The 47,555-nt window shown below is 70.0% G+C and carries 37 protein-coding genes and 2 riboswitches; of the genes, 24 read left to right on the top strand and 13 right to left on the bottom strand.

Annotated elements, in window-relative coordinates; translation table 11 throughout:
* The 4 genes from ACTHL4_RS08855 to ACTHL4_RS08840 all read left to right on the top strand — a co-directional run.
* Positions 1 to 1,111, top strand: a 1,111-nt coding sequence (locus ACTHL4_RS08855; protein ID WP_440282388.1) for an McrC family protein, incomplete at its 5' end; no start/stop codon positions are given.
* 16 nt (positions 1,112 to 1,127) lie between these two features.
* Entirely contained in the window at positions 1,128 to 1,664 is a 537-nt protein-coding gene (locus tag ACTHL4_RS08850) for a hypothetical protein (protein WP_440282387.1), read from the top strand.
* A 74-nt stretch (positions 1,665 to 1,738) separates the two neighbouring features.
* Positions 1,739 to 2,470, top strand: coding sequence for a DUF4352 domain-containing protein (locus ACTHL4_RS08845; RefSeq protein ID WP_440282386.1), 732 nt, complete (start codon positions 1,739 to 1,741; stop codon positions 2,468 to 2,470).
* A complete protein-coding gene (locus ACTHL4_RS08840) occupies positions 2,458 to 3,714 on the top strand; it encodes a DUF445 domain-containing protein (protein WP_440282385.1) in 1,257 nt (418 codons plus the stop codon). The genes ACTHL4_RS08845 and ACTHL4_RS08840 overlap by 13 nt, the downstream gene beginning before the upstream one ends.
* 21 nt (positions 3,715 to 3,735) lie before the next feature.
* On the opposite strand, the gene ACTHL4_RS08835 is transcribed toward ACTHL4_RS08840, so the two are convergent.
* The 5 genes from ACTHL4_RS08835 to ACTHL4_RS08815 form a co-directional block, all read right to left on the bottom strand.
* Positions 3,736 to 4,488, bottom strand: coding sequence for a hypothetical protein (locus ACTHL4_RS08835; RefSeq protein ID WP_440282384.1), 753 nt, complete (start codon positions 4,486 to 4,488; stop codon positions 3,736 to 3,738).
* A gap of 125 nt (positions 4,489 to 4,613) precedes the next feature.
* The gene (locus ACTHL4_RS08830) at positions 4,614 to 6,365 is read right to left on the bottom strand and encodes an HNH endonuclease signature motif containing protein (RefSeq protein WP_440282383.1); all 1,752 of its coding nucleotides are present in this window, start codon (positions 6,363 to 6,365) and stop codon (positions 4,614 to 4,616) included.
* 72 nt (positions 6,366 to 6,437) lie between these two features.
* Positions 6,438 to 7,202 (bottom strand): hypothetical protein, encoded by a 765-nt coding sequence (locus ACTHL4_RS08825; protein ID WP_440282382.1) that lies wholly within the window; start codon positions 7,200 to 7,202, stop codon positions 6,438 to 6,440.
* Entirely contained in the window at positions 7,199 to 7,360 is a 162-nt protein-coding gene (locus ACTHL4_RS08820; protein ID WP_440282381.1) for a CopG family transcriptional regulator, read from the bottom strand. The genes ACTHL4_RS08825 and ACTHL4_RS08820 overlap by 4 nt, the downstream gene beginning before the upstream one ends.
* A gap of 50 nt (positions 7,361 to 7,410) precedes the next feature.
* Positions 7,411 to 7,980 carry an N-acetyltransferase family protein gene (locus ACTHL4_RS08815; RefSeq protein WP_440282380.1) on the bottom strand — a complete coding sequence of 190 codons (570 nt, stop codon included), beginning with the start codon at positions 7,978 to 7,980 and terminating at the stop codon, positions 7,411 to 7,413.
* Positions 7,981 to 8,151: 171 nt separating this feature from the next.
* Positions 8,152 to 8,269, top strand: a riboswitch (SAM riboswitch).
* A gap of 76 nt (positions 8,270 to 8,345) precedes the next feature.
* Here ACTHL4_RS08815 and ACTHL4_RS08810 point away from each other — a divergent pair.
* The 4 genes from ACTHL4_RS08810 (at position 8,346) to ACTHL4_RS08795 (ending at position 15,780) form a co-directional block, all read left to right on the top strand.
* Positions 8,346 to 9,671 carry a bifunctional o-acetylhomoserine/o-acetylserine sulfhydrylase gene (locus ACTHL4_RS08810; protein ID WP_440282379.1) on the top strand — a complete coding sequence of 442 codons (1,326 nt, stop codon included), beginning with the start codon at positions 8,346 to 8,348 and terminating at the stop codon, positions 9,669 to 9,671.
* 289 nt (positions 9,672 to 9,960) lie between these two features.
* Positions 9,961 to 10,833, top strand: coding sequence for a serine protein kinase RIO (locus tag ACTHL4_RS08805; RefSeq protein ID WP_440282378.1), 873 nt, complete (start codon positions 9,961 to 9,963; stop codon positions 10,831 to 10,833).
* A gap of 32 nt (positions 10,834 to 10,865) precedes the next feature.
* Positions 10,866 to 14,759, top strand: coding sequence for an ATP-dependent RNA helicase HrpA (hrpA, locus tag ACTHL4_RS08800; RefSeq protein WP_440282377.1), 3,894 nt, complete (start codon positions 10,866 to 10,868; stop codon positions 14,757 to 14,759).
* A 64-nt stretch (positions 14,760 to 14,823) separates the two neighbouring features.
* Positions 14,824 to 15,780 carry a PAC2 family protein gene (locus ACTHL4_RS08795; protein ID WP_440282376.1) on the top strand — a complete coding sequence of 319 codons (957 nt, stop codon included), beginning with the start codon at positions 14,824 to 14,826 and terminating at the stop codon, positions 15,778 to 15,780.
* 26 nt (positions 15,781 to 15,806) lie between these two features.
* Here ACTHL4_RS08795 and ACTHL4_RS08790 read toward each other — a convergent pair whose 3' ends face one another.
* The 5 genes from ACTHL4_RS08790 to ACTHL4_RS08770 all read right to left on the bottom strand — a co-directional run bounded on the left by ACTHL4_RS08790 (position 15,807) and on the right by ACTHL4_RS08770 (position 23,828).
* Positions 15,807 to 17,459, bottom strand: a complete 1,653-nt coding sequence (locus ACTHL4_RS08790; RefSeq protein ID WP_440282375.1) for a DNA polymerase — start codon at positions 17,457 to 17,459, stop codon at positions 15,807 to 15,809.
* 28 nt (positions 17,460 to 17,487) lie between these two features.
* A complete protein-coding gene (locus tag ACTHL4_RS08785; protein ID WP_440282374.1) occupies positions 17,488 to 20,970 on the bottom strand; it encodes a TIM-barrel domain-containing protein in 3,483 nt (1,160 codons plus the stop codon).
* Between the two features lie 210 nt (positions 20,971 to 21,180).
* The gene (locus ACTHL4_RS08780; RefSeq protein ID WP_440282373.1) at positions 21,181 to 22,446 is read right to left on the bottom strand and encodes a hypothetical protein; all 1,266 of its coding nucleotides are present in this window, start codon (positions 22,444 to 22,446) and stop codon (positions 21,181 to 21,183) included.
* A 57-nt stretch (positions 22,447 to 22,503) separates the two neighbouring features.
* Entirely contained in the window at positions 22,504 to 22,935 is a 432-nt protein-coding gene (locus tag ACTHL4_RS08775; protein ID WP_440282372.1) for a SufE family protein, read from the bottom strand.
* Entirely contained in the window at positions 22,932 to 23,828 is an 897-nt protein-coding gene (locus ACTHL4_RS08770) for a sulfurtransferase (RefSeq protein ID WP_440282371.1), read from the bottom strand. The genes ACTHL4_RS08775 and ACTHL4_RS08770 overlap by 4 nt, the downstream gene beginning before the upstream one ends.
* 56 nt (positions 23,829 to 23,884) lie before the next feature.
* On the opposite strand from ACTHL4_RS08770, the gene ACTHL4_RS08765 reads away from it, so the two are divergent.
* From ACTHL4_RS08765 to ACTHL4_RS08740, 6 genes are all read left to right on the top strand, one after another.
* A complete protein-coding gene (locus ACTHL4_RS08765; RefSeq protein ID WP_440282370.1) occupies positions 23,885 to 24,583 on the top strand; it encodes an EcsC family protein in 699 nt (232 codons plus the stop codon).
* 2 nt (positions 24,584 to 24,585) lie between these two features.
* Complete coding sequence (locus tag ACTHL4_RS08760) at positions 24,586 to 24,972, top strand: YkvA family protein (protein WP_440282369.1); 387 nt, start codon at positions 24,586 to 24,588, stop codon at positions 24,970 to 24,972.
* A gap of 95 nt (positions 24,973 to 25,067) precedes the next feature.
* Positions 25,068 to 26,093, top strand: a complete 1,026-nt coding sequence (locus tag ACTHL4_RS08755) for a DUF4192 domain-containing protein (protein ID WP_440282368.1) — start codon at positions 25,068 to 25,070, stop codon at positions 26,091 to 26,093.
* 192 nt (positions 26,094 to 26,285) lie between these two features.
* A riboswitch (SAM riboswitch) is annotated at positions 26,286 to 26,423 on the top strand.
* A gap of 36 nt (positions 26,424 to 26,459) precedes the next feature.
* Positions 26,460 to 27,659: a homoserine O-acetyltransferase MetX gene (gene metX / locus ACTHL4_RS08750; protein WP_440282367.1), complete on the top strand. Its 1,200-nt coding sequence runs from the start codon at positions 26,460 to 26,462 to the stop codon at positions 27,657 to 27,659.
* Positions 27,660 to 27,776: 117 nt separating this feature from the next.
* Entirely contained in the window at positions 27,777 to 28,157 is a 381-nt protein-coding gene (locus tag ACTHL4_RS08745) for a universal stress protein (protein ID WP_440282366.1), read from the top strand.
* A gap of 238 nt (positions 28,158 to 28,395) precedes the next feature.
* On the top strand, positions 28,396 to 29,934 hold the full coding sequence (locus ACTHL4_RS08740) for an RNA polymerase sigma factor (RefSeq protein WP_440282365.1): 1,539 nt from the start codon (positions 28,396 to 28,398) through the stop codon (positions 29,932 to 29,934).
* A gap of 323 nt (positions 29,935 to 30,257) precedes the next feature.
* Here the strand turns inward: ACTHL4_RS08740 and ACTHL4_RS08735 are convergent, their stop codons facing one another.
* From ACTHL4_RS08735 to ACTHL4_RS08725, 3 genes are read right to left on the bottom strand one after another with little or no spacing between them, the layout of a single operon-like run.
* Positions 30,258 to 32,561, bottom strand: a complete 2,304-nt coding sequence (locus ACTHL4_RS08735) for a transglutaminase family protein (RefSeq protein ID WP_440282364.1) — start codon at positions 32,559 to 32,561, stop codon at positions 30,258 to 30,260.
* Positions 32,558 to 33,838, bottom strand: a complete 1,281-nt coding sequence (locus ACTHL4_RS08730) for a DUF58 domain-containing protein (protein WP_440282363.1) — start codon at positions 33,836 to 33,838, stop codon at positions 32,558 to 32,560. The genes ACTHL4_RS08735 and ACTHL4_RS08730 overlap by 4 nt, the downstream gene beginning before the upstream one ends.
* Positions 33,838 to 34,851, bottom strand: a complete 1,014-nt coding sequence (locus ACTHL4_RS08725; protein WP_440282362.1) for an AAA family ATPase — start codon at positions 34,849 to 34,851, stop codon at positions 33,838 to 33,840. The genes ACTHL4_RS08730 and ACTHL4_RS08725 overlap by 1 nt, the downstream gene beginning before the upstream one ends.
* 460 nt (positions 34,852 to 35,311) lie before the next feature.
* On the opposite strand from ACTHL4_RS08725, the gene mraZ reads away from it, so the two are divergent.
* From mraZ to murC, 10 genes are all read left to right on the top strand, one after another.
* Positions 35,312 to 35,746 (top strand): division/cell wall cluster transcriptional repressor MraZ, encoded by a 435-nt coding sequence (gene mraZ / locus ACTHL4_RS08720; RefSeq protein ID WP_440282361.1) that lies wholly within the window; start codon positions 35,312 to 35,314, stop codon positions 35,744 to 35,746.
* A gap of 125 nt (positions 35,747 to 35,871) precedes the next feature.
* Entirely contained in the window at positions 35,872 to 36,921 is a 1,050-nt protein-coding gene (rsmH, locus tag ACTHL4_RS08715; RefSeq protein ID WP_440282360.1) for a 16S rRNA (cytosine(1402)-N(4))-methyltransferase RsmH, read from the top strand.
* Positions 36,918 to 37,658 (top strand): hypothetical protein, encoded by a 741-nt coding sequence (locus tag ACTHL4_RS08710; protein ID WP_440282359.1) that lies wholly within the window; start codon positions 36,918 to 36,920, stop codon positions 37,656 to 37,658. The genes rsmH and ACTHL4_RS08710 overlap by 4 nt, the downstream gene beginning before the upstream one ends.
* 78 nt (positions 37,659 to 37,736) lie before the next feature.
* Positions 37,737 to 39,707: a peptidoglycan D,D-transpeptidase FtsI family protein gene (locus ACTHL4_RS08705; RefSeq protein WP_440282358.1), complete on the top strand. Its 1,971-nt coding sequence runs from the start codon at positions 37,737 to 37,739 to the stop codon at positions 39,705 to 39,707.
* Between the two features lie 7 nt (positions 39,708 to 39,714).
* Entirely contained in the window at positions 39,715 to 41,124 is a 1,410-nt protein-coding gene (locus tag ACTHL4_RS08700; protein WP_440282357.1) for a UDP-N-acetylmuramoyl-tripeptide--D-alanyl-D-alanine ligase, read from the top strand.
* Positions 41,125 to 41,160: 36 nt separating this feature from the next.
* On the top strand, positions 41,161 to 42,261 hold the full coding sequence (mraY, locus tag ACTHL4_RS08695) for a phospho-N-acetylmuramoyl-pentapeptide-transferase (RefSeq protein ID WP_440282356.1): 1,101 nt from the start codon (positions 41,161 to 41,163) through the stop codon (positions 42,259 to 42,261).
* Complete coding sequence (gene murD / locus ACTHL4_RS08690) at positions 42,254 to 43,732, top strand: UDP-N-acetylmuramoyl-L-alanine--D-glutamate ligase (RefSeq protein ID WP_440282355.1); 1,479 nt, start codon at positions 42,254 to 42,256, stop codon at positions 43,730 to 43,732. The genes mraY and murD overlap by 8 nt, the downstream gene beginning before the upstream one ends.
* Complete coding sequence (ftsW, locus tag ACTHL4_RS08685; RefSeq protein ID WP_440282354.1) at positions 43,729 to 44,970, top strand: putative lipid II flippase FtsW; 1,242 nt, start codon at positions 43,729 to 43,731, stop codon at positions 44,968 to 44,970. The genes murD and ftsW overlap by 4 nt, the downstream gene beginning before the upstream one ends.
* 175 nt (positions 44,971 to 45,145) lie before the next feature.
* Positions 45,146 to 46,255 (top strand): undecaprenyldiphospho-muramoylpentapeptide beta-N-acetylglucosaminyltransferase, encoded by a 1,110-nt coding sequence (gene murG, locus ACTHL4_RS08680; protein ID WP_440282353.1) that lies wholly within the window; start codon positions 45,146 to 45,148, stop codon positions 46,253 to 46,255.
* The coding region (gene murC / locus ACTHL4_RS08675; protein ID WP_440282352.1) for a UDP-N-acetylmuramate--L-alanine ligase at positions 46,248 to 47,555 on the top strand (1,308 nt) is incomplete at its 3' end. The genes murG and murC, both read left to right, overlap by 8 nt.

Raw genomic sequence — 47,555 nt, 5'->3', positions numbered from 1 at the left:
AAAGATCCCGGTCGTCGCACCCGCCTACCGGGTTGGGGTGTGGGTGCGCACGGGGTCCGGGGTCGGTGGGGTGGGGGTCCCGGGCGTCACGATCCGGGGCCAGCCGCGCGCCCCGATGGAGAACCTCTTCACGATGTTCTCCGCCGGGCTGCCGGCGGACGCCTGGGGGAGTGACGCCGTCGGGTGGGCGGCGGACAGCGAACTCGTCGACGGGGTGGCGGCCTTCCTGCTGCGGGCGATCGACACCGCGACCCGACGCGGGCTGCTGCACGGTTACGTGACCCTCGAGGAGGACACCAGCGTCATCCGGGGCCGGCTGCTGGTCGACCAGCTGGCGACCCGGCCGTGGGCCGCCGCCGCACCGCCCTGCCGGTACGACGAATTCACGCCCGACATACCCGAGAACCGCATGCTGTTGTGTGCCGTCCGGCAGGTGCTGAGCTGGCCGGACCTGCCGCCCCTGGTGCGCCGCGACGGATTGCGGCTGGTGCAACGCTTCGAAGGTGTGGAGGTGACCAGCCCGGACCAGCACCACGACGACCTGCCGATCACCCGGCTGAACGAGCACTACGCCCCGGCCCTGGAGCTGGCCCGCAGGGCATTGGACGGGATCACCATCCGGCACATCGAGGGCGAGCAGACGGCTCACGCGTTCATGATCGACATGGACGACCTCTTCTGTCGCTGGATCACGGTCGAGCTGAGCAACCGGCTGTGGCCGACCCTCAACGTGGAGGAGCGCCCGCAGTACGCACTCGACGTGCAGGACCAGTGGCACTTCACTCCCGACCTGTTGCTGCGGCGCGACCTGCAACCGGTGCTGGTCGGCAACGTCGCCTATCACCTGGCCGCGGACCGGCGCGACGGGTCGGACTTCTACCCGCTGCTGGCGTACGCGTCCGCGCTCGGCCTCGAGGCGGGGCTGCTGATCTACGCCCACGCCGACCAGGCTCCGGCACCCGAGGTCGTGGTCCGCAGCATCGGCACCCGGCTGCTGTGTGTGCCGTTGCGGCTCAACGTGCCGGCGGCCCGGCTGGCGGGTTCGCTGGACACGCTCGCCGAGCTGGTGCGCGTCGTGTCCTACCCGCGCCGGGCGGCATACCCGGGCTGAGCGCCATACTGGGTCGGTGTTCGCCAAACTCGTCCTGGTGCTGTTGATCATCATCGTCGGCTCATTCGTCTGGTATTTCGTCAAGGGAAAGGTCTCCCACGCCCACCAGCAGGTGCGTGATCGGGCGGTCGAGGGCAACTTCGGCCGGGCGATCGCCGCCGGACCGGCGACCAAGCACCTGACGATGATGGGCCGCACGCTGACCCTCGGTGCGGATCCGACGCGTGCCGGCGAACTCATAGCCCACATCGTGTCCTCCGATGACCGGGTCACCGACGTGCGGTCCGAGCAGGGCGCGATCGTGATCCAGATCGATGGCTCCTACCCGCGCGCTCGTGCGCAGCTGATGCCGGACCGCACCGTGATCGGGGTCGAGGCGATGACCTGGGAGATGGGGTTCCCGCAGGGCGCGGCGGTGTGGGACCGCATCGCCACCGCGATCAGCCAGGCGGCCGGGCATCAGGGCATCCCGGTCGGGGAGGGCACCCGCGAGTTCGCCAAGGACGAGCACGGATCCGGCAAGCCGGAGGTCTGGACGGTTCGCGTAGCCTGAGGCAGCGTGCCCGCGCGTGGCCGTGAGCACGATCGTCAGCAGGGTTCGAGGGGACCATGAGCTTCGAGGGGACTATGACCACCACCGCAGTGCGCAGGATCGCCCTGGGTGCGGTGCCGGCCGTCATCGCGGCCGGCGCGCTGGCCGGGTGCAACGATGCGGCCCCGACGGTGCAGCCGCCGCCCGCGACCAGCCAGGGCAGCGATCAACCGGTGCCGACCCAGGGCAGCGTCCCCACTCAGAGCAGTGTGCCGACCGACAGCGAGGTGCCCACGGTCTCCGCCGCGCCGAGCTCGGCCACCGGCGACCCGGCGAAGGTGTGCACCGCCGAGGACGACGGCTTCCTGACCCCCGGCGTCCTCGCGCCGAGCACCCGGAAGGCAGCCTGGGGCAAGCCGCTGGAGTTGAGCCAGAAGTATGGCGGCACGGTGACCATCACCCCTCAGGTGCCCCACGCCAAGAAGCCCGCGGACGGTGACATCTTCGGCCCCCCGGACGGCCAGACCAACCTGCTGGTGAAAGTCACCGTCGCGTACAAGTCCGGCGACGACAGCACCATCGCCGGCATCTACTTCACCCTGCGCGACAGCCAGAAGAACCTGTGCGACTACAGCTCGCTGTCCCAGGCCGTGCCGAAGCAGGACCAGTTCGACGACGCCACGCTGAGCAAGACCAGCAGGACCTATACCGGCACCATCGTCTTCGAGGCGCCGGCGGGCCAGGACTACACGAAATACACCCTGCTCTACCGCCCGAGCACCTTCGACAACAAGAGCTCGGACGCGCCGGTCGCGTGGACCGACTGAGAACGGCCGCGCTGAGCGCCGCCGACCAGGAACGCCGTCGCCGGCTGCGCAAGATGCGGCTGGTGGCGACCTCGCTGCTCGTCGCAGCGGCGGTCGTCTTCGTCCTCACCCACGGCCACCACGGCGTCTGGGGCTACCTCAACGCCGCCGCCGAGGCAGCGATGGTCGGTGCCGTTGCCGACTGGTTCGCGGTCACCGCCCTCTTCCGGCACCCGCTGGGGCTGAAGGTGCCGCACACCGCCATCATCCCCGAGCGCAAGGACAGCATCGGCCACAGTCTCGAGGACTTCGTCACCGACAACTTCCTGACCGCGGAGAACGTCCAGCAGCGACTGGCGACCGCGCAGGTGCCGTTGCGTGTCGGTCGCTGGCTGGCCGACCCCGCGAACGCCACCCGCGTGGTGACCGAGTCGGCGCCGGCCCTGGCCAAGGGCATCGGTTCGATCAGCGATGCCGAGGTCGGTGATTTCCTGGGCCGGGTCCTGTTGCCCCGGCTGGCCCGTGAGCCGGTGTCACCCTTGCTGGGCAGCCTGCTCGAGGGTGTGGTGAAGGACGACTCGCATCGCCAGGTCGTCGATCTGGTGGTGCGTGAGCTGCACGACTGGGTCCGGGACAACGAGCAGACCGTGACCTCGCTGATCGGCAGTCGCGCCCCCTGGTGGTCGCCACGGTGGCTGGACGACACCGTGGCGGCACGATTGCACGTCGAGCTGGTCCGGTGGCTGGCCGACATACGGGACACGCCGGACCACCAGGTGCGGCGCGCGATCGACGACCTGCTCGCCAAGCTGGCCGACAACCTGCAGAACGACCCGGCCACAATGGAACGCACCGAGCAGCTCAAGGTGCGCGTGCTGTCGCACCCGTCGGTGGGCGACTCGCTCGTCGGCATGTGGCAGTCGGTCAAGCGGGTGGTCGTCGAATCGCTGGAGGACCCCGACAGCGACCTGCGCGCGCGGCTGGTGCGGGCACTGACCGACCTCGGTGGCCGGATCGTCTCCGATGACGAGCTCCGCGCGTCGCTGGATCGGCGGCTGGGGGAGATCTCCGGGCACGTGGTCACGACCTACGGCCACGAGATCTCCACGGTCATTTCGCAGACCATCGAGCGCTGGGACGGCGACGAAGCGTCGCAGCGCATCGAGCTGCACGTCGGTCGCGACCTGCAGTTCATCCGGATCAACGGCACGGTCGTCGGCGGTCTCGTCGGTCTGCTGATCTATTCCCTGGCGCAGCTGCTCTGACGCGGCGGCCGGGTCTCGTCCTCAGTGGGCGTGGCGGGCGGTGCGAACGGTGTGCCGCACGTCGCGCCACGCCGACCACCCCGTGCGCAGGCGCCGTGCCCGTGCGGCGGACAGACGTCGTGCGCGTGCCGGCGGCGGGCGTCGTCGTCGTCGCACCGCTGCCCGAACGCCGGCGGAAGCGTGCAGCGCGTCGAGCGCCTGAGGCTTCCCGATGAGTTCGCCGCTGCGCAGCGTATGACGTGCACGGGTCATCGAGATCAGCGCCAGATCTGCGAATGACAGGTCGAGGAACAGCCACGGCCGTTGTGCCGCCCACGACCAGTAGCCGGTCAACTCGGCGCGCGCGGCCGCGCGAATGGTCGCAGCCGGCAACGGCGGGAACACTTGCCTGCGCGGCATACCCGTCAGCCGTATGCCGAACTGCCCCAGCTCGGCCCGTGTTAGCTGCGACAGTTCTCGCTCGACCAGCCGCCCGTGGGTCCACGTCGGGTGTGCGATGTGCAAGCCCGGCAACTCGTCGACAGGCGCGTAGACGCAGCCCAGTTGCGCTCCAGGATGCGCGGCGTCGATGGCAGCGTGCATGCGCGCAAGCTGCTCCAGTTGTGCGTCCAGCAATGGGAATGCGGTGAGCGCGACCAGGTCGATGTCGCTCACCCCTGGGGCATACTCGCCGGAGGCGACCGAGCCGGCGGCGTAGCTGCCCACGATCCAGTCGAGATCACCCAGCTGCCGTCTGAAGTCGTGCACTGCCGGGATGTCCTCGGGCAGGCGCATCCGATCACTATAGGTGCCTGCATGGGGTCGGAGGTCGCGAGTCGTGGGTCGCCGCGGCCGGCTCGCGACCGCGGGCGCGGTGTTGCGCGTGCCGATGGTGTGCCCGCGAGCCTGCGTGCACCGAATCAGTGCGGGCTCAGGCACTGACCGGGTCTTGCCCACCGGTCTCGTCCACGGGGGTCTTGGTCACCCGGGATCTCGTCCACGGGGGTCTTGGTCACCTGGGATCTCGCCCACGGTGGGTCTTGGTCACCCGGGCGTTGCTCACCTGGTGAGGCGCCTGACCGCGGACTCGCTGCCGGCGGTCGCGGATCGAACCTGACCAGAGACAGATGGAGCGTCTCGTTCGTCGGACCGGCGTACGGTGCGAAGTGCGGCGTGGCGTGATTGCCGCGAGGGTCGTGCTGCGACGGGCGGTCCGGGCCACGACGCCGATCGTGGCGCGGCTCCGAACGCAGCCCGCAAAGCGGGTCGTAGAGCTGGTAGAGCGGTCGCAACCGTGTCCCGTCGCGTGCGGTGAAGGTGACGCCGTCCGGCCGGGTCGGGTCTCCAACCATGACGAAGGTGCCGCGATGGTGCTCGTCGTGGTGGAACGGGCAGAGCATGATCAGCCGGTCGGCGTCGGTCAGCCCGCCGTCGATCCAGTGGTCGAGATGGTGGCATTCCAGGTGATGCATCGCGAGGCAACCCGGGAAGCGGCACCCGCGATCGCGGTCCTCCAGCAGGCGACGGGTGCGCGCTGGCACGATGCGCTGAGCCCGACCGACGCTGACCGGAGTGCCTTCGGTCTCCCAGACCGGCTGAATCACGCCGTCGCAGAGGATCCGGGCACGCAACGTCGAGGGCAGTGCGCACTGCTTGTGCAGCCACCCCGCGCCCTGAGTGTCGAGATGCAGGTAGACGCGGTAGCGACTTGCCCGCGAATGGCCGAGCGGTGCGCCGGTGTCCAGGGACCGTTGAGCCAACAGGCTCATCGCCTCTCCGAAGGAGGCGCCGCGATGGGTGCGGGACGCGCTGCCGGGGTTGTCGCCGCATGTGGCCGACGGTCGGGACGTGGCGCTGCCCGCGTCGGCCGTCGTTCCTGTCGCGAGGCGGAACAGCGCGTCCTTCGCCTCCAGCAGCGACTGCTCGACCAAGGCACCGATATCGGCAGGTGCGTCGTACGAGAGGAGAAAACGCCCTGCGGCGTAACGCATCTCGAGGCGAGGAGGTGCGGTGGTGGGATCGTGCCGGCCTGGTGTTCGCGCCTGGGCGGCGTCGGTGGCTGCGTCCACCAAGGCCTCGTCGTCGGCTGCGGCGCCGGCCAACAGCGCGCTGCTGCTGCCGGCGTCTTGGGCGTCGGCCGAGTCGGCCGAGTCGGCCGAGTCGTCGGAGTCGTCGGAGTTCGAGTCGGAGTCGGCTGCGTTGCCGTCGGCGCCGGTCTCGAACTCATAGCGGCACAACGCCCTGCGCAACTGCGTCACGGTCGTGTAGGAGGCGAACTCGGCAACATCCGCGTCATACGCGCTCGGGGTGTGCTTGGCGATCACGGCGGCGAGCCCGAGCGTCAGCCGGCCCGCATCGAGCAACCGCTGCATCGTCGGCAAGTCGGAACACCGCTCGGCGATGCGGACGACGTCGTGGGCCGACGACCAAGTCAGACCCGCGTATGCCGTCAGCCAGTGCTCGGGTGAACGGAAACCCACCCCGCACCACAGCTCGTCGGCCAGCACCCGGCGCATCAACGCGACGAGACGGGTATGCCCGTCGTTGAGCTGGGCGCTGATCATCGCCAGCTCGTCGCGCGCCGCCGAGACAGCTTCGGGGAACGCAGGCGTCGGCGACCCGGCGATGCGAGCCGCATCCGGCGGTGCAGTCGTAGCGCGTTCTTCGATCATGTGTCCAGCGAATCACCGACCACCGACATCGTCGGACGGAACGGCCCTCACCGGTGCACGACGCACAGCAGGTCACGCCCTCGCGTGCACCTGAATCTGCTGGCCGTCCGGGTCGGTGATCGTGACGTGGTCACCGAACTCGGACTCGTGCAGCGCCGTGGTGGCGTCCGCCGCGGCGGCCCGTTGCATGATCTCGGGCAGGGGGGTGGCCGTCTCGAAGCTCAGCTGCACCGCGAACGGCCCTGGTATGACGCGTGACTCGTCTCCGGCAAGGTGCAACCCCACGGATCCGCCCGCTCCGGGGAGGGTGAGCTGGGTGAAGTGCTCGTTCGCCTCGCCGACGAGTGCGAAGCCGAGGGCCTCGAGCAGCCGGCGGTCCGGCGCCTGATCGTCGATGAAGCGGATCGGCGTGACGCGCAGATCGCCGGCGTCGGGACCCGGTGTGACGCCCGTGCTCGTGTATCCGTAGAGATCGTCGGAGGTGCCGTTGATCGTCAGGTCCTCATCACCGAGGGTGACCGTGATGGCCCGGCCGTAGGCCTCGTCGTACACCATCGACCCGGCGGGGTGGCCGTCGTCGCCGAAGCCACCCGCGGTCAGTCGCCGTGCGAGCGCCGGCAGGTCGGACGCTTCGAAACACAGGCTGGTGTGCCCCGGCCGGGCGCCGGTCGCCGCATCCGCCGCACTGTGCAGGGCGACGGTGCCGGCGCGGCCGGCGAGCACGACCCATCCGCCCTTGTCGGCGGTGAGGGCGACGCGCAGCCCGAGGGTGGTCAGCAGACGAGTCATCGCGTCGATGTCGTCGGTGAAGCGGATCGGCTGCACGAAGAGGTTCATCGGGTCGCTCCTGGATCGAGGTAGTCGCGGAGTGCCTGCTCGACGAGGGCCGACAGGCTCAGGCCGTCGTCGATCGCGCGGTGCTTGACCTCGCGGATCAGATCGCCCGGCAGATAGACGTTGAACTGCGCCTTCGCGGGCTTGTCGCTTGCTGGCATGCTAGCAATCTAGACATAGTGGACGTCGCCGTCAAGAGGTGGGACGGCGGCTACCGGCCCCGCGGGTGCTCGCGCAGGTCGAGGACCTGGAATACCTTGTCGAACCGGCGCTCCGCGTCCGGCGCGACGAAATCCGGCAGCCGCCCGTACTCGGTGAAGCCTTCGGACACGTAGAGGTGCTCGGCGCCGGCGTTGTCACCCCGGAAGTCGATCGTGAGCTGCTCGCAGCCGGCGACGCGCGCGGCGTCGATCAGGTGCCGCAGCAGCATCCGGCCGATGCCTCGGCCGCTGAACTCGGCGGCCACGGCCAGGCGTTCCAGGTCGGCGTGCGGCCGTAGGGTGGTGCGAGCGTAGCGGCGCCAATAGCCGAATCCGACGGGATTGCAGTCTGGTTCACCCGCACCGCCGATCGGCGCACGCGCCACGAGCACGCAGGCGTCCGAGGGGCCGGCTGCGACCAGGTCCGTCAGCAGGTCCCGCATCTCCTCCCGGGTCGGCGGATCGGCCCAGCCGATCGCCGCGTCGGCCCGGATGAGCGTGCCGACCAGTGCCGTCAGTGCGTCGACGTCCCGAGTGCCGACCCGGTCCAGTCGCTCGATGGTGACCGCAGAGTTCGTCATGGGCCCATTGTGTCCGGTGCGGGCTCGGGCACCGACCTCTTCCACCGTCGCCGGTGCACGCCGCTCCTGCACAGTCGTTCCTCGGGCGCCTTCGCTCTCATAACGTTGCGAGGCGTCCATAGTAAGAGACGATTATGTATCAGAAGGTGAGCGGCGCTAGCATCTCGGACAGGTCATGAGTGTCAGCGTCAAGCCCCGGCTCGCTGACCGGCAACCCTCCTCTCGCGGTGGGGTGCCCCGGGTGAGGACCGGGCCACCGGTGCAGATCGCCGTGTGGCAAGCGCGGGCATCACGAATGTGGGTCCGCCGCCGAAGGCGGCCGTGCGTCGTCATACGGCGATCGAGCACGGAGGTCAAGAACACAGATGAGCACCGAGGCAACTCCCAACTGGTCCTTCGAGACGCGCCAGATCCACGCCGGCCAGAGCGCCGACCCGGCAACGGGTGCGCTCGCGCTGCCGATCTACCAGACCACGTCCTACCAGTTCAACGACACCGACCACGCCGCAGATCTCTTCGGGCTCAAGGAGTTCGGGAACATCTACACCCGGCTGATGAACCCGACCACGGACGTGGCCGAGAAGCGCATCGCCGACCTCGAAGGCGGTGTCGGTGCGCTGCTGGTCGCCTCCGGCCAGGCGGCCGAGACCCTGACGTTCCTCAACATCGTGCAGGCCGGGGACCACATTGTCGCCAGCCCCAGCCTGTATGGCGGGACGTTCAACCTGCTGAAGCACACGTTGCCCAAGCTCGGCATCGAGACGACCTTCGTGGAGAACCGCACGGATGCGGCGAGCTGGGAGTCCGCGATCCGGCCGAACACCAAGCTGGTGTTCGCCGAGACCGTGTCGAACCCGAAATCCGAGGTCCTCGACATCGAACTCGTCGCCGGCGTGGCGCACGCCCACGGGGTGCCGTTGGTCGTCGACAACACGATCGCCACGCCGTTCCTGCTGCGCCCGATCGAGCACGGCGCCGACATCGTGATCCACTCGGCCACCAAATACCTTGGTGGTCACGGCAATTCGATCGCCGGCGTCATCGTCGACAGCGGCAACTTCGACTTCGCCAAAGACCCGGAGAAGTTCCCCGGCTTCAACACCCCGGACGAGGCGTACCACGGGCTGGTCTATGCACGGGACCTCGGCGTCGGCAGTGCGCTCGGCGCGAACCTGGCGTTCATCCTCAAGGCCCGCGTGCAGTTGCTGCGTGACCTCGGCTCGGCCGTGTCACCGTTCAATGCCTTCCTCATCGAGCAGGGCATCGAGACGCTCAGCCTGCGCGTCGAGCGCCACGTCGCCAACGCCCGCGCGGTCGCCGAGTGGTTGCAGGAGCAGGAGCAGGTCGAGTCGGTGCGCTGGGCGTCCTTGCCAGGCAACGAATACTACGAGCTCGCCCAGAAATACACGCCGCTCGGGGCTGGAGCCGTGCTGGCCTTCGAGATCGCCGGCGGCGTCGAGGCCGGCAAGAAGTTCGTCGAGGCACTGACGCTGCACTCGCACGTCGCGAACATCGGCGATGTCCGTTCGCTGGCGATCCACCCGGCGTCCACCACGCACTCGCAGGGTCCGGACGAGGATCGCCTCGCGGCCGGAGTGACCCCCGGGCTGGTCCGGCTCTCGGTCGGCATCGAGCACGTCGATGACATCATCGCCGACCTGGAGCAGGGATTCCGCGCAGCGAAGGGCTGAGTACCGCCTGAAAGGCCCTGTGCGGCATACGTTCTCGTATGCCGCACAGGGCCTTTTCGACGCCACGCTGGTCTCGATACGGGCTCGTTCCTCGCCCTACTCGACCGGCGTGCTGAAATTCGGTTGACCGCAACGCTGTATGCCGGGAAGCCTGGGCACACACGCACCGGCGGCATAACTGTGCCGCACCGACGGCGGCATACGTCGCTTCGAGGAAAGGAGTCAGCGATGGCAGAAGGACAGGACACGCTGCCCGCTTCCAGGCTCTTCCTCGATCGGAGTTTCCCGTATGTCGCACCACCCGGAGGCCTCCGCCTCCTCCCTTGACGGCACGTCCGTCGATCAACGTTTCGCCTTCGACTACCGGCAGATCGGCGCACTCGCCGTCGACCAGCGCTGGTCGACGTGGGGCAACTGCCAGCCCCTGAGCCGGGGCCCGCAGCCCTGGCCGGACTGGGTCATCACCGACGACGCCGCCGTCGACACCGAGCTCGGTGTGCTCAAGACCGGCAAGGAGGCCGATGTCTTCCTGCTGGAGCGGTCGGCGCCGCTGGACGACCGCAGTGTCGTGCTCGCCGCCAAGCGTTATCGCGATTCGACGCATCGCACCTTCCATCGCAACACCGCCTACACCGACGGCCGCAAGCTGCCCAAGAAGGGCGGCCGGGAGGCGCGAGCGATGGCCAAGAGCACCACGTTCGGCAAGTCGGTGGCCGCCGGCAGCTGGGCGTGGGCCGAGTGGGAGTCGCTGGTGCGCTTCCACCGGGCCGGACTGCCGGTGCCCTACCCCGTGCAGGTCGACGGCACCGAGATCCTGATGGAACTCGTGCTCGGTGACGATGGCACGCCGGCGCCTCGGCTGGCCGCCACCCGGCCGCGGCCGGAACTGCTCGCCTCCCTGTGGTCGCAGGTGTATGACGCCGTCAGCGGACTTGCCGCGCTCGGCTGCGTGCACGGTGACCTGTCGGCGTACAACCTGCTGGTGGCGGGGGAGCGGCTGGTGATGATCGACCTGCCGCAGACGATCGACCTCTTCGGCAATCCGCACGGCATGGAGATGCTGCAGCGCGACTGCACCAACGTGGCGGCCTGGTTCCGCGCCCGCGGTCTGGACGTCGACGGCGAGGAGCTGTTCGGCGAGGTGGTGGCGCGCGCCGTGTGAAGGGAGAGTTTGCGACAATGGGCGGGATCACCATGACCTCACCCGATTCCACCGCGCCCGCCGGTCGCCGGTCCCGTGGCCGGCGCGGACGCAATTCCGGCCGGCAGGGCGACCGACGACCACCTCGAGAGACTCCGGAGCAGCGCGCGGCCCGCCGCGAGCACCGGCGCACCCTCGTGCCGCAGATCAGCTACCCGCAGCAGTTGCCGGTCAGCGCCGCCAAGGCGGAGATCGCCGACGCGATCCGCGACCACCAGGTCGTGGTGATCGCCGGAGAAACGGGGTCGGGCAAGACGACCCAGCTGCCCAAGATCTGTCTCGAGCTCGGCCGCGGGCTGGACGGCATGATTGGACACACCCAGCCGCGCCGCATCGCCGCACGCTCGGTGGCCGAGCGGGTGGCTGAGGAACTGGACGTCACACTGGGCGAAACCGTCGGCTATCAGATGCGATTCGCCGATCACACCAGCCAGGACTCGCTGATCAAGGTGATGACCGACGGTGTGCTGCTCGCGGAGCTGCAGCGTGACCGCGAGCTGCGCCGCTACGACACGCTGATCATCGACGAGGCGCACGAGCGGTCGCTCAACATCGACTTCATCCTCGGCTACCTGCGCCAGTTGCTGCCGCGCCGGCCGGACCTGAAAGTGATCATCACCTCGGCGACCATCGACCCGCAGCGGTTCGCCGACCACTTCACGGTCGACGGGCAGCCGCCGGTGCCGGTCATCGAGGTCTCCGGTCGCACCTACCCGGTCGAGGTGCGCTATCGCCCGCTCGTGCGCGAAGAGGGCGAGCTGGAGGTCGACATCGACCAGGTCACCGGCATCACCGACGCGGTGACCGAGCTGTGGACGGAGACGAAGGCTGACGGTGGTCCGCAGGACATCTTGGTCTTCTGCTCCGGGGAGCGCGAGATCCGTGACGCCGCAGACGCATTGACCGGGTTGGAGCTGCCGTCCACCGAGATCCTGCCGCTCTTCGCACGGCTCTCGTCGGCCGAGCAGCACCGGGTTTTCAAGCGTTCGGGCAAACGGCGGATCATCTTGGCCACCAACGTCGCCGAGACGTCGCTGACCGTCCCCGGCATCCGGTATGTCGTCGACACCGGCACCGCCCGCATCTCCCGCTACAGCCAGCGCACCAAGGTGCAGCGCCTGCCGATCGAGCCGATCTCCAAGGCGTCCGCGCGCCAGCGGTCCGGTCGTTGCGGCCGCCTCGCCGATGGGGTCTGCATCCGGCTGTATGCCGAGGAGGACTTCGAGGCGAGACCCGACTTCACCGACCCGGAAATCCTGCGCACCAACCTGGCGTCGGTGATCCTGCAGATGACCTCGTTGGGCCTGGGCGACGTTGCGCGCTTCCCGTTCGTCGAGCCGCCGGACCCGCGGCAGGTCACCGACGGCGTGCGGTTGCTGGAGGAGCTCGGCGCGGTGGAGCAGAGACGGTCGCAGCGGCGGAAGCTGACGGCGACCGGCCGCACCATCGCGGCCTTGCCGGTCGACCCGCGGATGGCGCGCATGCTGGTCGCAGCGGCGGAGAACGGCTCGCTGCGGGAGGTGCTGGTGATCGTCGCCGCGCTCTCGATCCAGGACCCCCGCGAACGGCCCGCAGACGCGCACGCACAGGCCGACCAGTCGCACGCGAGGTTCAAGCACGAAGCCAGCGACTTCCTCAGCCTGCTGAACCTGTGGCACTACCTCAAGGAGCAGCGGAAGTCATTGTCCAGCAGTGCATTCCGCCGCATGTGCAAGCGTGAATATCTGCACTACCTGCGCATCCGCGAGTGGCAGGACCTGCACGCTCAGCTCAAGCGCGTCGCCAAACAGCACGACCTCGCGCCGAGCGACAACCCCGCGGGGGAGGACGCCATACACCAGGCGCTGCTGGCCGGGCTGCTGTCACAGATCGGCCTGCGGGACACCGACAAGCGCGACTACCAGGGGTCACGCGGTGCCCGCTTCTCCATCCAGCCGGGGTCAACGCTCTTCCGGCGGCAACCCGACTACGTGATGTCGGCCGAGCTCGTCGAGACCACCCGGTTGTGGGCACGCACCAACGCGCGGATCGACCCGGCGTGGGCCGAGCGCCTGGGTGCGCACCTGGTGAAACGGCAGTACGCAGAACCACATTGGTCCCGCAAGCAGGGCAGTGTGCTGGCCGCCGAACGGGTCACCCTGTATGGCGTCCCCCTCGTCGCCGGTCGACAGGTCTCCTACGCGAAGGTCGACCCGGAGCTGTGCCGCGAGCTGTTCATCCGCAACGCGCTCGTCGAGGGCGACTGGGAGACCCGGCACGCGTTCTTCCGGGACAATCGGCAGCTGGTCGCGCGCATCGCCGACCTGGAGGCGCGCGCCCGACGTCGTGACCTGCTCGTCGGGGACGAGGAGCTCTTCGACTTCTATGACGCACGGATTCCTGAATCGGTCGTGTCCGCAGCGCATTTCGACACCTGGTGGAAGACCGAGAGTCGGAAGAACCCGAAGCTGCTGACTCTCACCGAGGACATCCTGCTGCGCGACGACGCCGACGCGGTCGACGCGACGGACTACCCGAAGAGCTGGCGGCAGGGCGATCTGAAGTTGCGGCTCACCTACCAGTTCGAGCCGGGCTCGGACGCCGACGGGGTGACGGTGCATCTGCCGCTGGAACAGCTCAACCAGGTCGACGACGACGGATTCGACTGGTTGGTCCCTGGTCTGCTGGAGGAGCTGGTCACCGCGCTGATCCGCGCGCTCCCCAAGGCGATTCGCCGCAACTTCGTCCCCGCACCGGATCATGCTCGTCGCGCACTGCCGCAGCTGCACCCGGACGAGGGACCGATCACCGCGCAACTCGGCGACGCCCTGCGGGCCGCCACCGGCGCAGCGGTCCCCGCGGGCGAGTGGGACTGGTCCCGGGTGCCGGACCACCTGCGGATGACGTTCCGCGTGGAGGACTCGCGAGGCAGGAAACTGGCCGAGGGCAAGGACCTGCCGGCCCTGCAGGAGCAACTCGCCGGCAAGGTGCGAGGTGCCGTGTCGAAGGCCGCCGCGGCCATCGAACGCACCGGGCTGACCACCTGGGATCTCGGCGAGTTGCCTGCGACCTACCAGCAACGGCACGGCAAGCGCACCATCCAGGGCTACCCCTCGCTGGTCGACCACGGCGACAGCGTGTCCCTGCAGGTGCTGCCGACGGCGTCCGCACAGGCGTATGCGACCAAGGGCGGGATCCGGCGGCTGATCCTGCTGAACGTCGATGTGCCGTGGAAGCGCATCGAGGGGTTGTTCACCACCCGGCAGCGCCTCGCGCTCGGCAACAACCCGCACGGCAGCATGCGCGCGTTGATGGACGACGTGCTCGCCGCGGCCGTCGACGACATCGTGGCGCGTGACCTGCCCGACGGCACCGTCCGGGACACGGGCCAGTTCGATGAGGCGCTGCGTGTCGTGCGCCAGCAGATCGCGCCGCGCGTCGTGTCCGTGGTGGAGGCGCTGGCGCCGGTCCTCGACCACGCCCGCGAGGTCCGGCTCGCGCTGGACGCGATGACACAGCCGTCGGTCGCGCAGCTGCGTGCCGAGCTGGAGCAGCAGCTCGCTGCGCTGTTCCACCCCGGCTTCGTCGCCGAGACCGGTCTGACCCGACTGCGCGACCTCGACCGCTATCTGCGCGGCATGCTCGAGCGCATCGCCAAGGCGCCGGGTGACCTGGCGCGGGACCGGCAGCGGTCCGAAGAGGTCGGGGTCGTGGAGGAGGAGCGTCGCAAGCTGCTGGCGAACCTGCCGAAGGCGCGCCATACCGACCCGGATGTCGTGGACCTGCGCTGGCAGATCGAGGAGCTGCGCGTCAGCCTCTTCGCCCAGCGGCTCGGCACGCCCCGACCGGTGTCGCCGCAACGCATTTTCAAGGCCATGGACGCCGTCGAGGACGCCGCTGCACGGTGAGCGGGAATCCTGCCGCGGCCCGCGGCGTTCTCGTGTAGGAAGCCAACAACTCCAGGAGTATGTCGTGCAAGACCCGCGTGAGCTCTACCAGCTCGAGACCGACACACATGCCAGTGCGCTCGGTGCGCACACCATGGTGGTGTCGCTCGGCGGCCTGATCGACGCCGGCAACACCCAACAACTGCTGACTGCCCACTTGCTGGGCAGCCTGGAGCACACGGTCGTCGCGTCGTTCGACGTCGACCAGCTGCTCGACTACCGCGGCCGGCGGCCGGTCATGACGTTCGACCGTGACCGGTTCACCGAATACGCCGACCCGGCACTGCTGCTCTACCGGATGACCGATGCCGAGGGCACGCCCTTCTACCTGCTGGCGGGCCCGGAGCCGGACTATCAGTGGGAGCGGATGATCGAGGCGATCCGGCAGCTCATCCGCCGCCTCGGGGTGCAGCTGGTCGTGAGTGCACAGGGCATCCCGATGGGCGTGCCGCACACCCGGCCGATCGGAATGACCCGGTTCGCCAGCAAGTCCTCGCTCATCCCGGAGAACGAAGCGCTCTTCGGGTCGGTGCAGGTGCCCGGCTCGCTGGACAGTCTGATGCACCTGCGCCTGGGCGAATCCGGCGTGGACACAGTCGGTTTCGCCATACACGTGCCGCACTATCTGGCCCAGATGGACTTCGGTGACGCCGCGGTCGAAGCGCTCAAGGCGATCAGCGGGCTGACCGGACTCGACATCCCCGCGCACGAGCTGGCGGCGCTCGCCGGCCTGCACCGTGCCGAGATCACCAAGCAGGTCGACGAGAACGACGAGGTCGGTGAGGTCGTCCACGGGCTCGAGGAACAGTACGACGCGTTCACCGAAGGCCTGAAGCGGCAGAACCTCCTGGCCACCGAGATGGCCCAGCTGCCCAGCGCCGACGAGATCGGCGCGGAGCTGGAGAAGTTCCTGCGCGAGGAGGAGCCGGACGACGCCGAGGACCGCGGTAAGGGCCCCGAAGGCCCCGATTTCCTGCGCTAGCTCGACTTCTCACTCGCCCGACGGGATCAGTCCTTGGCCTCGGACCAACGGTGGATGACGCGCGTGTCCGCGACGAAGCGCACCGGCGCGCCGCCGGTCCACCGCCGCGCGGCCGCCTGCAGCGCATCGTCCACGGCCTGCGCGGCCTCCTGGGCGTATGGCGCGGGCGCGTGCACGAGCAGTTCGTCGTGCAGGCACAGCACGATCCGCCCGCCGAGCGGCCGCACAGCGTCCCGGACGGTCAGAGCCCACGCCTTGAAGAACTCCGCCGCCGCCCCCTGCACCACGGCGTTGCGGGTGAACCGCCCGACCGCGCGGCGACCCGCCTGATCGGTCGCCGCCCGACCGCGGATGAAGCGGCCGCCATAGGTCAGCACCGGTTCGCCGCGCTCGCCCCGGCCAGCTGCGTCGCGCAAGTGGTGCAACGCCCGCGGGTAGGTGCGTTCCATCCGCCGCAGCGCGTCGGCTGCCGGCCCGGAGGTCTGGCCGTACATCGCGGCGAGGACCGCGATCTTGGCGGCCGGCCGGTCCAGGTGCAGCTGGGCGGCGACGGTGGCGTAGAGGTCGTCCTCCGCCGTCGCCGCAGCGAAGTCCGGGTCGGCGGAAACCACCGCCAGCACACGGGGTTCGACCTGCCCCAGGTCGGCCCGCACCAGCACGTGGTCGGGTGCCGCAGCAATGCCCGGGCGCAGCGGAGCCGGCAGGCTGTGCAGCCCGGCGCCGGCCGTCATCCGTCCTGCGCCACCGTCGCAGGCGGTCCAGGTGCCCCGCAGCCGGTCGTCGAGCCCGACGAACCGGTCCAGCCAGGACCAGCCGTAGGTGGTGGCGATGCGTTCGGCCTTGCGCCAGTCGAGCAGCGCGTCCACGACCGGGTGCACGTCTCGGTACGGCGTCAGGTGCCACGCCCGCGTGTCCTCCACCTGGACGCCCAGCGAACGCAGCAGAGCGCGCACGTGCGCCGGGTTGCGCAGATCCGTCGTGCCCCGTCCGGGAACGTGCCGCAGGACCAACTCGTCGCGAGCCGTCCGCAGCCGGGCCGCATGCGCCTCGTTCCGTGGGCGCGGCCCGGCGATCCCGGTGATCAACTGCTCCAGGGTCGTCCGGTCCACCGGCAGCCCGTGCTCACCCAGTTCGACGCAGAGCAACGCGGCCCCCGACTCGCTGGTCGCCGTGCTCACGCCGCGCGGCCGTCGGGACAGCAGCGCCTCCTGTCGGCGGGCTGCCGTGAGGGCACACCTGGCCAACTCCGGTAGCTTCTCATGTCGCCAATCCGACTGGGAACACGAGGGATTGAGGTAGCCGTCCGGGCGGACCACCGCGTCGTCGCCGACCACGTCGAAGAGGTCGCCCATCACCGGCGCCGGCCGACCGTCGGGGTCGAGCCCGGCGGCGACGGCCCAGATCTCCTCCGTGTCCGCCTCGAAGCCGCCCACCAGCAACCGGTGCGCTTCGGTCAGGTCCCAGCAGCGGCGCAGCGTCAGACCGGCTCGGACCAGGGGAGTGGCCGACTGGGCGGCGGACCACCACACCCAGCGTGGCGGGTCCTGGCCGGCTGCACGCTCGCTCGCCCGGACGAAGTCGACCAGCTCGGCCGGTCCGGCGTCGAGGCAACTGCCCTCCGGCCCGACACAGACTGCCCGGTCACCCTGCACCGCGACGGCATACAGCGAACCCCGCACCGGCCCATTGTGCCGTAACGGCCCGGGGTCAGTTCGCCGTCGCCGACCACCGCTGGCCGGAGGTGCCGGTGTCCTTGGCCTGGGTGACGGCGCCATCGGTGCCGGTGCAGGTGTACCGTCCGACCGCCTGACCGTCCTGGGTGGAGCTGTAGGGCACGTCGGCGCAGTCGCCCGTCCCCGCGTTCTTCAACTCATAGGAACCGTCGTCGGCATGCCGGGTCAGCACCCACTTCTGCCGGGCGTCGCTGCTGGCCGTCGCAACTGTCAGGTAGCCGCTGTCCGAATCCGGTGCGGTCAGAGCCTTTCCGTAGACGGTCAGGGCGTACTGGCCGTCCGCGAGCGGCGGCTTCACGACCTCCTGGTCGCCGACGGCGATCGCGAAGACGTGGAACGACGCGTTGGACGGCAGGGTCACCGCGACGACGTCCTTCGCGGGGTCGGTCTGCAGGGTGGAGGTGTAGACGCGGTACTCGGTCGTCGGGTATGCCGGTCCGTTCGGCGTGTTCTTGCCGAGGGTGCGAATGGCCACCTTGGCGCCGTAGCTGTCCTGCGCCAGGCAGCACCAGTTCGGCATACCGACCGTGCCGGAGTCACTGGTGCCGTCGGCGTAGTAGACGGTCGCCGTGCCGCCGGCCGACCCGCTGGTGCCGGTCCCGAGGAACGCCAGCGCGTTGCCCTTGCCGCTCACCGAGATCGTCTGGCCCTCGCCGGCGACGTTGTCCTTCGTGCCGGGTTGCACGTCTGGCCAGCTGAAGTCGAAGCCGTTGGCGGACACCTTCGCACCCGGGGTGGCTCCGTGCTCGGCCAGTTGCTCGGCCAGCAGGCTCGAGCCGCCGCCGTCGAGGTTGCCGGGCGCCGGGTCGGCGGACGAGGTGATCCCGACGTTGTTGTATGCCGCTGCCGTGTCGGCGTACGCGACGGTCGTGGTCCCGCGGTCCGTCACGGTCCGGGTCGTGTTGTGTGCCCGGTAGGTGGTCGCCGCCGTGAGGTCCACCGTGCCGGGTGCTGCATCGGCGGGCGGGGTCAGCGTGACCGTCGCCGTGAACGTGGCGCCGTCCGCCAGTGCGGGGCTGCTCGTCGGACCGTCCGCACGCACCGTCCAGCCCTGCGGTGCGGTGATCGCGGTCGACCGCACGGACACCGGCGTGCCGGTGTCGTTGGTGTACGCCGCCGTCACCGGACGGGTCTGGCCGGCGACCGAGATGCTCGGCGGAGTCACGTGCAGGCTCACGTCGCGGTCCGCCGGGTGGGACCCGCCGACCGCCCCGGCTCCGGTGATCCGCAGCGTGGCCGCGGCAGCGGTCGGCACCGAGGGCGTCTTGACGTGGATGACGCCCGTGTCCGCGTCGTAGAACCAGCCGGAGTCGGCGGCGTCGAGCGCCTGCACCGACGAGCGGTGCACCAGTTTGTGACCGGCGACGGTCAGCTGACCGGGCTTCACGTCGGTGTGCACGGTCAGCCGGTAGTGCCGCTGGGCGGGTTTGCCGGCATACGATCCGGCGAGCGCGCTGATCCGGACGGTGACCGGGCCGCGCCCGGACGTCGGTGCGGCCACGTCGAACCGCTGCTGGGCGAAGGCCGTGCTCTGGCTGCGGCCGTCGTCCTCGTGGGTGGTGAACGAGGTGTGGCCGCTGGGGTAGACGTCCAGGTCCAGTTGGCCCGCCTTCTTGCCCTGCGCCCAGTCGGTCGTGCCCTTCGGGAACTGCGGGATCACCGCGCCGGCCTTGACGAAGAGCGGCAGGGTGTCCAGCGGCGCCTGGTAGCCGTTGACCGTCTGACCGCCCTGGTAGATCCGGCCCGTCCAGTAGTCGATCCACCGGCCCTCGGGCAGGTAGATGCCGTTGCGGACCGTGGTGTCGGAGTAGACCGGCGCCACCAGGAAGTCGTCACCGGCGAGGAACTCGTACTTCGCCTTGTCACCCCAGGTGTTGGGGTCGTCCGGGTAGTCCAGGTAGAGCGGCCGGGTCGGGCCGACGCCGGTCTTCGTGGCATTCATCGTGTAGGTGTAGAAGTACGGCAGCAGCCGCTCGTGCAGCATCAGGTACTTGCGGTTGATGGAGGTGTAGGGCTCGCCATACGTCCAGGGCTGCTTGTCCTTGGCGGCCCAGCCGCTCATGGCGTAGGTCATCGGCAGCATCATCTTCCACTGCAGGTCACGCACGTAGGTCGGCGCGCTGCCGCCGAAGATGCCGTCGACGTCACCGGTGGTCACCGGCTGCCCGGACATCGTGGAACCCGCGTAGGTCGGGATCTGCCACTTGATGTAGTCCCACGACCCGCTCTGGTCACCGGACCACATGGCGGCGCAACGCTGGGTGCCGGCCCAGCCCTCGATGGTCAGCACGGTGGCCCGGTCGGTGGAGTTGTCCTCGATCCCGTCGCGGGCCTTCTCGCACGCGTCCAGCGCGAAGCGGTAGCCGGGGCCGATCCAGGCGACGTCGGTCTTGCGCACGCGCACGCCGGCGGCGACCTCGGACTTCTGCTCGGTCAGGTCGCGCTGGGTCCACAGTCCGAGCTCGGCGCCGTGCTCGTGGAGCATGTCACCGGTCTTGGCCAGGTCCTCGTACTCGCAGCCGTACCCGTCGTTGACCAGCATCCAGCCCAGCGGCAGGTTGTGCTTGCGGTACCCGTCGGCGACGGCCTCCGAGTCGGCCAGCGTATGGCGCTCGCCGCGGTTCGCGTTGTGCAGGTGACAGTCGGCATCGCCGAGTTCGAGCGCGTACATCGGCAAAGCCAGCGGGCGACCGGTCAGCTCCGTGTAACCGTTGATGACCTGCTTGGCGTCACCGACGAAGTAGTAGGCGTCGAAGCGCTGCTCGTCGTGCGTGGTGGCGACGGTGGCGGAGCCGGCGCCGAAGTCGTAGGTGCCCTTGGCGAAGGTGTCGCGCAGCACGCCATACCCGTTGCTGGAGATGTAGAACGGCACCGAATTGGGCTGGCCGCCCTCGTCCCAGCCGTCCTTGGAGATCGACAGCTTCTGCCCGCGGTGGCTGAAGCTGCCGTTCTGCATGCCGCCGCCGAAGTACTGCTCGACGGCCCCCTGCGCCAGGTGCTGGGTGGTGCCGCCCGGACCCCAGGACAGGGGAGCGGTCTCCCGCCACAGCAGCGTGCCGTCCGAGCGCTGCATGGTCAGTGTTGCCGGCGACTTGTCGATCGTCAGTCTCGCGTCCGCGGTGGTCACCACGTATGCCGTGCCGGTCTCCCGCAGCTTCGACGTCGCGCCGGCGTAGTCGGTCTTGACGACGATGTCGGCGTCGGGCGCGGTGGGATCGGAGGGAGTGTCGTTGGCCGGGTCGGTGAACGTGCCGTCCGGCGCGACCTCCACGCGCAGCAGATCGGCGTCCTCGACGGTCACCCGCAGCTTCGCCGCGCCGGCATCGAACACGTAGCGGTTGCCGTCGTGGTGGGCGGCGGTGATGTCCGGGAGGTGGGCGGCTGCGTCGGCCGAGGCGGTCGGCAGCACCGCGACGAGGCCGGCGAAGGCGAGGGCGGCGGACGCGAGAAGCGCCACCCACTGGCGAAACAGATGATTGATAATGATTGATCCTCGGGGGTTTCGATCATTAACACGCGATTTGTCGACTCTAGAGGTTCTGTCCGGTCGATGGGCAGTTCGCGACCGTCGAACCTTTCGTGCGCCGCCGGCGCCGCTGTTCCCGGGCATACGCAGGCCCCCGCACCTGGCTGGTGCGGGGGCCTGCGGCGTTCGTGCCGGCGGGGGTCAGTGCTGTTGATCGTTCCCGTCCCCGGAGGGCCGCTCGTTCTGGTTCTGCTGCTGCTGCTGCTGTTGCTGCTGCAGGGCCCACGGGTTCTGGTGCTCGGCCTGGGGATCCACGGCAGGCACCGCCGTGGTGGCCTGCTCGTGGATATCGCCGGTCGGGCCGCCCTGGTCGCCGGTGGGCGACGAGGCATCACCGCCGGACATCGGCAACCCGGAGATCGCCTGGGTCGGCTCCTCGGAGCGATCCGCCGAGCCGTAGCCAGGCTGGGCGCTCGGTGCGGGGTGCTGGTAACCGGGCTGTTCGTATGCCGGCGTCGAGGCCTGGCCGCGCCCGGCCTGCCACTGCGCGGTCCCCTGTTGCACCTGGTCCGAGGAGACACCCTGCGTCGGCGCGTTGTTGAAGTCCTGCTGGCCGCCCGGCTGTGCGTGGCGCTCGTACGGCGACGGCGCGCTCGGCTGTTGCGGCTGACCGTACGGCGCCTCACCGTAGGGCGACTGGTGCGGGGCCGCCGACTGCTGGCCGTACGGCGACGGGTTGCTCTGCTGCTGCCCATAGGGAGAGGACTGCTGTCCGTGCTGCGGCTGCTGGCCGTAACCCGGCTGCTGCGGTGGCTGATAGCCACCCTGCTGGCCGTAAGCCGGCTGGTGAAGGCCCTGCTGCGCGTAGCCCTGCTGCTGGCCGTAACCCTGCTGTCCGTAGGCACCTTGCTGTCCGAACGGCTGCTGGCCGTAGACACCCTGCTGACCGTACGGCTGCTGTCCGTAACCGCCCTGCGGGGTGGCGCTGCCCGGCCCGCCCGACGTGCCCTTCCTGCGGCCGAGCAGGAACACCACGATCAGCCCGATGATGCCCAGGGCGAGCAGGATGCCACCGAGCACGATGCCGATGGTCTGGAAACCGCCGCCGATGGTGTCGGCACGCTTGCCGGCATACAGGTTGCCGGTGTTGCCGGTGCAGGTGACGGTGCCCTTGTCCTGCGAGCTGCGCGCGATCTCGTAGTACTTGGTGCCGTCGGCGGTCACCGAGAAGTCCTTGGTGGGGCGGCCCATCGTCGTCGAGTCGACCTTGCACACGGTCGCGGTGCGGTCCGCCGACTGCGGGCTGTAGACCGAGAACCCACCGCTCATCGACAGGTTGCTGCCGTTGCTGAACTGGGTGAGTTTGACGGTGGAGCCGCTCAGCAGCCCGATGATCAGCAGCACGAGCCCGATCACCGCGACGACCGCGGGCACGGCAAGCAACTTCTTATTGCCCAGGGAGTTCATATGGCGCAACCTAACGCATGTCGATGTCGAAGGGTCCTGAGCGCACGCGCCGGCGGATCAGTCCGACAGCAGCGTCCGGGTCTGCCGTTTGATCCTAGAGAGCATGGCGACCATTCCGCGCATCCGCAGCGGAGAAACCGCCTCGGCGAGTCCGAACTTGAACGGGACATCGTCCGGCACGTCGAGCACCGCCTGTGCCGACTGGCCGTCCAGACCCGCATGCAGGATGCCCGCGAAACCGCGCGTGGTCGGTGCCTCCTTGGGTGCGTTGAAGAACAGGTGCACATCACCGTCGGTCACCTCGACGGCAAGGAACAACGGTGTCTGACACTCGTGGACCTGCTCGAGCTGGTCGGGGTGGTCGGCATACCGGGCGGGCAGTTCGGGCAACTCCTCGCTCAGCTCCAGCAGCAGCTGCAGCCGGTCCTTCGGGCCGACCGAACCGAAGTCGTCGATCAGTTCGGCCAGCGGCGCGGGCAGGTCGCTCACGCCGCGGGTCCGCCCTGCTCGACCGGCACCCGCACCGCGTTGCCCCACTCGGTCCAGGAACCGTCGTAGTTGCGCACGGTGCCGAAGCCCAGCAGGTGGGTCAGCACGAACCAGGTGTGCGAGGAGCGCTCGCCGATGCGGCAGTAGACCACCACGTCCTCGCCGGGGTCGAGTCGCTGCTCGTCCTGGGAGAGCGCTTCGAGGTCCGCGCGACTCTTGAAGCGACCGTCCTCGCGCGCCGCCTTCGACCACGGCACCGACCGTGCGCCCGGGATGTGGCCGCCGCGCAGTGAACCCTCCTGCGGGTAATCGGGCATGTGCAGCAGCTCGCCGCTGAATTCGCCGGGGGAGCGCACGTCGACCATCGCCGTGCCCCGCTCCAGCTCGGCCAGCACGTCCTCCTTGAAGGCGCGCACCGGCGCATCCGCGCGTTCCACGACCGGGTAGTCGGCGGTTCGGGCCGTCGGCACCTCGCGGGTCATCTCCCGGTCCTCGGCCAGCCACGCCGACCGGCCGCCGTCGAGCAGCCGGACATCCTGGTGACCGAAGAGCGTCATCACCCACAGGGCGTATGCCGCCCACCAGTTCGACTTGTCGCCGTAGATGACCACGGTCGTGTCGCGGCCGATGCCGCGCTCCGACATCACCTTGGCGAAGCCGGCTCCGTCGACGAAGTCACGGGTCACGGGGTCGTTGAGATCGGTGTGCCAGTCCAGTTTGAAACTGCCCGGGATGTGGCCGGTGTCGTAGAGCAGCACATCCTCGTCGGACTCCAGGACGACCAGGTCGGGGTGGTCGCCGGCAAGCTGCTCGGCCAGCCAGCCGGTGGTGACCAGGCGCTCCGGGTGGGCGTATTCGGCGAGCTCGGGACTCGAGTCTGTGGGGTAAGGCATAACGCCACGTTACGCGCTCCGGTATGGCGTCCCGACACGGCTGGCAGGATGGGCGCATGTTCGGCAGCAGCAAGAAGAAGAGCAAGCAGCCCGTCCCGCTCGACAACGGTCCGTTGGGCAGCACGGCGCTGAGCCTGTCGCAGAAGCTGATCACGGTCGGTATCGACGGGAAGGCCGGCTTCGACAGCGCGCACGAGGTCGCCGAGGCCGCCCGGCGCGACTACCCGGCCGACGTGGACCGAGCCATCGACCACGTCGTGTCCCAGCACCGCAAGCTCGCGGCCAGTGCCGGATTCGTCACCAGCCTCGGCGGATTCGTCACAATGGCCGTCGCCCTACCGGTGAACCTGGTCGGCTTCTACCTGATCAACACCCGCATGGTGGCAGCCATCGCCGACCTGCGCGGGTACGACCTGCACGACCAGGGCACCCGCACCGCCATACTCCTGACCCTGGTGGGCGGCGACGCCGACGACCTGCTCAAGAAGGCCGGTGTCGTGAGCACCGGCCGGCTGGCGAACCTGGCGGCCAACCAGCTGCCACCGCCCGCGGTGATGGTCGTCAACAAGGCGGTCGGTTTCCGGCTGGTCGGCCAACTCGGTGACAAGCTGCTGACCAAGCTGGGCAAGGGCATCCCGGTGGCCGGTGGTGTGATCGGCGCCGGCCTGGACGTGTTCCTCTTGCACCGCATCGCCAAGGTCGCCAGGCGGGAGTTCCCGCCCACCGGCCGCGCCCTGCCGGCCGGGCGGAGCTGAGCGTGCCGCGGCTGCCCAAGGTGTCCGGCCTGGCCGGCGTCCGCTGGTCGGCGATGCGCCGGATCTCCGACGCACTGCAGGAGGTCACCGAGCCGGGCGGTCCCTCCATCTCGGTGCGAGTCGCGTCCTTGCCGCGGATGACGAAGGCCGTCGCACGCGGCGAGTACACGGGCGTGAGTGCCGGTCATCTCGGCCTGCTGGCGGCGGCCGCCGCGTACGTCGTCTCGCCGATCGATCTGCTGCCCGAAGCGCTCGTCGGTGTCGTGGGACTCGCCGATGACGCCGTCGTGCTGGCCTGGCTGGCCAAGGCCCTGGTGGAGGACACCGACCGGTTCCTGGCGTGGGAACGCCGGCGCGGCGACACGATCCCGGGTGAGCGCCTGTCCTGACCGGGCGGTCCACATCCCCCTCCGGCCCGGTCACGCATCCACACCCGCGGTGATCGACCGTCCGCGACCCTGGTGCGCGGCCACAGGCTCGCCGTATGACATCCAGCCTGCACGGCATCGGCGAGCTCATCGCCTACCTGCCCTACCAACTCGGATTCCTGCCCCGGGACTGCCTCGTCGTGATCGGCCTGCGCGACCGGCGCACGGTCCTCACGGCGCGGTTCGACCGACCGGACAGCTGCGACGCCGTGGCGTTCGCGAAGCACATCGCCACCACGTTCGGCAGGCACGATCCGGACGAGCTGGTCGTGCTCTGTTACGACGCGTCCGGGGCCGCCGACCAGCTGTTCCTGCAGGAGTTGGGCGACCTGCTGCGCGCAGCCGGCGCAGAGCTGTCGCACGTCGCACATGTGCGGGGCGAGGCTGCGACCTGGCGCGCCGAGCGATGCTCGTGTCACCGCTGCCCGTGCACATGGTCGCCGGTCCCGCCGGCCACCCGCGTCGCACCGGTGGCCGAGCAGGTGCAGCGCGGCGTGACCCCGGCCGCCGACCGTGCCGACCTCGCGCACCGCTTCGACGTGCGCCATCCATTGGTGGCCGCAGCGGTCGGGCATCGGCTCGGCGAGCCGGCCGAGGTGCACAGCGCCGAGGTGCTGCCGCGTGTGCTGCTCGAGCAACAGACGCCCGTGCATCAGCTCCCGGTCGACGTGCTGGCCGACGCCACCACGGCCGTGGCCGCGATCGTGGTCCGCGACCAGGTGCTGTCCTGGCTGATGCCGCAGTTCCTGCCGGCGGAGCTGGTCGAGGCCGAAGCGCCGGTCGATCCGCACCACCTCGGCCTGCCGCCGCTCTGGTTGCGTGAGCTCGATCCGTTCGACGATCCGGTGGACCGCGTCGCCGAGCGACTGGAGGAGTGGGTCGGGTGCATCCCGCAGTCGTGGAGTGTCCCGGTGCTGCTGCTCGCCGCCGCCATCCGATGGGTCACCGGCAACGGGGTGCTCGCGTCCTTCGCTGTCGACCGCGCGCTGCAGGTCGAGCCCGACTGCCGGCTGGCCCAGTTGTTCGACGCGGCGCTGCAGGCCGGGCTGCGCCCGACACCAGCTCAGCAACGGCCTGCCTAAGATCACCCCCACGAAATTCCTCCCCCGCTCCGGCACCCCACGACGTTTCTTCCCCGCCAGCTCCTCCGAATACTGCGCGGGAGCCCGATTCTCTCGGGTCGCTATGTCGCGGGTCCTGGGTGGAACGCCCGACCCGTGAGATGCGCGGGCGACGGCTTCGTCCCGCCCAGACGGTTTTGCTACCGTTGTATCCGTCATGAGTCCCAGCGTTCGCTGACCTTCGCGGCCACGAACACAGCCCCGGCTGGCTGGGCGGCAACCCTCCACCGCGGTGGGGTGCCCCGGGTGAAGACAGGGTCGACCGTGCACGGCGGTCGGCAAGCGCGGGGCCGGCGAGCCCCAAGGGGCACGCAAGGAGTGGGCCGGATGAGCGCCATACGGACGGCGACGACGCAGACCTCACGCACGCCATTACGCACCGGGTCACCGGTGCAGTGGTGCGCACCGCCGCCGGATGCCAACCCCGACGCCCGCGCGATCCGCCTCACCGACGTGCCGTTGGAGAGCGGTGCCGTGCTGCCCGAGGTGGTCGTCACCTTCCAGACCTGGGGGCGACTGTCCTCCCGTGCCGACAACGCCGTGCTGGTCGAACACGCATTGACCGGTGACTCGCACGTCGTGGGGGAGCCCGGCCCCGGGCAGCCGACGGCGGGCTGGTGGCCCGGCCTGATCGGCTCCGGACGGCCGTTGGACACCGACGAGCTGTATGTCGTCGCCGTCAACGTGCTCGGCGGGTGCCGCGGCACCACCGGGCCGGGTTCGCCCGCCCCGGACGGCAGGGCGTGGGGATCGCGCTTCCCGCGCACCACCGTGCGCGACCAGGTGATGATCGAGGCGGCGGTCGCCGACGCGCTCGGCATCGCCGACTGGTTCCTGGTGCTCGGCGGGTCGATGGGCGGCATGCGCACCATCGAGTGGGCCGCCGGTCATCCGCAGCGCACCCGTGCTGCGCTGGTCATCGCCAGCGCTGCACAGGCCACCGGGGACCAGATCGCGTGGGGTCAGGCACAGACGTTGGCCATCACCTCCGACCCCGGGTACGCCGGTGGCGACTACTACGGCACGGGCGTCATACCGAGTGACGGGCTGGGTATCGCTCGCCGGATCGCCCACGCGACCTACCGCAGCGCCGACGAGTTCAACACCCGGTTCGGCACGCGGCCACAGGATCAGGAGGACCCGCTGGACGGCGGCCGGTTCGCAGTGGAGAGCTACCTGGACCACCAGGCCGGCAAACTCGTCGCCCGCTTCGACGCCGGCGCCTACGTGCAGCTCACCGCGGCGATGGCGACCCATGACGTCACCCGCGGGCGCGGCAGCCTGGCGGAGGTGCTCGGCGGCTACCCGGGACTGTTGCGTGTCGCCGCCGTCGACTCCGACCGGCTCTTCCCGGTGGAGTTGTCCGAGCAGATCGTGGCCGCACACGGCCGCGGACGGGTCCGGCTGATGCGTTCACGGCACGGGCACGACGGGTTCCTCATCGAGACCGATCAGATCGCGGCGATCGTCTCCGAGGCCGTGGCCGATGCACGGCGCGAGCAGGTCCGCGTGCCCGTCGCCGGTTGAGCGCCGGCCGGATGTGAGCTTGGCCACCAGGCTGCTCGCCCCGCCGGCGGATCGGTCCGGTAGCGTCGTCGGTACGTCCGAGACGTGAGCGACCCGATGGGAAGAGGTGATCGCGCAGTGGCTGTCGTGGTGGGGTACGTACCGACCAGGGAAGGCGCCGCGGCGCTGCGCCGAGCAGCCGCGGAAGCGGCCGTGCGCCATACCCCCTTGGTGGTGCTGGACTCGGCGCACAGCGAGGGGCAGGACCAGACCCCGGACGCTCGCGCGCAGCTGGCCGAGTTGGCCGACCAGGACGTCAGTTACGAGGTGCGCACCGTCGGTCCCGGCGAGGATGCCACGGAGGAACTCCTGCGCATCGCGGAGGAGGAGTCCGCCGATCTGTTGGTGATCGGGCTCCGGCGCCGGTCGCCGGTCGGCAAGCTGATCCTGGGCGCGAACGCCCAGCGCATCCTGCTGGATGCTGCCTGCCCGGTGCTGGCGGTCAAGCCCGCCGAGTGAGCGGACCGAGCCCCGGAAAGGGGCCGATGGAATGTTCCACGCCCCGAATCGTTTTATAATGGTGTGGAAGCGCTCGTGACCGAGCCGGACCAGCCGGTGTGACGGTCGCTTCGAAACCCCAACCTCGGTCAGCCGTCAACCCCGGACGGCAACGTAGTGGTGTCCGTGCACCTGCGTCCGTGCATCCAGTGCCCGTGCACGGCTGACCGACAGTTTCGGAAGGTAGTTGGTGGACCCAGTGGCGAAGACCCCCGGAGCGCCGGCATTGCCGGCGGAGTTCGCGCACCCGGCGCTGCAGCAGCTGATGGCAGTCGGACAGGCGAACGGCTCGATCGACAGCTCGCAGCTGAAGGATGCCCTGGAGGCCAGTGAGATCGCGCCGCAGCGGATGAAGACCGTGCTGCGTGCGCTGGATGAGCACGGCATCGCCGTCACGCTCGACTCCGAGACCGCCGCTCGTGCCGTGGCGACCACCACCACCCGTCGCAGCACCAGCCAGAAGGCCGCCAAGAGCGCTGCCAAGAAGACCACGGCCGCCAAGGGCGACGACCCGAAGCCGGCGAAGAAGGCCGCCGCCAAGAAGACGGCCGCCAAGAAGAGCGCCGACGACGTCGACACCGACGCGCTCGAGAGCGATGCACCGGACGACGCGATGGATGACGCGAAGCCGGCCAAGAAGGCCGCCGCGAAGAAGACCACCGCCAAGCGGTCCGCGGCGCGCAAGAAGACCGACGACCTCGACGTCGCCGAGGACGAGGCGCCGGACGCCAAGGACCTCAAGGACGACGAGGCGGAGGAGTCCGACGCGTTCGTCATCCGCCAGGACGACGAGGACGACGCACCGGCCCAGCAAGTCGTCACCGCCGGTGCAACGGCCGACCCGGTTAAGGACTACCTGAAGCAGATCGGCAAGGTCGCTCTGCTCAACGCGGAGCAAGAGGTCGAGCTCGCCAAGCGCATCGAGGCCGGCCTGTTCGCCGAGGAGAAGCTCAACGCCGGCGAGAAGATCGAGATGAAGCTCAAGCGCGAGCTGTGGTGGATCGCGCAGGACGGCAAGAAGGCCAAGAATCACCTGCTCGAGGCCAACCTGCGCCTCGTGGTCTCGCTCGCCAAGCGCTACACCGGTCGCGGCATGCTCTTCCTCGACCTCATCCAGGAAGGCAACCTCGGCCTGATCCGTGCGGTCGAGAAGTTCGACTACACCAAGGGCTACAAGTTCTCGACGTACGCGACCTGGTGGATCCGACAGGCCATCACCCGCGCGATGGCCGACCAGGCGCGCACCATCCGCATCCCGGTGCACATGGTCGAGGTCATCAACAAGCTGGCCCGGGTGCAGCGGCAGATGCTGCAGGACCTCGGGCGCGAACCCACTCCGGAGGAGCTCGCCAAGGAGCTCGACATGACCCCGGAGAAGGTCGTCGAGGTGCAGAAGTACGGCCGCGAGCCCATCTCGCTGCACACCCCGCTCGGCGAGGACGGCGACAGTGAGTTCGGCGACCTGATCGAGGACTCCGAGGCCGTGGTGCCCGCCGACGCAGTCAGTTTCACCCTGCTGCAGGAGCAGTTGCACTCCGTCCTGGACACCCTCTCCGAGCGTGAGGCCGGCGTCGTGTCGATGCGTTTCGGCCTGACCGACGGCCAGCCCAAGACGCTCGACGAGATCGGCAAGGTCTACGGCGTCACCCGGGAACGGATCCGGCAGATCGAGTCCAAGACGATGAGCAAGCTGCGGCACCCGTCGCGCTCCCAGGTGCTGCGCGACTACCTGGACTGAATCTTCTGCTGCGACTCCTCGCAGCACGCAGAACGGCCCCGGCGAACAAGTTCGTCCGGGGCCGTTCTGCGTGCTGGTCGTCGTCTCCGCAGCTGCCGGCGTGGCCGGAAATGCGTGACTAACCGGCAACGGTCGCTGCTTCGGGGGCGGATCGGCCGGAAATGCGTGACTCACCAGCAACGGTCGCTGGTTTGGGTGCCGGCGTGGCCGGAAATGCGTGACTAACCAGCAACGGTCGCTGCTTCGGGGCCGAATCGGCCGGAAATGCGTGCATAACCGGCAACGGTCGCTGGTTTGGGTGCCGGTCCGACGCCCGCGACCGCTCAGCGGCGCCGGTGTATGCCGAACAGGCGCGCCGGCCCGCGGGCGATCCGCGCGACACCACGCCGGAAGACCGCCCGGCCGGACGCCGGCAGCACCGCGGCGGCGATGCGCTGGGGCCACGACTGTTGCCGGCGCACCCCGTCCAGGATGAGCCGGGACTGCCGGTCGATCGTGCTGGGTGAGGTGCCCGGGGCGGCATACCGCTCCTGCTCGAGGGTCGACATCGCCGAGTGCAGTGCCTCCAGCCCGGCCGGGGGCAAGGCGGCGCGGGAGCGGTAGTAGCGCTCGGTCGCGCGCGGGGACCGCTCCTCCTGCGGTGGCGGGATGCCCAGATCGCCGAGCCGGCTCTGCAACACCTGCCACTGCGCCTCGACCGGCCGGTGCTCGCGCAGCCGCGCACTGATCGATTCGCGCTGCCGACGGGCGAGCAGGGGGAGCACGAGGGCACCCAGTAGGCCGACCGCCAGCACGAGCAGGGCGATCACCAGATTGCCCCACCAGTCGATGTGTTGACCGCCCGCGGCGGTCCGCGCAGCCGTCGACCTCGAAGGGGCCGCGGACGACGAGGACGGCGCCGCCGAGGACGACTTCGGTGCCGTGGACTTCGCCGACGGGGCATGGCCACCGCCGGCCGGGCCGGTGACCGCGGTCGTGTAGCTCGGCGGCGCGCCGGTGCGGTCACCGGGCGTGGGTTCGAAGCGCGTCCAGCCCATACCGGGCAGATACAGCTCCGGCCAGGCGTGTGCACTGGACTGCATCACCGTGTAGGTGTCGTTCGCGGCCGGGTTGCCGGGCAGGAAGCCCAGCGCCATCCGCGCGGGTATGCCGTCCGCCCGGGCCAGCATGATCATTGCCGTCGCGAACTGCGTGCAGTAGCCCTTCTTGGTGACCAGGAAATTGGACAACGGATCGAGCTTCTTGCCGTCCACCCGTTGCGTGGGTGCGAGCGTCAGGGAATAGACGAAGTCGCCCGAGCGCAGGTAGTCCTGGATCCGCACGGCCTGGTCGAAGGAATTCTTGCCGCCGAGTCGCCCGGCCAGAGCTCGCACCCGCGCCGCGGACTTCGGGTCGACCTGCAGCGTCGAACCGAACTGCTGCCGGTCGATCCGGCGTCCCGGCTGGTAGGCGTCCTGCTGCGGGATCCGGTAGTCCAACTCGTAGGACTTCACCGACCGGGTCACATACGGCTGTTGGGTGGTCGGGGAGTAGCCCCACTTGGTCTGCCCGAAGTCGCCGGACTCGATCGGGAACGGCACCGGCACGTTCGGCGCGGTCATCGTGTTGTCGGTGACCTGCAGATGCTCGACATACGCGCTGTCCGTGCGGGCCGCACCGGCCGGCGGGGGCAGCGGCTTGCCATCGGTGCCCATGATCAGTCCGCTCGGCCCGGGGAAGTCCTTCCACTCGCCGTCGGAGTAAATGCCGCCCGCGGTGACCCGCAGCGGCGGCGGGGACAGGTCGGTGGTCTTGAAGGTGAGGACCGGCGAACCGTCGGTCTTGCGCAGGTCCTTGGCCAGATTGACCGTGGTGCTGAACGCCACGACTCCGCTGCCGCCACTGCCACCGCGACCGAGCCCCTTCGCGAAGTAGTGCGGGTCCGGATGCGGCAGGAACACCGGCACGATCAGCGCCAACGCGATCGTGGCGATGCCGAGCGCGCGCGCCGCCGACGCCAGACCGGTGAGGCCGAGTTGGTCCTCGTGCAGGGTCGGGGTGAGCGCGCGCGCCCGCACCGACGACCAGCTGCGGACCAGCACGCCGCTGCCGTGCGCCAGCATCGTCAGCCAGGCCACCGCGAGCAGGATGAAGAACACCGGGTTGAGCGCCGCGCCCGAGTTGGACGTGGACAGCATGTAGATGACCATCATCGGCACGCCGGCCAGCGCCGGCTGCCGTGCGGTCACCGCCAGGAAATCGGTGCCGATCGCCAGCCCCGGCACGATCAGCTCGAGCATCATCAACAGCCCGGGGGTGACCGGGGCCGGCACCGACGACTGTCGCACCGTGTCGTGCGCCTCCTGCACCAGATCCTGTATGGCGGAGATCAGCGTCGAGTCCAGATGGTCGTGGACGTTGAGCAGCAGCACCACCGCGACCAGCGCGAGCACCTGCACCGCCAGCACCCCACCCGCCGAGGCCCGCGTGGTGCGCATGCCCGCACCGACCAGCCCGACGAAGGCACACAGCACCAGCAGCGCCCACAGCCACGAACCGCCCTCCAGCAAGGTGGTCAGGGGCCACAGCGCGACCACCGAGCCCAGCAGCGCCAGCCCCGACTCGCTCCAGCGCGCCCGGGCGATCACAAGGACCCCACCTGCACCAGGGCCTTGTTGGTGACCGTGGCCCATGCCTGCCGGATCGGCAGCTTCGCGTCGACGATCTCCACCCGCCACCCGGCGGCGGCGAGCTGATCGCGCACCCGCAACGCGGCCTCGCTCGGGCCGTCGCCTGCTTCGGCGTCGCGGGCGCCGGCGAAGCTGGCGCTGTCGAGCACGAAGCCGAGCGCGGCGGCGTTCGGCTGGCGCAGCCCGGCCAGTTCGGCGCCGGTGTCGTCGTCACCGGCCGCGACGATCGCGGCGACCAGCCCTCCGGTCGTGACCCGGTCGTGCCCGGCGGACAGCACCCGGGTGAAGTCCTGGTCGGTGCCCAGGGCCACGGACGCCAGATCCTCGATCATCTCGGGCGTCGACCGCTCGATCAGGTCGGTGTGGCTCGCCTGCAGCGACTCCCGCGTCACCAGCTGGGTCCGGTAGCCCAGCTCGTCCAGGCGCACCAGGATCGAGGCGACGGCACTCACTGCCCATTCGAACGAGCCGGCCGCACCGGTGCCGCCGTGCGCCGACTCCCGTGGGTCGAGCAGCACCAGGGCCGAGCGCCGCGCGGGGCGGTCCTCCTGGCGCACCATCAGCTCGCCGCGGTGTGCGGTCGCCGGCCAATGGACCTTCCGCAGGTCGTCACCGTCGTGGTAGTTGCGGATGCTGACGTCCTCCTCGCCGTGCAACGCCACCATCTGCGGGGTCTCCCCGTCGTTGCCCACGCCCGACCCGGGCGGGTGCGACGCGCCGAGCGGGACCACCCGTGGCAGCACCAGCAGTTCGTCGGTGCTGTCCAGTGACCCGGTCACGTAGGTCAGCCCGAAGGGATCGCGCTGCGCCAGGGTCACCGGGCCGAGCGTGTACCGCCCGCGCAGGTGGCTGCGCACGACATACGAGACCTCGCGCGTCGCGCCCGGCTCCAGCCGGGCGACGACGAACCGCGGCCGGTCGCCGAGGACGTAGTCGATGCGTTCCTCGGCCAGGTAGAGCCGGCTGGAGCGCTGGTCGACGTTGGTGAACGTCACTCGCACCTCGGTGCGTTCGTCGGGCACCGCGGTCCGCGGCGTGACCGTGCGGCGCACCTCGATCCGCGGTGCCACGCGGCGGGCGAAGATCAGCGCCAACAGCGCGAGCACGACCAGCAGCACGCCCACCCGGACGATGTCCTCGAAGCCGAGGAAGAGTCCGGCCGCGGCGAGTACCACGCCCGCGGTGAGGAACCCACGGCCGAGTCCGGTGAACGTATGCCGCCGAGGTCGCGCCATCAGCGCACGCCGGAGGGCACCGCCACGCGTCGCACGATCTCGGCGAGCACTCCGCCGACACCACGATGCAGGTGCTGGTTGTCGCTGGACAGGATCACTCGGTGCGCGAGCACCGGCTCGATGAGTCGCTGCACGTCCTCGGGTATGACGTGGTCGCGCCCGGAGAGGGCGGCCGCTGCCCGAGCCGCGCGCAGCAGTTGCAGTGACGCCCGTGGCGAGGCGCCGAGCCGCAGTGCACTGCTGCCGCGGGTGGCCGCGGAGATGTCGACGATGTATTGCCGCAGGGCGGGGCTGGCGTGCACCTGCGCCACCCGGCGCGCCATCCGCTCGACGGTCGCGCCGTCGGCCACCGGGGTGAGCCGCTCCAGCGGCGATAGGCCGCCATGCACGTCGAGCATCTGCAGCTCCGCCCCCGGCGTGGGATAGCCCATCGAGATGCGCGCCATGAAGCGGTCACGCTGCGCCTCCGGCAACGGGTAGGTGCCCTCCATCTCGATGGGGTTCTGGGTGGCCATCACCATGAACGGTGCGCGCAGCCGGTAGGTGTCGCCGTCGACGGTGACCTGACCCTCCTCCATGCACTCCAGCAGCGCCGACTGCGTCTTGGGGGAGGCCCGGTTGATCTCGTCGCCGACCACGATGTTGGCGAAGATGGCGCCGCGGCGGAACTCGAAGGTGCGGGTGTCCTGATTGAACACGCTCACCCCCGTGACGTCGCTGGGCAGCAGGTCCGGGGTGAACTGGATGCGGCGCATCGGCGAGTCGATCGACCGCGCCAGGGCCTTGGCCAGCATGGTCTTGCCGACTCCCGGCACGTCCTCCAGCAGCAGGTGACCGCCGGCGAGCAGCACGACGACCGCCGTCTGGATGACCTCCGACTTGCCCTCGATCACCGAGGACACCGCCCGGTGGATGTCGTTCGCGACCTGCCGGACATCGTCGATGGTGGTGGTCTGTGCGGTGGCGGCGCCGGTCTCCGGGGTGACGGAGTCGGTGTCGGTGGTGGAGGACATGACTCGATCCTGCCTGATGGGCGCCCACCCTTGGACCTGATTCGGGCAACGACGCGATCCAATCGTTGCGTCCGACTCTACTCGTGCGCCACCGCCCGATCGCGCGCCTGCTCGGCCGGCCGCGCCGGTGTCGTCCCGGCGGCGTTCCACCCGGCGTTCGCGGCCGGCTCCCCACTTCTCCCCACCCTCCGGCGGCGTATGGCGCTCGCCGGCCTGACGACGCGCAATCGCGCGGAATCCGCGGCGCACTCCCAGCCGGTGAGCACCGTCGCGGGGTCCGAGGAGACCGATCTCGTGAGATTTCTCCCCACCCCGCCTCACCTCCGCTGACCTGCGAGAACACCGCAGGATGCGGCGCGGTGCCGACCGATCGGGGCGACAGGTGGGGGGAAGTGGAGTAGAGTGGGGCCAGTTGGTGAGGAGCGGTTCTTCGCGTGCGGCAGAGGAGGAGGTGCGATGCATGTTTCTCGGCACGTACACCCCTCGGTTGGACGAGAAGGGACGACTGGCGCTCCCGGCAAAATTCCGCGAGAAGCTCGCCGGCGGCCTGGTCGTCACCCGGGGGCAGGAGCGCTGTCTCTACGTGTTCGCCATGGCTGACTTCGAGCGGCTCACCGCGCAGATGAGCAATACCCCGGTCACCAACCGAGCGGTTCGCAACTTCCAGCGCGTGCTGCTGTCCGCGGCCTCGGACGAGATCCCCGACAAGCAGGGCCGCGTGACCATCCCCGCGGTGCTGCGTGACTACGCCGGACTGTCCAAGGACTGCACCGTCATCGGCACCGGCAACCGGGTCGAGGTGTGGGACACCGCCGCCTGGAACGACTTCCTCGCTGCCACCGAGGACGACTTCGCCGATCAGGGCGAGGAGGTGATCCCTGGCGGGCTGTTCTGACCCTCGGCCTCCATCCGCTTCTCGGGCGGGCGATTCCGGCACACCTTCCCCGGTGCCGGACTCACCGACTCCGACCGTTCGAGCGGCTGGGGACCAAGGCTCAGAAAGGCCCGTCGGGTTTCGCCATGCAGATATTCACCACGCACACGACCGCGCAGAAGGAGCAGGGTGTGACCGCAGGGGGCGCAGCCGACCGGCACACGCCGGTGCTCGCCGCCCGCATCACCGCCCTGCTCGCACCCGCGCTGGATCACCCCGGTGCCGTCTTCCTGGACGGCACCCTCGGCATGGGCGGCCACACCGAGGCGATCCTGTCGGCCTGCCCGACCGTGACCGTCTACGGCGTCGACCGCGACACCGACGCCCTCCGGCTGGCGGGGGACCGGCTGGCGTCATACGGCGACCGCTTCCAGCCCGTGCACGCCGTGTATGACGACGCGATCGAGGCGCTCGCCGAGCGCGGCGTGACCGCGATCGACGGCGCACTCTTCGACCTGGGTGTGTCCTCGCTGCAGCTGGACGAGACCGGCCGCGGTTTCGCCTACCGCGTCGATGCACCGCTGGACATGCGGATGGACCAGACGACCGGCCCGACCGCCGCCGACGTGCTCAACAGCTATTCCGCGGCCGACCTCGCCCGCATCCTGCGCGTCTACGGCGAGGAGCGGTTCGCCCGCAAGATCGCCGCCGCCGTGGTGCGCGAGCGCGAACGCGCGCCGTTCACCGACTCGGCCCGGCTGGTGGAGCTGCTGCGACGGGTGATCCCGGCCGCGTCCCAGCGCGCCGGCGGCCACCCGGGCAAGCGCACCTTCCAGGCCCTGCGCATCGAGGTCAACCGCGAACTGGCCGCGTGGGAGGCCGCGCTGCCGGAGGCGATCGACGCCCTCGCCGTGGGGGGACGGATCGCGGTGCTCTCCTACCACTCGCTGGAGGACCGCATCACCAAACGCAACCTCACCGCCGGCGCCACCAGCACGGCACCGCCGGACCTGCCCGTCGAGCTGCCCGAGCACGCGCCCTACCTGAAGCTGCTCACCCGCGGCGCCGAGCAGCCCCCCGAGCAGGAAATATCCGCCAACCCGCGCGCGGCGTCCGCACGCTTGCGCGCCGCCGAACGTATCCTCCCCACACACCGTGGGGTCCAGCAGTCCAGAATGAAGGGACTCTCGAGATGAGCCAGCTGACCGCCCTCCCACGGCCTGCGACACGGGCCGCCCGACCGGCTCGCCCTGCCTCGCGTGGCGCACGCAGCGCCGCGCCGGCCGCGCCCCGGCTGCGCGTCGTCGAGACCAAGGATGCGGCAGAGCACACCGGTGTCGGGTTCGTCGTGCTGTGCGTCCTGCTGCTGGTCCTCGGGCTCCTCTCGTTGCTGTTGCTCAACACCAACCGCGCGCAGGAGTCGTTCGCGATCGACAAGCTGCAGTCGAAGGCGGCGGCACTGACCGACCAGCAGCAGCAGCTGTCCAGCGAGATCGACGCGCAGTCGGCTCCGCAACAACTGGCGCTGCGCGCGCAGAAGATGGGTCTGGCGCCGGCGGCCAAGATCCGCTACGTCCGCAAGGCCGATGGCAAGATGCTCGGCGTGGCGAAACGGTCCGGCAAGGACTCCACGTTTACGGTGGGCACGCTGCCGTCGACACCCGCTTCGCGGGCCGCGGGCACGGCCGTCAGCACCGCCTCGGCAGGGTTGCTGGTGTCCAAGCCCAAGACCCTCACGGTGGAGAAGGCCAAGCCCGAGAAGTCGACCTCCGCCGCTGCGGCGAAGGGCGGCAAGACGTCCGAAAAGTCAACGAAGTCAACAAAATCCACGCAATCCACGCAATCCCAGCAGTCCACGGCGCCGGCTTCCGGAGCGGGCACATCCGCCACGTCCCCGTCCTCCGGCACGTCCCACAGCTCGTCCACGAAGTAGCCGACCCTCGCGAGGTAGACAGTGACCACGTCCCGACGCCCCGGTGCGCGCCCGCCGCGTCCCAGTGGTTCGGCTCGGGTGTCGGGGGGAAGCTCCCGCACCACCCCGAGGAGCGGCGCGGGGAAGCGCGCGGCCGGGACCGTCGGCAGCGGCGCGCGCCAACGGCCGGCTCGCGCCGAGGAGCACACCGCACGCAGCCACACCCCGCATGCGGCCAAGGCGTCGACCGCGCCACCGGCGCGGCCGCGTCGTCCCGTCGGGCTCGGCGTCGGCCACCCCCGGCGGCGTGCCCGCCTGCTGATGGTCGCGACCCTGATCGTCTTCAGCCTCTTCGGCGCCCAACTGTTGCGCATCCAGGGCTTCAACGCGCAGAGCGTGTCGCGTGACGTGCTCGCGTCCCGGCTGAACACCTCGGTGCTGCCCGCGTCCCGCGGCTCGATCGTCGGCGCGAACGGCGTGGTGCTGGCGGCCAGCCTCGACCGGGTCAACGTGACCGACGACCCGACCGCGACGGTGACCTACAAGAAGCGGGTCGACGGCCAGGTCGTCGAGGTCGGTCTCGCCGGCGCCGCGATCGACATCGCCGACGCGATCGGTGCCGAACCACAGCCGATCCTGGACGCCATGCAACAGGCCGCCAAACGCAAGTCGCGCTTCACCTACCTGCTCAAGGGCATCACCCCGCAGCAGTGGCGCCAGATCGCCCAGCTCGGCATACCGGGCGTCTACAGCGAGGCCAGCACCGAGCGCGACTACCCGCAGGGCACCTCGCTGGCGCCGTTGCTCGGCTGGGTCAACGGCAGCGGTCAGGGCGGCGGCGGCGTCGAGCAGATGGAGCAGAAGGCGCTCAACGGCACCCCCGGCAAGCACGTCTACGAGCAGGCGCCCGACGGCACGGTGATCGCCACCGGCGACAACCAGGACACTCCGGCGGTGGACGGCAAGGACGTCCAGCTGACCATCGACAACGACCTGCAGTGGTACTCCCAGAACGCCATCGCCGAGGCGGTCAAGCAGTCCGGTTCGCTGTCCGGTGAGGTCGTGGTCATGGACACCCAGCAAAACCTCAAGGCGGTCGCCAGCTATCCCAGCTTCGACAACAACAACGTCGCCGCGGCGCAGGCCGGCGAGCTGCAGTCCAAGCCGTTCACCCAGGCCTACGAGCCCGGTTCGACCAGCAAGGTCATCACCATGGCCGCGCTGCTCGAGCGCGGGAAGTCCACCCCGACCACCCACGTCGTCGTGCCGCCGACCCTGACCCGCGCCGGGGAGACCTTCCACGACGCCGAGAAGCACGGCACCGAACACCTGACCCTGGCCGGTGTGCTGTCGCAGTCGTCCAACATCGGCACGATGATCGAGGGCAGCAAACTCGACAAGGGCACCCTCTACCACTTCATGCGCGCCTTCGGCCTCGGCCAGACCTCCGGCATCGGCTTCCCCGGTGAGTCGCAGGGCGTCTTGGCGCCCTACAAGAACTGGAGCGCCAGCCAGCGCTTCACGGTGATGTTCGGCCAGGGTCTGGCGACGACCGCGGTCCAGGAGGCGTCGGTGTTCGCGACCGTCGCCAACGGTGGCGTGAAGGAGCCGGTCACACTGATCAAGGGCATCGGCACCGACGGCAACTACACCGCGCCGCAGGACGATCGCAAGCCCACCCGGGTCATCTCGAAGTCGACCGCAGACCAGCTCACCAAGATGATGGAGGGCGTGGTCTCCCAGACAGGCACGGCCAAGGCCGCGGGCGTCGACGGCTACTCGGTGGCCGGCAAGACCGGCACCGCCGACCGCTACGACTCCGCGCTCGGGCGCTACAACGGCGTGACCGCGTCGTTCATCGGCTTCGCACCGGCCAAGAACCCCCGCTACATCGTCGCGGTGACGCTGCAGCGGCCGACCAAGGGCAGCCAGTTCGGCGGCGACGTGGCCGGCCCGGTCTTCTCCAAGATCATGGGCTACGCACTGACCAAGGGCGGCGTGCCGCCCACCGGCAAGCAGGCCTCGCCCTACCCGTTGACCTACGAGCCCGCGGGCAGCCGCAAACCCTGAGAAACAGATGATCGCGTTCACCCTCGAAAACATCGCCACGGTCACCGGCGGCACGCTGCACGGCGAGGACCGGCTGGTCGACGGCCCCGTGGTCACCGACTCGCGCGAGGCACTGCCGGGCAGTCTGTATGTCGCCCGCGTCGGCGAGCACGCCGACGGCCACGACTTCGCCGCCCCCGCCATGACGGCCGGGGCCGTCGGGGTCCTGGGCTCGCGGCCGCTGCCCGGCATACCCACCGTCGTGGTCGCCGACGTGCCGCAGGCCTTCGCCGACCTGGCCCGCGCCGTCGTCGATAAGGCGCCGCAGCTGCGGATCATCGGCATCACCGGCAGCTCCGGCAAGACCTCCACCAAGGACCTGCTCGCACAGGTGCTGGCGCCGGCCGGTGAGACCATCGCACCGGTGGGCTCCTACAACTCCGAGGTCGGCGTGCCGTTGACCGTGTGCCGCGTGACGGCCGGGACCCGCTTCCTGGTCGCCGAGATGGGCGCCACCAACATCGGCAACATCGCCTACCTGACCCGCATCGCACCGCCCTCGATCGGCATCGTGCTCAACGTGGGCACTGCCCACGTGGGGGAGTTCGGCTCCGTCGACGCGATCGCGCAGACCAAGGGCGAGCTCGTCGAAGCGCTGCCGGCCTCCGGCCTGGCGGTGCTCAACGCCGACGACCGCCGGGTGGCCGCGATGGCGGCCCGCACCGACGCACGCGTCGTGACGGTCGGCCGCGGCGACGACGCGCAGGTGCGCGCCACCGACGTCATGCTGGACGACCAGGACCGGCCGTCGTTCACGATCATCGGCCTGGACGGTGTCGAGGCGCTGCCGGTGCGGCTCGGCCTTCACGGCGAGCACCAGGTCGGCAACGCGCTGGCCGTCGCGGTCGCCGCGCGCGAGCTGGGCAACGCGCCGGAGCAGATCGCCGCCGGGCTCGCGGGGGCCCGCCCGGTCAGCCGCTGGCGGATGGAAGTCCACCAGCTGCCCAGCGGCGTGACGCTGATCAACGACGCCTACAACGCCAACCCCGACTCGATGAGCGCGGCGCTGGGCGCGCTGCAGCGGATGGGGCACGGCAGGCGCACCATCGCCGTCCTCGGCGAGATGCGTGAGCTCGGCGACACCAGCCGGCAGGCACACCACGACGTGGGAGCCACCGCGGCCCGGCTCGGCGTCGGTGTCGTGGTGGCCGTCGGCGGGGGAGCCGAGCCCATTGCGGCCGCCGCGCGGGAGGCCGGGGTCTCGGTCCGTCTCGCCGCCGACGTGGAGGAAGCGCACCGGATCGTGATGCAACTCTTGGCGCCGTCAGACGTCATACTCTTCAAGTCAAGTCGTGATTCCGGCCTGCGATACCTCGGGGACCGGATCACTGTCGAGCAAGGTGGGTACCTCCAAGAACATGGACCGACGCATGCGTAGGCCCCGAAACGCGCCCGTCCCCGGAGGTCGGCTCCGGTGAAACTCGTACTCATCGGAGCGCTCGTCGCGCTCGTCATCGGGCTGCTCGGCACCCGGGCGTTCATCAAGCTGGCGGTCCGCAAGGGCTGGGGCCAGTTCGTCCGCGACGACGGACCGACCAGTCACCACACCAAGCGCGGAACGCCCCAGATGGGCGGCACGGTCATCATCGCCGGTTCGGTGCTCGGCTATGCGCTGGCGCATCTGCTCACCTGGGACGCGCCCACGGCATCGGGCATGCTGGTGCTCTTCCTGATGGTCGGCCTGGGCTTCGTCGGCTGGCTCGACGACTGGCTGAAGATCTCGCACCAGCGTTCCCTGGGGCTGCGGTCGGCGGAGAAGCTCGTCGGTCAGACGGTCGTGGCGGTCATCTTCGCGATCCTGGCCACCAAGTTCTCCCGCGGCGGCATCACCCCGGCCAGCTACCACATCTCGTTCGTGCGGGACACCTGGGTCAATCTGGCCGCCGGCGGCACGGTGCTGGGCGTCATCCTCTTCGTCATCTGGGCCAACCTGATGATTGCCGGCACGAGCAACGGGGTGAACCTCACCGACGGGCTGGACGGCCAGGCGACCGGCGCCTCGGTGATGGTGTTCGGCGCCTACGTGCTGATCAGCGTCTGGCAGTTCAACCAGAACTGCCAGTTCGTCACCTCCTCCAAGTGCTACGACGTGCGTGACCCGCTCGACCTGGCCGTGGTGTCCGCGTGCGTCATGGGCGCCTGCTTCGGCTTCCTGTGGTGGAACGCCTCACCGGCCAAGATCTTCATGGGCGACACCGGGTCGCTCGGCCTCGGCGGCGCGCTCGCCGGCCTGGCGATCACCACCCGCACCGAACTGCTGGTGATCATCCTCGGCGGCCTCTTCGTGCTGGAGACGATGTCGGTCATCCTGCAGGTCGGCTACTTCAAGCTGACCAAGAGCAGCAACGGCGGCGTCGGCAAGCGGCTGTTCCGGATGACGCCCATCCACCACCACTTCGAACTGCTCGGCTGGGAGCAGATCACCGTGACGATCCGGTTCTGGATCATCTGCGGCCTGTGCGTCGCCGCCGGCCTCGGCATCTTCTACGCCGAATGGATCGTCGGCGGTGTCTGACGGCGGGTCCGACGAGCCGGATGGCGGCCGGCGTGCACTGACGCACCGGGACGCCGACTGGGCGGGTCTGCGGGTCGTCGTGGTCGGCCTGGGCGTCTCCGGCTTCGCCGCCGCGGACGCGCTGATGCAGCGTGACGCCGTCGTCACCGTGGTCAGCCGCGACTCGGGCGGCACGATGGACAAGCGGGCGCAGATCCTGGAGGTCCTCGGGGTCACCGTGCTCTTCGGCGACGACGTGCCGGCTGCCCCGCCCGAGGGCACCCAGCTGGTCGTCACCTCACCGGGGGTCCCGCCCGCCCATCCCTTCCTCGTCGCCGCCGCCGACGCCGGCATCCCGGTGTGGGGGGAGGTCGAGCTGGCCTGGCGGATGCGCCCCGCCGAGGGCGCCGCGCCCTGGCTGACCATCACCGGCACCAACGGCAAGACCACCGCGGTCACCATGCTGGAGTCGATCCTGCAGGCCGCCGGCCTGCGCGCCACGGCCGCCGGGAACGTCGGCACCCCGATCCTGGAGGCGGTGCTGCACCCCGAGCCGTTCCAGGTGCTCGCGGTCGAACTCTCCAGCTTCCAGATCCACTGGTCGGCGAGCCTGTCGCCATACGCCTCGTGCTTGCTGAACGTCACGCCCGACCACCTCGACTGGCACGGTTCGTATGACGAGTACCGGCGCGTCAAGGGCCGGGTCTTCGAGCGGACCCAGGTGGCCGCCGTCTACAACGCGCAGGACCCCACGACCGAGCAACTGCTGATGGACGCCGACGTCGTCGAGGGCTGCCGCGCCATCGGCTTCACCACCGGCACACCGGCGATCTCCATGGTCGGCGTGGTCGACGACGTGCTGGCCGACCGGGCGTTCATCGAGGACCGCCGCACCAGCGCCGCCGAGCTGGCCACCCTGGAGGACCTGACCGTCGACGGCGTGCCGCCCGCGCCGCACTACGTCGCCGACGCGCTGGCCGCGGCCGCGCTGGCGCGTTCGTTCGGCGTCGCGCCCGCGGCGGTCCGGGACGGCCTGCGCGCCTACCGTCCGCAACCGCACCGGGCGCAGGGTGTCGGCCGGGTCGACGACGTGCTCTACATCGACGACTCCAAGGCGACCAATACCGACGCCGCGCTGGCCTCGGTGACCGCCTACGACGACATCGTCTGGATCGCCGGCGGGTTGCTGAAGGGTGCCGACGTCGACGCGCTGGTGCGGGCGGCGGCGCCCCGGCTGCGCGGTGTCGTGCTGCTCGGCCGGGACCGGGCCCGGCTCGCGGACGCATTGCGCCGACACGCGCCCGATGTCCCGGTGGTCGACGTCGCGAGCGCGGACACTGGGGCCATGGCCCAGGTAGTCCGCGCTGCGCAATCGCTCGCCCGGCCCGGTGACGTGGTGCTGCTGGCGCCCGCGGCGGCGTCGATGGACATGTTCGACAACTACGGGGCCCGCGGTGACGCCTTCGCCGCTGCGGTGCGGGATCTGCTGTGACCTCCACGAGTTCCTCCTCGCAGCCGTTCGACCTGTCCCGGTTCCAGCCCAAGAGCCTGATGCGCCGGCTGGAGTCGCCGGTCGCGCCCTACTACCTGTTGCTCGGTTCCACCGGGATGCTGCTGCTGTTCGGCCTGGTGATGGTGCTGTCGGCCTCCAGCGTGACCTCCTACCAGGCGAGCGGCTCGTCATACACCGTCTTCAAGAACCAGGCGATGTATGCCGCGATCGGTGTCGTCGTCGCGGTGATCGCCACCCGGGTGCCGGTCCGCATCTGGAAGTGGCTGGCGCTGCCGGCGTTCACCGGTGCGGTGCTGCTGCAGCTGGCGGTGTTCTCGCCGATCGGGCGCACCGTGCAGGGCAACCGCAACTGGATCGGCCTGGGCAGCTTCACCCTGCAACCGTCCGAGGCCGGCAAGATCGCCGTCATCCTGGTCTCGGCGATGATCCTGACCCGCAAGCGCAAGGTGCTCGGGGAGTGGCGGCACGTGGTGATCCCGCTCTTCCCGATGGCGGCGCTGCTGCTCGGTCTGGTGCTGCTCGGCCACGACCTCGGCACCACGATGGTGCTGGGCGCGATCGTCGGCGCGATCCTGTTCGTCGCCGGTGTGCGGATGCGCCTGTTCGCCGTCGTCGGGGCCTTCGCGGCAGCCGTCGTCGCGGCGTTCGTGGCGACCAACAGCAACCGCACGGGCCGGTTGGACGCCTGGCTGGGCACCTGCATCAACGCGCACACCCAGGGCTGTTACCAGAAGGTGCACGGCCTCTACGCCATGGCCGACGGCGGCTGGTGGGGTGTCGGCCTCGGCGCGAGCCGGGAGAAGTGGTCGTGGCTGCCGGAGGCGCACAACGACTTCATCTTCGCGATCATCGGTGAGGAACTCGGGCTGCCCGGCACGCTGGCCGTCGTCGCGCTGTATGTCGCCCTCGGCTATGCATGTTACCGGCTGATCGTGACCAGCAAGGACTTCTTCGTCCGGCTGGCCACCGCCGGTGTGATGACCTGGATCCTGGTGCAGGCGATGATCAACATCGGCTCGGTCACCGGGCTGCTGCCGATCATCGGTGTGCCGCTGCCGCTGGTCTCCTCCGGTGGCTCGGCGCTGGTCACGACGCTTCTCGCGCTCGGCATCCTGATCTCGTTCGCCCGCAACGAGCCGACCTGCAAGGCGGCGCTGGCCGCCCGGCCCGGCGCGGTGACGCGCACGCTGGCGGTGCTGCCGCGAGGCCGCCGCTGAGCGGGTGATCCGCCCGCCCTCCGAGGCGTCCGGACAACTCGCTACTGTCGTCACTTACTCGCCGGATACGCCGCGAACCGGCGAGTGACTCGCAACTGTCGTCACTTACTCGCCGCAGGCACCGCGAACCGGCGAGCAACTCGCAACTGTCGTCACTTTTTCAGGCACGAGGATCATGAGTCAGCCTTCTCCCCGTTTGAAGTCCGCCCTGCTCGCCGGTGGTGGCACCGCCGGCCACGTGTCGCCGCTGCTGGCGACCGCGGACGCGCTGCGTCGTCGCCACCCCGAGGTGCGGATCACCGTGCTGGGCTCGCACGGCGGGTTGGAGGAGACGCTGGTGCCGGAGCGCGGTTACGACCTGCGGCTCATCGACAAAGTGCCCTTCCCGCGCCGACCGAACGCTGCGGCGGTGCGTTTCCCGGTCGCGTTCCGCCGGGCGCAGCGCGACGCCGCCGCGATCATCCGGGAGGTCGGTGCGCAGGTGGTCGTCGGCTTCGGCGGCTACGTCAGCCCGCCGGCATTCCTGGCCGCCCGGAAGCTGCATGTGCCGATCGTGGTCCACGACGGCAATGCGCTGGCCGGGCTCGCGACCAAACTGGGTTCGCGTTTCAGTCCGTATGTCGCCACGGCCTTCTCGGTCACCAAACTGCCGCATGCGCAGGTGGTCGGGATGCCGTTGCGCCGTGAGATCACCACCCTCGACCGGGCCGCGCTGCGCCCGGAGGCGCTGGCCACGTTCGGGCTGCGTGACGACCTGCCGACGCTGCTGGTCACCGGCGGATCCAGTGGCGCCGTCCGGATCAACGAGCCGGTCGCGGCAGCTGCAGCCGCCTTCCGGTCCGCCGGCGTGCAGGTGCTGCACGTCACCGGCAAGGGCAAGGAGGTCCCCGTCCCCGCCGGTGGACCGGATGAGGCTGCCTACGTGGTGCTGCCGTATGCCGACCGGATGGACCTGGCCTACGCGGCCGCCGACCTGGTCGTCACCCGGTCCGGCGGCAACATGGTGTGCGAGACATCCACCATCGGGTTGCCGGCGATCTTCGTGCCGTTGCCGGTCGGCAACGGCGAGCAGCGTCTGAACGCCGCCGATGTGGTGGACGCCGGAGGAGCGTTGCTCGTCGACAACGACGACTTCACCGCCGATTACGTTGCGCAGCAAGTGATCCCGCTGGCCAAGGACTCGACGCGACTCGAGGCGATGGCGGACGCAGCCCGTGCCCAGGGTCACGGCGACGCCGACGAGCGCTTCGTAGACATGATCGAAGGGGCCGCCGCGCATGGGTGATGGGACCAACCACCGCTTCGACTTCGCCGCGCCGCTCCCGGCATTGGCGGACATCCCCGCCGCGCACCTGATCGCGATCGGCGGATCGGGTATGTCGGGTGTCGCGCGCCTACTACTGGCCGCCGGCGTGCGGGTGTCCGGGTCCGACCGGGGTGACAGCCCCGTGCTGGAGCAGTTGCGCGCCGCGGGTGCCGAGGTGTGGATCGGTCAGACCGCCGAGAGTGCGGGCCGCGTGCCGCAAGACGCCGTCGTGGTGGTGTCGTCGGCCATCGCGGAGGACAACCCCGAGTTGGCGGCGCTTCGTGCCCGTGGCCGGCGGGTGCTGCACCGTGCCCAGGCGCTCGGTGTGCTGATGGCGGGCCGCGCCGCGCTCGCGGTGGCCGGCGCCAACGGCAAGACGACCACCAGCGCGATGGCCACTGTCGCGCTGCGTGCGGTCGGCGCCGATCCGTCGTTCGCCATCGGCGCGCCGATCGCCGGCATCGGTGCCAATTCTGCCGTCGGACAAGGGGATTCGTTCGTCGTCGAAGCCGACGAGAGCGACGGGTCGTTCGTCGTCTACCACCCGCGGGTGGCGATCGTGACCAGCGTCCGGGATGACCACCTGGATTTCTACGGCACCTCCGAGCGCTTGCAGGCGGCGTATGCCGAGTTCGTCGACACCATCCGCGACAGCGGACTGCTCGTCGCGTGTGCCGACGATCCGGGTGCTGCCGCACTGGCGGCCCGGCATCGTGAGCTGGGCCGGCGGGTGGTGACCTACGGTCGGACCGCCGACGCAGACCTGAGGCTGGCCGATGAGTCGGGGACCGGCTTCGACTGGAGCGGGGCGTTGCTGCCCGCTGCCGGAGGCCGGGTTCCGTTGCGGCTGAAGGTTCCCGGCGGGCACAACCTGCAGAACGCCACCGGAGTCGCGCTGGCGCTCACCGAAGGATTCGGATTGCCGCTGGAGCAGGTCGCCGCAGGCCTCGGCGAATTCACCGGATCGGCCCGCCGGCTGGAGCCTCGGGGCGAGGCCGGGGGAGTGCGCGTCATCGACGACTACGCGCACAACCCCGACAAGCTCGACGCCGCGGTGCGGGCCGGGCTGGGACTGCGTGACGGTGGGCGGCTGATCGCGGTGTTCCAGCCGCACCTGTTCTCCCGGACGCAGCACGCCGCAGCGGGTCTGGCGGCCGCGTTGTCGTCGGCCGACGTCGCCGTCGTGCTCGACGTCTACCCGGCGCGTGAGGCGCCGGTGCCCGGAGTGACCGGTCACCGGGTCGCCGCCCACGTGACCGGGGCGCAGGGCGGCTACGCC

Source organism: Flexivirga sp. (assembly GCF_051955415.1).
In the GTDB taxonomy this organism is placed as follows: domain Bacteria; phylum Actinomycetota; class Actinomycetes; order Actinomycetales; family Dermatophilaceae; genus Flexivirga.
This window is presented reverse-complemented; position numbering and strand designations above follow the sequence as displayed.

Excerpts from the sequence above, each read along its gene's own strand:
- ACTHL4_RS08845 (WP_440282386.1), top strand. The coding sequence starts at position 1,739 with ATGACCACCACCGCAGTGCGCAGGATCGCCCTGGGTGCGGTGCCGGCC.
- ACTHL4_RS08835 (WP_440282384.1), bottom strand. The coding sequence starts at position 4,488 with ATGCGCCTGCCCGAGGACATCCCGGCAGTGCACGACTTCAGACGGCAG.
- ACTHL4_RS08830 (WP_440282383.1), bottom strand. The coding sequence starts at position 6,365 with ATGATCGAAGAACGCGCTACGACTGCACCGCCGGATGCGGCTCGCATC.
- ACTHL4_RS08825 (WP_440282382.1), bottom strand. The coding sequence starts at position 7,202 with ATGAACCTCTTCGTGCAGCCGATCCGCTTCACCGACGACATCGACGCG.
- ACTHL4_RS08820 (WP_440282381.1), bottom strand. The coding sequence starts at position 7,360 with ATGCCAGCAAGCGACAAGCCCGCGAAGGCGCAGTTCAACGTCTATCTG.
- ACTHL4_RS08815 (WP_440282380.1), bottom strand. The coding sequence starts at position 7,980 with ATGACGAACTCTGCGGTCACCATCGAGCGACTGGACCGGGTCGGCACT.
- ACTHL4_RS08810 (WP_440282379.1), top strand. The coding sequence starts at position 8,346 with ATGAGCACCGAGGCAACTCCCAACTGGTCCTTCGAGACGCGCCAGATC.
- ACTHL4_RS08805 (WP_440282378.1), top strand. The coding sequence starts at position 9,961 with ATGTCGCACCACCCGGAGGCCTCCGCCTCCTCCCTTGACGGCACGTCC.
- hrpA (WP_440282377.1), top strand. The coding sequence starts at position 10,866 with ATGACCTCACCCGATTCCACCGCGCCCGCCGGTCGCCGGTCCCGTGGC.
- ACTHL4_RS08780 (WP_440282373.1), bottom strand. The coding sequence starts at position 22,446 with ATGAACTCCCTGGGCAATAAGAAGTTGCTTGCCGTGCCCGCGGTCGTC.
- ACTHL4_RS08770 (WP_440282371.1), bottom strand. The coding sequence starts at position 23,828 with ATGCCTTACCCCACAGACTCGAGTCCCGAGCTCGCCGAATACGCCCAC.
- ACTHL4_RS08765 (WP_440282370.1), top strand. The coding sequence starts at position 23,885 with ATGTTCGGCAGCAGCAAGAAGAAGAGCAAGCAGCCCGTCCCGCTCGAC.
- ACTHL4_RS08755 (WP_440282368.1), top strand. The coding sequence starts at position 25,068 with ATGACATCCAGCCTGCACGGCATCGGCGAGCTCATCGCCTACCTGCCC.
- metX (WP_440282367.1), top strand. The coding sequence starts at position 26,460 with ATGAGCGCCATACGGACGGCGACGACGCAGACCTCACGCACGCCATTA.
- ACTHL4_RS08730 (WP_440282363.1), bottom strand. The coding sequence starts at position 33,838 with ATGGCGCGACCTCGGCGGCATACGTTCACCGGACTCGGCCGTGGGTTC.
- ACTHL4_RS08725 (WP_440282362.1), bottom strand. The coding sequence starts at position 34,851 with ATGTCCTCCACCACCGACACCGACTCCGTCACCCCGGAGACCGGCGCC.
- mraZ (WP_440282361.1), top strand. The coding sequence starts at position 35,312 with ATGTTTCTCGGCACGTACACCCCTCGGTTGGACGAGAAGGGACGACTG.
- rsmH (WP_440282360.1), top strand. The coding sequence starts at position 35,872 with ATGCAGATATTCACCACGCACACGACCGCGCAGAAGGAGCAGGGTGTG.
- ACTHL4_RS08710 (WP_440282359.1), top strand. The coding sequence starts at position 36,918 with ATGAGCCAGCTGACCGCCCTCCCACGGCCTGCGACACGGGCCGCCCGA.
- ACTHL4_RS08700 (WP_440282357.1), top strand. The coding sequence starts at position 39,715 with ATGATCGCGTTCACCCTCGAAAACATCGCCACGGTCACCGGCGGCACG.
- murG (WP_440282353.1), top strand. The coding sequence starts at position 45,146 with ATGAGTCAGCCTTCTCCCCGTTTGAAGTCCGCCCTGCTCGCCGGTGGT.